This window comes from Pseudomonas sp. AM4(2022) (genome assembly GCF_036346515.1).
In the GTDB taxonomy this organism is placed as follows: domain Bacteria; phylum Pseudomonadota; class Gammaproteobacteria; order Pseudomonadales; family Pseudomonadaceae; genus Aquipseudomonas; species Aquipseudomonas paracarnis.
The window spans coordinates 1-55505 of sequence record NZ_JAOTNW010000017.1 but is presented as its reverse complement, the minus strand read 5'-3'; the positions used below and the strand labels follow the sequence as shown (position 1 = coordinate 55505).

At 56.9% G+C, this 55505-nt stretch carries 59 protein-coding genes, 4 tRNA genes and 4 pseudogenes (1 of these 67 running past the window's edge); 31 read left to right on the top strand and 36 right to left on the bottom strand.

Annotated elements, in window-relative coordinates; genetic code table 11:
* From ODQ19_RS21190 to ODQ19_RS21120, 15 genes are all read left to right on the top strand, one after another.
* Nucleotides 1-43, top strand: the end of a protein-coding gene (locus ODQ19_RS21190) for a UvrD-helicase domain-containing protein (RefSeq protein ID WP_169850820.1). Its footprint begins 1436 nt before the window's first position; only the last 43 of its 1479 coding nucleotides appear in the window; its start codon lies beyond the left edge, outside the window; the stop codon is at nt 41-43.
* A 75-nt stretch (nt 44-118) separates the two neighbouring features.
* Entirely contained in the window at nt 119-430 is a 312-nt protein-coding gene (locus ODQ19_RS21185; protein WP_169850821.1) for a hypothetical protein, read from the top strand.
* A 157-nt stretch (nt 431-587) separates the two neighbouring features.
* Nucleotides 588-896 carry an integrative conjugative element protein, RAQPRD family gene (locus ODQ19_RS21180; RefSeq protein WP_178110642.1) on the top strand — a complete coding sequence of 103 codons (309 nt, stop codon included), beginning with the start codon at nt 588-590 and terminating at the stop codon, nt 894-896.
* A complete protein-coding gene (locus ODQ19_RS21175; protein WP_057725809.1) occupies nt 893-1132 on the top strand; it encodes a TIGR03758 family integrating conjugative element protein in 240 nt (79 codons plus the stop codon). Before ODQ19_RS21180 ends, ODQ19_RS21175 begins: the two co-directional genes overlap by 4 nt.
* A gap of 18 nt (nt 1133-1150) precedes the next feature.
* On the top strand, nt 1151-1489 hold the full coding sequence (locus tag ODQ19_RS21170; RefSeq protein ID WP_057725810.1) for a TIGR03745 family integrating conjugative element membrane protein: 339 nt from the start codon (nt 1151-1153) through the stop codon (nt 1487-1489).
* Between the two features lie 13 nt (nt 1490-1502).
* Complete coding sequence (locus ODQ19_RS21165) at nt 1503-1883, top strand: TIGR03750 family conjugal transfer protein (protein WP_008437403.1); 381 nt, start codon at nt 1503-1505, stop codon at nt 1881-1883.
* Nucleotides 1880-2533, top strand: coding sequence for a PFL_4703 family integrating conjugative element protein (locus tag ODQ19_RS21160; protein WP_020302977.1), 654 nt, complete (start codon nt 1880-1882; stop codon nt 2531-2533). Before ODQ19_RS21165 ends, ODQ19_RS21160 begins: the two co-directional genes overlap by 4 nt.
* Nucleotides 2533-3435: a TIGR03749 family integrating conjugative element protein gene (locus ODQ19_RS21155; protein WP_169850831.1), complete on the top strand. Its 903-nt coding sequence runs from the start codon at nt 2533-2535 to the stop codon at nt 3433-3435. The genes ODQ19_RS21160 and ODQ19_RS21155 overlap by 1 nt, the downstream gene beginning before the upstream one ends.
* The gene (locus ODQ19_RS21150) at nt 3425-4915 is read left to right on the top strand and encodes a TIGR03752 family integrating conjugative element protein (protein ID WP_169850822.1); all 1491 of its coding nucleotides are present in this window, start codon (nt 3425-3427) and stop codon (nt 4913-4915) included. Before ODQ19_RS21155 ends, ODQ19_RS21150 begins: the two co-directional genes overlap by 11 nt.
* Nucleotides 4893-5321: a TIGR03751 family conjugal transfer lipoprotein gene (locus tag ODQ19_RS21145; protein WP_008437412.1), complete on the top strand. Its 429-nt coding sequence runs from the start codon at nt 4893-4895 to the stop codon at nt 5319-5321. The genes ODQ19_RS21150 and ODQ19_RS21145 overlap by 23 nt, the downstream gene beginning before the upstream one ends.
* Complete coding sequence (locus ODQ19_RS21140; RefSeq protein WP_169850823.1) at nt 5321-8284, top strand: conjugative transfer ATPase; 2964 nt, start codon at nt 5321-5323, stop codon at nt 8282-8284. The genes ODQ19_RS21145 and ODQ19_RS21140 overlap by 1 nt, the downstream gene beginning before the upstream one ends.
* On the top strand, nt 8281-8577 hold the full coding sequence (locus tag ODQ19_RS21135) for a hypothetical protein (protein WP_032877928.1): 297 nt from the start codon (nt 8281-8283) through the stop codon (nt 8575-8577). Before ODQ19_RS21140 ends, ODQ19_RS21135 begins: the two co-directional genes overlap by 4 nt.
* The gene (locus tag ODQ19_RS21130) at nt 8574-9236 is read left to right on the top strand and encodes a DsbA family protein (protein WP_232925486.1); all 663 of its coding nucleotides are present in this window, start codon (nt 8574-8576) and stop codon (nt 9234-9236) included. The genes ODQ19_RS21135 and ODQ19_RS21130 overlap by 4 nt, the downstream gene beginning before the upstream one ends.
* 399 nt (nt 9237-9635) lie before the next feature.
* Nucleotides 9636-9872: a hypothetical protein gene (locus tag ODQ19_RS21125; protein ID WP_198718526.1), complete on the top strand. Its 237-nt coding sequence runs from the start codon at nt 9636-9638 to the stop codon at nt 9870-9872.
* Nucleotides 9873-9885: 13 nt separating this feature from the next.
* Nucleotides 9886-10359 carry a hypothetical protein gene (locus ODQ19_RS21120; protein ID WP_198718527.1) on the top strand — a complete coding sequence of 158 codons (474 nt, stop codon included), beginning with the start codon at nt 9886-9888 and terminating at the stop codon, nt 10357-10359.
* A gap of 275 nt (nt 10360-10634) precedes the next feature.
* Here ODQ19_RS21120 and ODQ19_RS21115 read toward each other — a convergent pair whose 3' ends face one another.
* Nucleotides 10635-11273, bottom strand: a complete 639-nt coding sequence (locus ODQ19_RS21115) for a hypothetical protein (RefSeq protein WP_198718528.1) — start codon at nt 11271-11273, stop codon at nt 10635-10637.
* 292 nt (nt 11274-11565) lie between these two features.
* Between ODQ19_RS21115 and ODQ19_RS21110 the strand changes: the two genes are divergently transcribed.
* Together ODQ19_RS21110 and ODQ19_RS21105 are read left to right on the top strand one after the other, a co-directional pair.
* Nucleotides 11566-12117, top strand: a complete 552-nt coding sequence (locus ODQ19_RS21110; RefSeq protein WP_198718529.1) for an N-acetyltransferase — start codon at nt 11566-11568, stop codon at nt 12115-12117.
* Nucleotides 12114-13073: a tyrosine-type recombinase/integrase gene (locus ODQ19_RS21105; protein WP_198718530.1), complete on the top strand. Its 960-nt coding sequence runs from the start codon at nt 12114-12116 to the stop codon at nt 13071-13073. The genes ODQ19_RS21110 and ODQ19_RS21105 overlap by 4 nt, the downstream gene beginning before the upstream one ends.
* A gap of 78 nt (nt 13074-13151) precedes the next feature.
* Here the strand turns inward: ODQ19_RS21105 and ODQ19_RS21100 are convergent, their stop codons facing one another.
* The 12 genes and pseudogenes from ODQ19_RS21100 to ODQ19_RS21045 all read right to left on the bottom strand — a co-directional run.
* Nucleotides 13152-13937 (bottom strand): hypothetical protein, encoded by a 786-nt coding sequence (locus tag ODQ19_RS21100; protein ID WP_198718531.1) that lies wholly within the window; start codon nt 13935-13937, stop codon nt 13152-13154.
* 116 nt (nt 13938-14053) lie between these two features.
* Nucleotides 14054-14584 (bottom strand): hypothetical protein, encoded by a 531-nt coding sequence (locus ODQ19_RS21095; protein WP_198718532.1) that lies wholly within the window; start codon nt 14582-14584, stop codon nt 14054-14056.
* 180 nt (nt 14585-14764) lie between these two features.
* Nucleotides 14765-14953, bottom strand: coding sequence for a hypothetical protein (locus ODQ19_RS21090; protein WP_198718533.1), 189 nt, complete (start codon nt 14951-14953; stop codon nt 14765-14767).
* Between the two features lie 114 nt (nt 14954-15067).
* Nucleotides 15068-15481 (bottom strand): hypothetical protein, encoded by a 414-nt coding sequence (locus ODQ19_RS21085; protein ID WP_198718534.1) that lies wholly within the window; start codon nt 15479-15481, stop codon nt 15068-15070.
* 15 nt (nt 15482-15496) lie between these two features.
* A complete protein-coding gene (locus tag ODQ19_RS21080; protein WP_198718535.1) occupies nt 15497-15718 on the bottom strand; it encodes a hypothetical protein in 222 nt (73 codons plus the stop codon).
* A gap of 103 nt (nt 15719-15821) precedes the next feature.
* Nucleotides 15822-16169: a type II toxin-antitoxin system ChpB family toxin gene (locus tag ODQ19_RS21075; RefSeq protein ID WP_057710714.1), complete on the bottom strand. Its 348-nt coding sequence runs from the start codon at nt 16167-16169 to the stop codon at nt 15822-15824.
* Nucleotides 16166-16420, bottom strand: coding sequence for an AbrB/MazE/SpoVT family DNA-binding domain-containing protein (locus tag ODQ19_RS21070; protein WP_057710713.1), 255 nt, complete (start codon nt 16418-16420; stop codon nt 16166-16168). The genes ODQ19_RS21075 and ODQ19_RS21070 overlap by 4 nt, the downstream gene beginning before the upstream one ends.
* A 369-nt stretch (nt 16421-16789) precedes the next feature.
* On the bottom strand, nt 16790-17431 hold the full coding sequence (locus ODQ19_RS21065) for an SOS response-associated peptidase (protein ID WP_198718536.1): 642 nt from the start codon (nt 17429-17431) through the stop codon (nt 16790-16792).
* 21 nt (nt 17432-17452) lie between these two features.
* Nucleotides 17453-18422: pseudogene (locus tag ODQ19_RS21060) on the bottom strand (DUF4113 domain-containing protein); the annotation flags it as partial.
* A 155-nt stretch (nt 18423-18577) separates the two neighbouring features.
* Nucleotides 18578-18712 (bottom strand): annotated as a pseudogene (locus ODQ19_RS21055) (DUF4113 domain-containing protein); the annotation flags it as partial.
* Nucleotides 18713-18873: 161 nt separating this feature from the next.
* A pseudogene (locus ODQ19_RS21050) lies at nt 18874-19350 on the bottom strand (site-specific integrase); the annotation flags it as partial.
* Between the two features lie 58 nt (nt 19351-19408).
* A pseudogene (locus ODQ19_RS21045) lies at nt 19409-19747 on the bottom strand (Y-family DNA polymerase); the annotation flags it as partial.
* A 208-nt stretch (nt 19748-19955) separates the two neighbouring features.
* Here ODQ19_RS21045 and ODQ19_RS21040 point away from each other — a divergent pair.
* From ODQ19_RS21040 to ODQ19_RS21020, 5 genes are read left to right on the top strand one after another with little or no spacing between them, the layout of a single operon-like run.
* Nucleotides 19956-20384, top strand: coding sequence for a TIGR03757 family integrating conjugative element protein (locus ODQ19_RS21040; protein ID WP_169850827.1), 429 nt, complete (start codon nt 19956-19958; stop codon nt 20382-20384).
* The gene (locus ODQ19_RS21035; protein ID WP_169850828.1) at nt 20381-21322 is read left to right on the top strand and encodes a TIGR03756 family integrating conjugative element protein; all 942 of its coding nucleotides are present in this window, start codon (nt 20381-20383) and stop codon (nt 21320-21322) included. The genes ODQ19_RS21040 and ODQ19_RS21035 overlap by 4 nt, the downstream gene beginning before the upstream one ends.
* Nucleotides 21319-22704: an integrating conjugative element protein gene (locus tag ODQ19_RS21030; RefSeq protein ID WP_371321885.1), complete on the top strand. Its 1386-nt coding sequence runs from the start codon at nt 21319-21321 to the stop codon at nt 22702-22704. The genes ODQ19_RS21035 and ODQ19_RS21030 overlap by 4 nt, the downstream gene beginning before the upstream one ends.
* Before the next feature lie 8 nt (nt 22705-22712).
* Nucleotides 22713-23093, top strand: a complete 381-nt coding sequence (locus tag ODQ19_RS21025) for a hypothetical protein (protein WP_169850829.1) — start codon at nt 22713-22715, stop codon at nt 23091-23093.
* Entirely contained in the window at nt 23090-24625 is a 1536-nt protein-coding gene (locus ODQ19_RS21020; protein ID WP_162524920.1) for a conjugal transfer protein TraG N-terminal domain-containing protein, read from the top strand. The genes ODQ19_RS21025 and ODQ19_RS21020 overlap by 4 nt, the downstream gene beginning before the upstream one ends.
* 43 nt (nt 24626-24668) lie before the next feature.
* Here ODQ19_RS21020 and ODQ19_RS21015 read toward each other — a convergent pair whose 3' ends face one another.
* Together ODQ19_RS21015 and ODQ19_RS21010 are read right to left on the bottom strand one after the other, a co-directional pair.
* The gene (locus ODQ19_RS21015) at nt 24669-25013 is read right to left on the bottom strand and encodes a hypothetical protein (protein ID WP_169850830.1); all 345 of its coding nucleotides are present in this window, start codon (nt 25011-25013) and stop codon (nt 24669-24671) included.
* Between the two features lie 363 nt (nt 25014-25376).
* Nucleotides 25377-25868, bottom strand: coding sequence for a hypothetical protein (locus ODQ19_RS21010; RefSeq protein ID WP_198718514.1), 492 nt, complete (start codon nt 25866-25868; stop codon nt 25377-25379).
* Between the two features lie 76 nt (nt 25869-25944).
* Between ODQ19_RS21010 and mobH the strand changes: the two genes are divergently transcribed.
* Both mobH and ODQ19_RS21000 read left to right on the top strand, forming a co-directional pair.
* Complete coding sequence (mobH, locus tag ODQ19_RS21005) at nt 25945-27831, top strand: MobH family relaxase (RefSeq protein WP_169850800.1); 1887 nt, start codon at nt 25945-25947, stop codon at nt 27829-27831.
* Entirely contained in the window at nt 27828-29147 is a 1320-nt protein-coding gene (locus tag ODQ19_RS21000; protein ID WP_169850801.1) for a site-specific integrase, read from the top strand. The genes mobH and ODQ19_RS21000 overlap by 4 nt, the downstream gene beginning before the upstream one ends.
* Nucleotides 29148-29317: 170 nt before the next feature.
* On the opposite strand, the gene ODQ19_RS20995 is transcribed toward ODQ19_RS21000, so the two are convergent.
* The 7 genes from ODQ19_RS20995 to rluD form a co-directional block, all read right to left on the bottom strand.
* Nucleotides 29318-29394: transfer RNA gene (locus tag ODQ19_RS20995), tRNA-Pro, on the bottom strand.
* A 188-nt stretch (nt 29395-29582) separates the two neighbouring features.
* Nucleotides 29583-29658 (bottom strand) — tRNA-Lys (locus ODQ19_RS20990).
* A 5-nt stretch (nt 29659-29663) separates the two neighbouring features.
* Nucleotides 29664-29740 (bottom strand) — tRNA-Pro (locus ODQ19_RS20985).
* 9 nt (nt 29741-29749) lie between these two features.
* Nucleotides 29750-29825: transfer RNA gene (locus ODQ19_RS20980), tRNA-Asn, on the bottom strand.
* A 295-nt stretch (nt 29826-30120) separates the two neighbouring features.
* A complete protein-coding gene (clpB, locus tag ODQ19_RS20975; protein WP_014716867.1) occupies nt 30121-32685 on the bottom strand; it encodes an ATP-dependent chaperone ClpB in 2565 nt (854 codons plus the stop codon).
* A gap of 135 nt (nt 32686-32820) precedes the next feature.
* Nucleotides 32821-33546: a peptidoglycan editing factor PgeF gene (gene pgeF / locus ODQ19_RS20970; protein ID WP_330211135.1), complete on the bottom strand. Its 726-nt coding sequence runs from the start codon at nt 33544-33546 to the stop codon at nt 32821-32823.
* Nucleotides 33543-34505 carry a 23S rRNA pseudouridine(1911/1915/1917) synthase RluD gene (rluD, locus tag ODQ19_RS20965; RefSeq protein WP_003188422.1) on the bottom strand — a complete coding sequence of 321 codons (963 nt, stop codon included), beginning with the start codon at nt 34503-34505 and terminating at the stop codon, nt 33543-33545. The genes pgeF and rluD overlap by 4 nt, the downstream gene beginning before the upstream one ends.
* 149 nt (nt 34506-34654) lie before the next feature.
* Here rluD and ODQ19_RS20960 point away from each other — a divergent pair, with 149 nt between their 5' ends.
* On the top strand, nt 34655-35680 hold the full coding sequence (locus ODQ19_RS20960) for an outer membrane protein assembly factor BamD (protein WP_094774497.1): 1026 nt from the start codon (nt 34655-34657) through the stop codon (nt 35678-35680).
* A 127-nt stretch (nt 35681-35807) separates the two neighbouring features.
* A complete protein-coding gene (locus ODQ19_RS20955) occupies nt 35808-36041 on the top strand; it encodes a PP0621 family protein (protein ID WP_330211134.1) in 234 nt (77 codons plus the stop codon).
* On the opposite strand, the gene thiO is transcribed toward ODQ19_RS20955, so the two are convergent.
* Genes thiO through pilV form a run of 5 tightly spaced genes read right to left on the bottom strand, consistent with a single transcriptional unit; the run spans nt 36028 to nt 39335 of the window.
* Nucleotides 36028-37137: a glycine oxidase ThiO gene (gene thiO / locus ODQ19_RS20950; protein WP_330211133.1), complete on the bottom strand. Its 1110-nt coding sequence runs from the start codon at nt 37135-37137 to the stop codon at nt 36028-36030. The two genes, ODQ19_RS20955 and thiO, sit on opposite strands and share 14 nt — an antisense overlap.
* Before the next feature lie 59 nt (nt 37138-37196).
* On the bottom strand, nt 37197-37601 hold the full coding sequence (locus ODQ19_RS20945; RefSeq protein ID WP_330211132.1) for a type IV pilin protein: 405 nt from the start codon (nt 37599-37601) through the stop codon (nt 37197-37199).
* 11 nt (nt 37602-37612) lie between these two features.
* Nucleotides 37613-38143 (bottom strand): pilus assembly PilX family protein, encoded by a 531-nt coding sequence (locus tag ODQ19_RS20940; RefSeq protein ID WP_330211131.1) that lies wholly within the window; start codon nt 38141-38143, stop codon nt 37613-37615.
* Nucleotides 38144-38148: 5 nt separating this feature from the next.
* Nucleotides 38149-38856 (bottom strand): PilW family protein, encoded by a 708-nt coding sequence (locus tag ODQ19_RS20935; RefSeq protein WP_330211130.1) that lies wholly within the window; start codon nt 38854-38856, stop codon nt 38149-38151.
* Nucleotides 38853-39335 (bottom strand): type IV pilus modification protein PilV, encoded by a 483-nt coding sequence (pilV, locus tag ODQ19_RS20930; RefSeq protein WP_330211129.1) that lies wholly within the window; start codon nt 39333-39335, stop codon nt 38853-38855. Before pilV ends, ODQ19_RS20935 begins: the two co-directional genes overlap by 4 nt.
* 196 nt (nt 39336-39531) lie before the next feature.
* Here pilV and ODQ19_RS20925 point away from each other — a divergent pair, with 196 nt between their 5' ends.
* Nucleotides 39532-40113: a GspH/FimT family pseudopilin gene (locus ODQ19_RS20925; RefSeq protein WP_330211128.1), complete on the top strand. Its 582-nt coding sequence runs from the start codon at nt 39532-39534 to the stop codon at nt 40111-40113.
* On the opposite strand, the gene ispH is transcribed toward ODQ19_RS20925, so the two are convergent.
* The 6 genes from ispH to murJ form a co-directional block, all read right to left on the bottom strand.
* Entirely contained in the window at nt 40067-41014 is a 948-nt protein-coding gene (ispH, locus tag ODQ19_RS20920) for a 4-hydroxy-3-methylbut-2-enyl diphosphate reductase (protein ID WP_003188409.1), read from the bottom strand. The two genes, ODQ19_RS20925 and ispH, sit on opposite strands and share 47 nt — an antisense overlap.
* A gap of 179 nt (nt 41015-41193) precedes the next feature.
* Nucleotides 41194-41631: an FKBP-type peptidyl-prolyl cis-trans isomerase gene (locus tag ODQ19_RS20915; protein ID WP_171905470.1), complete on the bottom strand. Its 438-nt coding sequence runs from the start codon at nt 41629-41631 to the stop codon at nt 41194-41196.
* Nucleotides 41632-41638: 7 nt separating this feature from the next.
* The gene (gene lspA, locus ODQ19_RS20910; protein WP_003188406.1) at nt 41639-42151 is read right to left on the bottom strand and encodes a signal peptidase II; all 513 of its coding nucleotides are present in this window, start codon (nt 42149-42151) and stop codon (nt 41639-41641) included.
* Entirely contained in the window at nt 42144-44975 is a 2832-nt protein-coding gene (ileS, locus tag ODQ19_RS20905) for an isoleucine--tRNA ligase (RefSeq protein ID WP_330211127.1), read from the bottom strand. Before ileS ends, lspA begins: the two co-directional genes overlap by 8 nt.
* A gap of 14 nt (nt 44976-44989) precedes the next feature.
* A complete protein-coding gene (gene ribF / locus ODQ19_RS20900) occupies nt 44990-45928 on the bottom strand; it encodes a bifunctional riboflavin kinase/FAD synthetase (RefSeq protein ID WP_165861672.1) in 939 nt (312 codons plus the stop codon).
* Between the two features lie 119 nt (nt 45929-46047).
* The gene (gene murJ / locus ODQ19_RS20895; protein ID WP_330211126.1) at nt 46048-47586 is read right to left on the bottom strand and encodes a murein biosynthesis integral membrane protein MurJ; all 1539 of its coding nucleotides are present in this window, start codon (nt 47584-47586) and stop codon (nt 46048-46050) included.
* Nucleotides 47587-47839: 253 nt separating this feature from the next.
* Between murJ and rpsT the strand changes: the two genes are divergently transcribed.
* Nucleotides 47840-48118: a 30S ribosomal protein S20 gene (gene rpsT, locus ODQ19_RS20890; protein ID WP_003188401.1), complete on the top strand. Its 279-nt coding sequence runs from the start codon at nt 47840-47842 to the stop codon at nt 48116-48118.
* 290 nt (nt 48119-48408) lie between these two features.
* On the opposite strand, the gene ODQ19_RS20880 is transcribed toward rpsT, so the two are convergent.
* Nucleotides 48409-48894 (bottom strand): FKBP-type peptidyl-prolyl cis-trans isomerase, encoded by a 486-nt coding sequence (locus tag ODQ19_RS20880; protein ID WP_003188398.1) that lies wholly within the window; start codon nt 48892-48894, stop codon nt 48409-48411.
* Here ODQ19_RS20880 and ODQ19_RS20875 point away from each other — a divergent pair.
* The 3 genes from ODQ19_RS20875 (at nt 48893) to ODQ19_RS20865 (ending at nt 52259) form a co-directional block, all read left to right on the top strand.
* Nucleotides 48893-49180: a DUF3565 domain-containing protein gene (locus ODQ19_RS20875; RefSeq protein ID WP_078802457.1), complete on the top strand. Its 288-nt coding sequence runs from the start codon at nt 48893-48895 to the stop codon at nt 49178-49180. The two genes, ODQ19_RS20880 and ODQ19_RS20875, sit on opposite strands and share 2 nt — an antisense overlap.
* Before the next feature lie 79 nt (nt 49181-49259).
* Entirely contained in the window at nt 49260-51359 is a 2100-nt protein-coding gene (pta, locus tag ODQ19_RS20870) for a phosphate acetyltransferase (protein WP_003188396.1), read from the top strand.
* Entirely contained in the window at nt 51360-52259 is a 900-nt protein-coding gene (locus ODQ19_RS20865; RefSeq protein WP_116666069.1) for an acyltransferase, read from the top strand.
* Nucleotides 52260-52452: 193 nt separating this feature from the next.
* On the opposite strand, the gene cysN is transcribed toward ODQ19_RS20865, so the two are convergent.
* Both cysN and cysD read right to left on the bottom strand, forming a co-directional pair.
* Nucleotides 52453-54351, bottom strand: coding sequence for a sulfate adenylyltransferase subunit CysN (cysN, locus tag ODQ19_RS20860; protein WP_003188392.1), 1899 nt, complete (start codon nt 54349-54351; stop codon nt 52453-52455).
* A 9-nt stretch (nt 54352-54360) separates the two neighbouring features.
* The gene (cysD, locus tag ODQ19_RS20855) at nt 54361-55278 is read right to left on the bottom strand and encodes a sulfate adenylyltransferase subunit CysD (protein WP_016971196.1); all 918 of its coding nucleotides are present in this window, start codon (nt 55276-55278) and stop codon (nt 54361-54363) included.
* Between the last annotated feature and the right edge of the window lie 227 nt (nt 55279-55505).

Here is a 55505-nt window from a genome sequence, read left to right as displayed (position 1 = left end):
TGCTCGGACCTCTGCACTCCAACCTCAGAAATCACGCGCTTAGCAACAAACTATTTCAGATTGCTGGCACGCGCTCATTATTGAAACCCTGGTAGCTCTGCACATTGAGGACGTCGCCATGGGCCGTCAGAAATTTGAATACCACACTGAGTTCTCTCCCTTTCAGTACGTTGTCAGAACCAAAAAGCTCTTCATGTTCAAGTCCGAAGAGCCCACCACTGAACCCGACACCCAGGGTTTTCTGGAAGATTCTGAACGTCAAAACCGCCTTGCTCAATTAGGCAGCGAAGGCTGGGAGCTGGTCAGCGTCCAGCCCGTGTTCAAAGGAGAAGTCAAGGTTGGCAATCAAAACGCCCAAGGCTGGGCTTACGGATTCGCCTTGCCCATCGGGTATCTGCTGTTCTTCAAACGCCCTATCGACTGTGATTGATGGGGTCAGTACCGTCAGAAGAAATCCTTACAGTCCTGAATATGGTTTTCTTGCGGCGACCATAGCTTGATCACGGCAAGCTGACGGCATCAGGAATGACTAGAGCCCAGCCGTGATCCAGTACCCGCGTCTCACTGCACTCACTTGCCGACTTGCCTTGCCAGGCCTCATCGCACTTTTTGGATGCGGCCTGCCTGTCTCTCATGCGACCGCTGCTTCAGCCTCCGAACAGGCCAACCTGGACGTGATGATCCGCCAGTTGAATGCCTTGGAGGACACCGCACGTCGTAGCGCTCAAGTGGCCGACGAACCTGGCAAGCGTTACTTCTTCGATTACCAGCGTCTAGCAGGTGATATCGCTCGAATTCGTCATGGGTTGGAGGGCTATCTAACCCCAACCCGAGCCCAGCCTCGTGATCCTGTTGAGCTGTCAGGCCAATACACGACCGAAGGACGCAAGCCATGAGCATGAGCGGCGCTCAGGCTGCTGCGTTTCAAGCGGCAGGAGGATTTCCTGCCTCGACGAGCTACCTGTTTTTCGTCGGCGTCGCTGTAGCCATCATCTTTATGTGGGGCGCCTGGGCTATCTGGAGCTGCTACCGAGGATGGGCCACTGGCAACCTTGATCGCACGATTTCCTCGACCTCGGTCGTCCGCATCCTACTGCTTTGCATGATCCTCACCACATTTGTTCTTAGTTGACCCTATGGGAGATACACCATGACTTCTTTCTTGAAACCGGGCCGCATGCTGATCGGGTTGCTTGCTCTCCCTCAACTGGCCATGGCGGCTCTTCCGCAATCTCAGCCTCCTACCCGGGGGGAAGGCTCTAACTTGATGCAAACCATGCAGAACTACGCCTTTGACGGTTTTTCTTTGCTTGGTCTCATCATCTGCGCAGTCATTTTCAGTGGCGTTGCTTGGCATGCCTTCGGCACCTACCACGAAATTCAACTTGGCAAAAAGAAATGGGGAGATCTAGGAGCTACAGCCGCAGTTGGCGTCGCGATCCTGGGTGTCGCCATTTTTCTGATCACCAAGGCTACAAATATTCTTTAAAAGAGCCATGGCCATGACAGAACTCTCAGACGATGGGACCCTGATTTTCCTTCCTGTGCGATTGAACAATCAGCCAGTCATCATGGGCGGCCTTACCGCTGACGAAATGTGGGCCACCTTGGCGTTAAGTACCGGCGCAGGGCTGGTTATCGGTATTCCGGCCGCGATATTGACCCAGATTTGGGCACTTATCATTGGCGCCGCCATGCTCTGTGCTGTCCTAGGGCTGTTTCTTGCCAGTCGTTTCTTGCGTCGGTGGAAACGCGGCCGACCTGATACATGGCTATACCGCCAGATGCAACTGAACATCGCGCGGTTTTTTCCGACGTGGAATAAAGCCCTGCTGATTACTCGTACAGGTGCGTGGACCTGTCATCGAACGGAGGTTCAATGACTTACCGTAAAAAGGTAGACGCCCAACTGGCCCACATCAACAGCCTGCGCATGGTCATTGGTTTTCTCATTGCCCTGGGTCTGTACATGGCTTATGGCTGGCAGAGCGCACCGCGTGACCTAACTGTTCATGTACCTCCAGATCTACGTTCAGGTAGCACCCGTAAGTGGTGGGATATTCCACCGGAGTCGGTATACGCCTTCGGTCTGTACATTTTTCAGCAGATGAACCGTTGGCCCGTTGACGGTGAAACCGACTACGAGGACAACATTACCCGCTTGGAAAGCTACCTGACTCCCAGCTGCAAAGCCTACTTGCAGAAAGATTTCGAGCTACGCCGCAATAGCGGGGAACTGCGCAAACGTGAGCGGGGTGTATTTGAAATTCCAGGCAGAGGCATCGACGATAAGTCTGAGCAACATATTGAACAGCACAGCATCAATGACTGGACCGTCAACCTGGACATCACCGCTGACGAGCACTACGGCGGGGAGCGCGTAAAGCGGGCATTTGCTCGCTATCCGTTAAGAATTATCCGATTCGACGTCGATCCCGAAAAAAACCCATTCGGCTTGGCCTGGGACTGTTATAGCAGTAATCCACAACGCATCGAAGTCTCCGCAGAAACGACCAGAGCAGGAGGCAAATGATGACACGCCGCCTACTGATCATCGGGCTCGTAGCCCTTCACTTCTGCGGGTTGGCCAACGCCGTCGAAATCCTGCGCTGGGATCGTATCCCTATAGCACTGCCCTTGATCGTGGGTCAGGAGCGTATTGTCTTTGTGGACCAAAACGTACGGGTGGGTCTGCCTCGTAACCTCGTCGACAAACTGCGCGTGCAGAGCACCGGTGGTGCCCTCTACCTGTTGGCGAAAGAGCCGATTGAACCGACTCGCTTACAGCTGCAGAACATGAACTCCGGTGAGATCATGCTCGTGGATATCATCGCAACGGTAGGGAAACCGAATCAGGTCGCATCCGAGCCGGCTAAAATTGTAGCCGGGGACAGTCCCGCCCCGCGTTACGGCCAAGTCAACGCCAAACCTACAAGCAACCATTCAACTTCTTCCACGGCCCAAGCCAGCGCTCAAGCCGAGGAGGATGAGGACGCGCCGAAACCGCGTCGTGAGACCCCTCTTCCGGTGGTCATGACGCGCTATGCCGCACAGATGCTTTACGCGCCCCTACGCACCGTCGAGCCCGTGGAGGGGATTGCTCAGATCAATCTGAAGCGCGGTTTGGACCTCACCACCCTAATGCCGACATTGCCGGTCGAAGCCTCTGCGTTGGGGTCGTGGCGGTTAGACGAGTATTGGGTCACGGCGGTGAAGCTACGTAACACAAGCACCCAAAACCTCACATTGGATCCGCGTGACCTGATGGGTGACTTTGTCACCGCGACTTTTCAGCATCCCTACCTTGGCGCCAAAGGTGATTCCAGCGACACCTCGACGGTCTACTTGGTGACCCGTGGTCATGGTCTAGCCGAATCGTTATTGCCGGCCGCCATCAGCCAGATCGATCCGAAGGGAGGCCGTCGTGAAGAGTAATCCACTTGTTAAATACCTGGTCATACCGTTCGCGATCCTGGCGATATACGTAGTGGTCAAATTATTCAATCGCGAAAGTGCCGATCAACAGGTTCATGCGCCGGAAACGGTTGTACTTAGTACGAAGGAGGCTAAAAAGCTTGGGGTTGATGGAGATACACCCAGCGACACATTACGCACCATTGTCGTGGAAAGCAGACAACTCAAGGACCAAGTCTCCAATGCTTTGAAGAACAATGACGAACTAAAGCAACAGAACATCGAGCTGCAAAAACGCCTGCAGAACATCGACCTCAACGTCGATAACAAACTGCAGAACGTTCAGCAAACGATGAAGCAGGAGGCGCAACAACAGAGCCAAACCCTCTTGGACACACTGCAGCAGCAGTACAATACCCTGAGCAGCAAATCGGGCAGTGGCAATGAGTCTGGATCTGATTTGCCGATCGGCTTCGGCGTTCAGCCAGGTGACGGTCAAGGCTTCAAAGGCGGACTTGGCGCGGACGTTGTTTGGATAGAGCCGCAGGACGCAACGCCGGTCGATGTCAACGGCAAGCCCATCGCTGCAGGGACAAATCAAACGGCAAGCGGCTTCAACTTCCCGACCTCTTTTGGCGAGTCCGTGGACCGAGGACAAAATGCACTGCGCACGGGCGCTCAAAGTGTTGCGAATGAAATCTCGCCACAGGAGGCCCGCAAACAGGTGCGCAAGGTCTACACCTTGCCGCAGAACTCGACATTGATGGGTTCGGTGGCCATGTCCGCGCTGATCGGCCGGGTGCCCATTGACGGCACTGTCAACGACCCCTACCCGTTCAAGGTATTGATCGGGCCGGACAATCTCACGGCCAACGGCATCGACTTGCCCGACGTCGCCGGCGCGGTGGCCAGCGGAACGGCTTCCGGCGATTGGACCCTGTCTTGCGTACGCGGTCAGATCAAAAGCCTGACGTTCGTCTTCAATGACGGCACTGTGCGCACGCTGCCACAACCTCAGGAAGAAACGAATAGCAGTCAAAATAGTAACAATCAGAACAATGGCAACCAAACCAACATTCAGGGTGGCCTGGGCTGGATAAGCGATGCCTATGGCATTCCTTGTATCAGTGGCGACCGCAAAAGCAACGCCTCGCAATACATTGGCTCGCAGGTACTGATTACCGCCGCCGGCGCAGGTGCTGCCTCCCTCATCAAGTCAGATGGAAACAGCGGCTCTTTTATAAACCCTCAGTCCGGGACCATCGGTTCTGTCGGCGGCTCGGGCAGTGAAGCCATGGGCAAAATTATTGGCCAGGGCGTCAATGACGTCTCCAGCTGGGTCAACAAACTCTACGGGCAAGCCTTCGCAGCGGTGTATGTACAACCCGGGGCAAAGATAGCTGTGCACCTGGACCAGCAACTGACCATCGATTACGAACTCAATGGCCGCAAGGTCAACTATCGCTCAGGAGCCCGTCATGTTTCGACTGCGCTTGACTAATCATGGCTTAAAACTAGGTGCATACCTGGCCATCGCCCTACTCGCCTCGGCCTGTTCCACCAACAAAGACGAATTGCTCCCCCATGGGGACCGCACAATGATGGACGTTTGGGATCAAGGTTCCAGCGGCTCAAGCAGCTCGAGCAGCCGCCAATTGCTCGATGCACGCCAAGATCTTCGTCGGCCTCTGGAGACGAGGGAAACAGACAACACCATGTTCACACGTACCGCACAAAACGAGATCTACAGCCAATTTAAACGCCTACCCAATCCCGACCTGGTGATGTACGTCTTTCCTCATTTAGCGGGTTCAGACCCGGCACCGATCCCAGGCTACACCACGGTGTTTCCGCTGTATCAGCGGGTGCAATACGCCATGCCTGGCGAACGCACGGAGGCATATTGATGGGGTTTTTTGAACGATTCAAAACGCGACGGGCGACAGAGCGTGTGGAACCTGGCGTAACACCAGGTTCGCCGTTATCTGACGATGTGCAGGGACCAGCAACCGAGACGTTTGAGGCTGCTACAGAGCGTTACTACGAACGCCTTGCTGCCATGGGTATTCCCTCGCCGAGCGATTGGCGTAACCCAAAGAAAAAGCCAGCCACAACCGCTGATGCTGACCGTCTATACGACGTCAACCCCTCCTTCGTAGACCTACTGCCGTGGGTAGATTACCTGCCTGCAGAAAAAGCCATGCTATTGGAAGACGGCGTGTCTCGCGCTGCCTTTTTTGAGCTGACACCGATTGGTACTGAAGGTCGGGATCCCGAATGGTTACGCAAGGCCCGCGACGCCCTGGAAAACGCCCTCCAGGACTCCTTCGACGAGCTTGAAACCTCACCCTGGGTGGTTCAGCTCTATGCCCAGGACGAAACCAGCTGGGACGATTACCTTCAGCAACTGCATGACTACGTTCAACCACGCGCACAAGGCAGTGCATTCACCGAGCTTTATTTGAAGCTGATGAAGCAACACCTGGAATCCATCTCCAAACCAGGCGGGCTGTTTGAAGACACCAAGGTCAGCCAACTGCCCTGGAGGGGCCAGCAGCGCCGCGTCCGTGTTGTTGTCTACCGCCGTACCCAAGGCGCGCAAGCGGATGTGCGAGGCCAGGCGCCAGGTCCTTACCTGAAAATCATCTGCGATCGCTTGGTGGGCGGCTTGGCGAACGCCGGCATTAAAACCCATCGCATGGATGGCCACGCCATTCGCCATTGGCTGATCCATTGGTTCAATCCACGTCCCGATCATCTTGGCCCTGCCGATGCAGATATTCGCCGCTTCTACGAATTGGTGTGCAAGCAAGCACCTGGTGCTGCAGAGGGCGAGCTGCCGCTCGCCAGCGGCACTGACTTCTCGCAAAACCTGTTTTATCGCGAACCACTGTCAGATATAGAGAAAGGTCTGTGGCATTTCGACGGCCTTCCCCATCAGGTGGTGATGCTTGACCGCTTGCGGGATGCTCCCAAGACCGGGCACTTAACCGGTGAAACCCGAAAGGGCGGTGATGCGCTCAACGCGCTGTTCGACAAAATGCCAGAGGACACCATTCTCTGTATCACTCTCGTGATCACCCCGCAGGACATTCTCGAAGGGCATCTGGAACAGCTTTCACGCAAGGCAGTTGGAGACACTCAGGCTTCGATCCTGACACGCGAAGACGTCGCCACCGCCCGTCAGTTGCTCGGGCGCAAGCACAAGCTGTACCGAGGTAGCGTAGCGTTTTACCTGCGGGGTAAAGACGATGCCCAGCTGCACGAACGCAGTTTGCAACTCAGCAGCGCATTGCTGGGTGCTGGCATGGAGCCGGTGGAACCTCGGGATGAAGTGGCACCGCTGAACTCCTACCTTAGATGGCTACCCGGCAACTTCGACCCCAATGCGCGCAAAGCACTGGAGTGGTACGCACAACTGATGTTCGCCCAACACATTGCGAACCTGGCCCCCGTCTGGGGTAGGTCGACCGGTACCGGGCACCCGGGTATTACCCTGTTTAACCGTGGGGGAGCGCCGATAACCTTCGACCCGCTGAACAAGCTGGACCGGCAGATGAACGCGCATTTGTTCATTTTCGGGCCTACGGGTTCAGGTAAATCGGCCAGCGCGACAAACATCCTTAGCCAAATCATCGCCATCTATCGGCCACGTCTATTCATTGTGGAGGCTGGCAACAGCTTCGGCTTACTCGGTGATTTCGCCAAAAAGTTGGGTTTGACGGTAAACCGGGTTCGACTTGCACCTGGATCGGGTGTCAGCCTCGCGCCATTCGCTGATGCCGTGAAGCTCATCGAACCCAGCCAAAACGTGAAGATTATCCAAGCTGATGATCTTGAGGCGTCGGACGAACATCTGACTAGCCAGACCGAGGATGAACAACGCGACATCCTGGGCGAGATGGAAATTGCGGCCAGGCTGATGATCACCGGTGGTGAAGAAAAAGAGGATGCCCGTCTTACTCGTGCCGACCGTAGCGCCATCCGCCAATGCATACTGAATGCAGCGAAAAAATGCGTGACGGAGCAACGTATCGTTCTGCCGGAAGATATCCGTGAAGCGCTGCGAGAAATGGGACTCGAGCCCGGTATTCCAGACGCCCGAAGCTCACGATTCTTGGAGATGGCGGAAGCCTTGTCCATGTTCTGTATGGGCACCGAAGGCGACATGTTCAACCGTCCTGGCACCCCATGGCCAGAAGCGGACATTACCATTGTCGACCTTGCCACCTATGCGCGAGAAGGCTATAGCGCACAGATGGCCATCGCTTATATTTCCCTGCTCAACACGGTCAACAACATTGCCGAGCGTGACCAGTTTAAAGGCCGTCCGCTGATCTGCTTCACCGACGAAGGCCACATCCAGTTGAAGGTCCCACTCCTATCCCCCTACTCCGTCAAGATTACCAAAATGTGGCGAAAGCTCGGCGCCTGGTTCTGGATGGCCACCCAGAACGTTGACGACGTGCCGCCAGAGGCCTCAGCCCTGCTCAACATGATCGAGTGGTGGATGTGCTTAAACATGCCGCCTGATGAGGTGGAGAAGATCGCGCGGTTTCGTGAACTGACTCCTGCACAGAAGTCGATGATGCTGTCAGCGCGTAAAGAAAGCGGCAAATTCACCGAGGGCGTCGTGTTGTCCAAAAGCATGGAAATGTTATTCCGGGCGGTACCACCGAGTTTGTATCTAGCCCTGGCCATGACCGAGCCGGAAGAGAAAAAGCAACGCTTCGACATCATGCAAGCCAAAGGCTGCAGCGAGCTCGATGCGGCCATTGAAGTTGCTGCAACGCTTGACCGCTATCGCGGTATCGAACCTCACATCATTACTTTCCCCGAGCAAGTCACGGCCTTGGAGCGCCAAGCATGAGAGCATTGAATTCCCTGACCCAGAACCTTATAGAAAGTCTGACCCAGCTGCTTGAACAACCGGGTGAAGACGCCCTTCAAACCCTTGAGGTGTGTGCCCCCGTTTTGATAGAGCAACTGCAACAGGTTTTGGTTCGTGCGGTGGATCGTCGTGACATCGAGTCCCAACTTCACGCGGTGTTAGCCAACTGGCTGCGACAGCACCCACAACCCGAGAATGCTGAGAACGCTCTTCTTGAGGCCCTTCGTAAACAAGCGCTGCTTTCATCGAAGCCAGCAGAGGCTCGGGCATGACAGGCCTTCGCAAATATTGGGTGATGCTGGGGTGCGTTTTGGCAGGCACATCGATGGCCTGCTTAGCACTCACTCGAAGTGAGATACCAGCCCAGCACAACACAGGCCTGTGGTTGTTTGGCCCTTCCGAAGCACGCTGGACTGTGACTGAGTTCGCGGACCTGGAGTGTCCCTACTGCAAGACGTACACACCTGCGTTGAAAACCTGGATACAGCAGCAGAAGAATGTAAACCTGCAGTGGCATCACCTGCCACTGGATGTGCACGGTTCGGCAGCAGTACACGAAGCCAAGCTCGCTGAATGTGCGGGTGTGCTTGGTGGCGCGCCTGCCTTCTGGCAAGCCATTGACCAAATCTTTGACCGGACCCGTAGTAACGGTCAGGGTTTCAAAGGGGATCTGAACGTTGTTGGTGTTACTAATCAGGCCCTGTTGTCCTGTGCAGCCACCGACAAAGTGATCGCACAGCATGTCGGCCAACAGGCCGATGAGGCCATCAAAGCCGGCGTTACGGCCACTCCAACCGTCATAATTAGAGACAACACGACTGGCAGCTCCGTAAAGCTTGAGGGACCAGCTGATGGGGTGTTGTTGTTATCAGCCATAGATTGGCTAGCTCAGAAAAAGGAGCAGCGACACTCTAAAAAATTCGACCGTTAAAACGGTTCGCAGTCGTCACAGAAAAATTTTCGCTCCTCAGAGTTGGGGTCCAGTTTGATACAGACTCAGTGCCAAGCTGGAAGATTGAAATGCGACTGCCCGTGGCCCCCGTAGTTTGGTTGTTTTTGTGGTCGTGGTACGAGCAGCACCAGGTAAGCGAATCTCCAACTATCGAAACCGACTGGAAAGACGGGAACGAGCCTATGAGTTCTTGGGCGCCACTCTTTGGCCTTTGGCCAGAGCTTGAATCGGCACAAGAGCTTTCGCGGATGATGGACGAGATCAGGAACCAAAGTTGAGGGAAAACGCTGCTGATCACCTGCCCGCCGAGTGCGGGCTTCGGCAGTACCAGGGACGCCGTTATCGCGTCCGTGAATCGACCGATAGGGACTCCAAGCCATGAGCAAATTTCTCACATACGTCATCCGCCTGCCGGAAGACCAAGGAGCCAAGACCGCAATCAACACTGGTGTGCGTGCCCTTGTTGAGAAGCACGGCGGTGAAATCACCGCCGCATCCAACGAGGACGAAATGACCATTCTCGACATGATCGAGAATCACGAGGACTTCCCCGAATACATCGCAGTTGAAGCCCGAGCCCAGGCAAAAGAGCTGTGTGCGAAAGCGGTTCACTGATCAAGGAAAATGTATGTCATCCATGCGCTTTTTTCTCCGTACTGACAATCCCGCTCCGTTGAAGGCCTTTATCGATGAATCACTAGATTTCGACATCGATTTGGTGCGGATTGATCCGCCTTCGGCACTGGAGCTATCAGGCTCAGGATCGGAGGGGGCCGGTGAATGGTACGAATGGTATACGTATGCCAATTGGGCCAGCTTCGAACACTGTCTTTACATTTCGGTGATCGAAGATGGCGCGAGCCTCCATACAGGATTCCTTGAGCTGCATAGCGTGTGCCTAGACCTTGAGTTAGCTGGAAACCCCGGTCGAGGCCTTCGCTTCAACCGGGCGGCGTTTTTTGAGCATCTTGAACGGTACAGAACGGCGCCTGGCTGGTTCGATGACGAAGGGCACCGCCGATTTCCTTTCCCGGAAGAGGTTGTGGCCAACAACAGGGAGCGGCCAGATTACCTGGCTCGCTTCAATATCGAAAAATTCTAGGAAACCTCAATCTCGACCTGGGTGAATGACATGCCCTTATCCAACAACAGGCCGCGGGCTTGATCTATCAGGTCTTGGGCATGATCTACACGCACCTGGTCAATTCCGCCTAGACCGTCGATCTGGTACGTGGCCAACGGTAGTTTTTTGCGAATTAGGGCCTGTAGCTGTTCGACCGAGTAGTCCAGCAGATCCTCGTCCGGGAACTCTTAAGCGTCACCCTTGTAAGCGGTAATCCGTGGGTTCGTGGATGCAGTCATGGCCGTTTTCCGTGATTACTCGTGCGATGGGGCAACGCCCAGATCCTGCATGTCGGATTCATACTGGTCGAATCGAGACCAACCAAGGATTTGGAGAATTTCAAACGCCTTAGATTGAAAAGGCGGTGCCAAAGAAAATGCGCCTTGGTGATGCGTATTTAATATTTTGAAGAGGTCGACCCAGCCGCTCTTCCGTATGCCTGGCTGCTTTGTCTCGTTGGTCTCTTCGAAGTGCATGGCCTGGTTGCGGCCTATCCAAATCAAATCTCTCACGCATGTCCCTGAGATTAATCGCCCTTGAAGCGCGCAGTCAGAAATGTCTGCACCGTGACGAATTGAAATTGCTTGCTTCGCGATTTGAAGCACGGTGCCGGCCAAGATGTTGATTGCCAGAACAGAAGCCTTAATACCTCCCTCGGTTGCGAGCAGCTTCGCTCTTTGGCGAATCAACGTCTCGTGAGCTGCCCCACGCAGCTCGTCCCCATGATCTTCTAAGAACGCGATATCAGCTTTCTGGCGGGAATGAGTTGCTTCAAACTCTTCCTTCTGCACTACCTGAGCCCATAGTGAGCCGAAAAGCATGTACAGCGTTTGCTTGGTCTGAACGTAGTATGTGCGTGCTTCTTCAATTCTGACATCCATTAGATTTTTCATGCTCGTTTCCTGCCGATCCAGAGGGCTGAAAGTGCCCTGTTCCTACTGACAAGGGCCGCACGGGGCGGGCTTGAGGGTGCTGCTACTTCTCCTTCAATTCAATCAGATGTCGCACCTATTTCAGAAACCGACACCTGAGAGATACCTCCAATACCTATCATCCCGCTTTAGTTCTTATCGCGAACATAGCACCGCTGCCGGTCACTTATCGACAGTATTAGCCGATACGCTCATACCTTCGAATAAGTCGTGATAAAATAGGTTATCAAGACTTTTTAAAAGGGTTCGCCGTATGTCGATTTTTGAGCCGGTGCACGCCTTTTTCCGTAGACGCGCGGTAAAAACCCTGAATGACGCGGCAGCCTGCGTGTACCTGGTCAACCGCCGGCAAGAATCCCCTCGGGGCAATTTCATGTTTCCCGGTACCGACTACCTGGACGACATCGAGGTCGGTGGCCAGCGCGTTGGCCACGTCGATTACGGCATCAATCCGCTGGGCGACCGGCTCTACATCAACATGCTTGAAATTGAGCCGGAGCAGCGCAGGCAGGGCTTCGGCCTGGGTGTGTTGTGGAACCTGTGGCGCACACACCAGCTGCCGATTGTGCCGCTGGATCAATACACCTCATCCGATGGGTTCTGGTACCGGGCGCGCCGACGGTTTGCAGCGGCCGGCGCCGTGATAGAGGACGAGCTGCGCGGCGCAGATCAAATGGAGTTGGAACAACAACGCTGGCAGCACCTGGTGCCGGAACCCGAGCATGAACGCTTGATACGGGAGCTGAAAGCGTCACCGGAATGGCCCCAGATTCAGGCACGCCTCCAAACCTGGAAAGACCTATGAACTCGCTGATCCACCACGCTAACCCCAGCGAACGCCGATTGAGCGTCGTTGAGTTCCAGGAGCTGGCCGAAGTGCCGGCAGCGGTGGAATGGTTCGCCAATATCGACAATCCGCGCACCCGCCGCGCCTATCAAAACGACCTGGAAGACTTCTGCGGCTTTGTCGGGCTCACCGGCGCCGATGAATTCCGCGCGGTCACCCGCGCGCACGTGCTGGCCTGGCGCGCCCAGTTGGAAACCCGGGGCCTGGCCGGGGCCACTATCCGGCGCAAACTGGCCGCGCTGGCCAGCCTGTTCGATCATCTCCTGGAGAACAATGCTGTCGCCGGCGGTAACCCCGTGCACGGCGTCAAACGGCCACGGATTGAAACCAACGAAGGCAAGACGCCGGCACTCGGCGATGACCAGGCTAAATTGCTATTGTCGGCGCCGGATGGCTGGACGCTCAAGGGCATGCGTGACCGCGCTATTTTGGCCGTGCTGCTATACCACGGCCTACGCCGTGAGGAAGCGGCGAAGCTGATGACCGGCGACCTGCAGGACCGGCGCGGTATCAAGCACCTGCAGGTGAAAGGGAAAGGCGGTAAGACTCGCTATTTACCATTGCACCCGGTCGCGGCCGAGCGCATTCATGCGTATTTAGAACGGGACATCACCCGCGAACCGGGCAATGTCCCGCTGTTTCGCTCGATCCGCGGTCGCACCACTGGTACCGGGATCTGCGCCGATGGCATCTATAAGGTGGTTGCACAATGGGCTAAGGCGGCAGGCATCCACGTCGACGGGCTGGGTGTGCATGGTCTGCGTGCTACGGCCGCGACCAATGCACTCGAGCATGACGCCGATATCGCCAAGGTCCAGTTGTGGTTAGGTCATGCCAATATCAGCACAACGCGCCTTTATGATCGGCGTGGCCAGCGGCCGGAGGATTCCCCTACGTACAAGGTGAAGTACTAGAGCTGCGCTGACAGGAAGCACGCATCATAAGCGCGGCCTGCAGTTGTAAATCCTGGTCGTGCCTCCGAGCGTTTTTTATCATGTCGGCGGTATGACTGATCTATACATTGGACCGGAGTATTCGAGTGGCTCGCCGCTGAGTTCTTCAAGGACCTGATTTTTAGCATCCATCCAGCTCTGCATTACTCCTATTCTGTCGTTAATCAGAGGATGATTCTTTGCGGCTGCAGCCATAAGGAATGCAATCGCCTGACCTACCTCCACACATGCCAACAACGCGTGATTGACCTGCCAGCTATTACCGCCGTACACACCGGTGAGCTCAAAACTATGGAGACCTTCGCCGGCGGGACCGGAATCCTCGAGATGATCGAGTACTGACTTCCTGTTCGGATGTGCTCCGAAGTCAATCGAAGCCTCGTAGTGCGCCATCACATATTCAGCCATTGGCGGTGAAATCGCCTTTAATTCGTCGACGGCTTTCTGTGCAGTGAACGTGCGGCGGCATGCTTTAAGCGCACCCTCAGATAGATGTCGATCAGACCAGATTTCGGCTTTGATCTCGTCCCGCGCCAAGAGCGCATAGCAGGCCGACTCAAGGGCTGCCCGAGCTATAGGAAAGGTAGATACAACGTGCCCCGATAGCGCTTGGCGAACAGCACTTAGCAGCGTCACATAGGCGTTCATTACGAGCAATCCCACAGTGGCGTTCGCTTCGAACTCTTGGCCAAATATTTCTTTTTGAAATACCTCGTCCATTTGTCTGACCATAAACATCAACTGGGGCTGGTTATCTGAATGCTCAGTGGCGACTTTTAGTGTTGCACTCAGGTAGTCGCTGAGCGAGCCTGCGTTAAATTTCATGGCAGTTTTACCTTCCTAAAGCCTGGAAATCTCATTTTCGATCCAGAGCATCAGCGCTGCTCAGTCCTCCGGGCATCGCTGTACTATTAGCAGCAGTAATACCCTAATGCTAATAGCTATTCATAATTGTTTCCTTCAACAACTCGCACTGGTTTCCCTACCTCGCGCCCAATCGCAGCTAGGTGTCCCTTTTGACGGTCAACAATATGAAGCTCTACTATCCGGATCAACTTACGAAGTTCATACAGGCGATCAAAAGGAAAAGAAATTTTGTATTGCAGGTTAAGCATAAGCTCACCTGGTGTGTCCTCCTCACGAACTGTCACCGATTCAAACTCGTTTTCGTCATTGTGCGCTACGTAGGTGTGGCGCAATTCCATAATTTTTTTGTGTTGTTCCAAGTGCGATGGCTCCGATTTGAAAATCGAGGACGCTTCGAGCTTGCTTCGACCTTTCCCCACCTCCACAAAGCATTTCGCATACGAATTGAGTGCACTTTTGAAGTATCCCAAGAAGTCTAGGATCGCGATGTATGAATTCCAGAGATGAGGGTGACCAAGCTCTTCTGCTTTGCTTATGTAGTAGCTGGCTTCGTGAATCTGACGCATCAAATGGATTTGCCGATTGTAGTTGCTCAGCGCACTCATAGAGACTTTTCCTCGAACTATTCACCTTAAGGCTAGAGTGCCTGGTGCTTGACTGCGGGCTGAGCAGCTTTCAATTTTTCGATGCCACTGAACATACCTGAGATCATCCAAGTTATCAGTACCGCAAAAATGAGGACTAGCAATGCTCCTTTGAATTGAATAGTCATTTGATGTTCCTACCTATTCCAGCGCGCTACGGCCGGTTCGGTCGGCAAACTCGTTACGGACGGCCTGCAACGCGGCCACATGTTTTTCCAGTGCCTCCAGGGAAGCGTGCGGCGAGCTAGTTGCCAGCTTGCGAATCAGCGAGCTTGCTTTAGCTGAACTGTCCAATGCCCGCTGCAGCAGGTCATCAATTTCGCGATTCATAAGCTTTTCCTTCAATCGGGCAGGTAATGCCTACTTCATGGACGGCTCCGGGCCCAAAGCCCGGCACTGAAGTCCTCACTGGTCATCTAGTCTGCTCTTCGCACGGGTGCCTATTTATTCGTAAGCGCCTTTCCCGATTTCGTTCTTTAGCCAAAATAGACGCTTGATTTGTGGATGCTTCACTTCGAAGTCTGTCAGGTTTTGGTCGACTGCTTTTTTTGCCTCGAGCGCTTCCATATGGGGGCGCATATGTTCAGTTGCAGCAGCTTCACCGTATTTCTTAACGCGTGCGTCCCAGCCTATGCCGGGCTCCACCGTCGCGCCTGCGGCCATAAGGGCCTCATAACCAGCATAGCTTGCTTTGCGTAGCGCTTCATACTCAGAATACAGCACTTTTCGTTCTTCTTTCGAATACAGTTCATCGAGAAGACCTATTAGTGCCATTACTGACAAAGGAGCCTTGACCGAGTCAATGGCCTTTAGCAGTTCTGTGTGGCGACGTTCTTCGGGGGTCGATTTATCGTACATATCGGAGCCCATCCTTTAATAGTTACCCGGCTTTCGCCAGATGATGCAATCTGCGGACTTCTGAAAGGTGACAGAAGGATTGGCCTGCTCTTGCTGGCATCGAACATCGCGCTCCGCAAGTTGTTGAGCCTCGTCACGCTGGACGATATAAACAATGACCGCGAGCGCGATTACAGCAGCAGTTACGAACAAAGGTTTCGCATTATTTGGCATGTACTTCATTGCAGCGCTGGACATATCGTCGTCCTTAATTGATATGAAAGCCGAGGTGCATCCTGGCCTTGCGGTGTGCCGGCCAACCCGGCATACCTTTACTGAGTGTACTGCGGGATATTTTTAGTTATTCAAAGAGCGCCTGGACTCGGGCCAGCACATCATCAATCACCACCTCTGAAGCCGACTCAATGCGCTTGGCTCCACGGGCCTCAAGATCAACAGTGCGGATCTGGTTACACAGAACAACCCCCTGCGTTTCGCTGCCTGACCCGCTCAAGGGCACCGCGAAACCGGCGTACCGGGCAAAATCGCCGCCCTGCGTGATCGGCGCAATGACCGCGAGGCCAGATGCGTTATAAACCGCAGGTGTGAGGATCAGCGCCGGACGAAAATCACCCTGCTGCTCGCGGCCAGCGGTTGGATTCAGGTTCAGGCGCACAATATCCGCCCGGTTGAATTTGGCCCGCTTCAAGCTTCACGCCCTACTGGCTGCATGGCGTTCCACTCGGCCAGTTCTGCGGGCTCCGGCGCATTCAAATCACACTTGGCCATCAGATCGGTTAGTCGATAATGCAGCTTGGCTTTAGCAGGCTTGAGCGTCATTACGTCTTCCGAGGCATCAAGCATCAGCACGTCGCCGTTGGCCAGACTCATTTGCTTAAGTACCGCTGCTGGCAGGCGAATCGCTGCACTATTTCCCCACAGCTGAATTTTCACTTCCATAAATCACCTCATAATGTAGAAACATTGTATAGACATCGCATAGGAAACACCAGAGCTTTGTCTATACATTGTATCTACATTTCCAGCTTCTAAGCTCTTCGTATAGCGGCTTGTTTGGCCGTCAAATAGGATTGAGCGGTCGGCTACTCTTGGTGATATTTGGACGACTGATCAAGCTGGCTCGATTCCTTATTGCGAGGTTTCGTTTCGGGCTCTGGCTCTGGCTCTGCTGGGTAAGCTTTCACAGAATAGGGGGTCAATTGCAGGTGCAGTTCAAACCGCTCCTGTATCTGTTTTAGCATTTCGTCTCGGGTCATACAGTCACTCTCGCTTTCACCTGGCGGACTATGCATCTTCTGCAGCGCCATATCACATCGCTACGACCATGCGATCAGCCGGATACTGACGCATGAACTCCATACTATCGCTAGTCGAGGCTTTCAACCAATCGCCATAAAGTCCCTTGGGAAGGATAACCACCATGCGCTTTTCATCTTCGGGTTTATGGTAGTTGCGCATGAAAGGATGGTCATCGGCATTGATCGTGAGCATCGTAAAACTGTGCAGGATCCTGTCGGTACCAGGTTCGTGCCACTCCTCCCACAGGCCAGCGATTCCCATCAACTCTCCATCTGACCTAACTATACGCGTGGGTATGGATTTTCCCGTTCGCCAGTCAGGCTCATAAATGGCTGCTGCTGGAATAATGCAGTGGCGGGCCTGACGCCAAGCGGTGCGAAAAGACGGCTTCGCACTCGCGGTCTCTGATCGGCAATTGTAGGTTTTCCGTGCAATTTTGGTGTCTTTGCTCCATGAAGGGACCAGGCCGAACGAACCAGCTAGTACTTCATTCGGCGCCGGCGACTCTGCCTCGAGGTCGACGTGTTCCGCGCTACGGATGAAGGGCCCAATGTAACCTGGCCACAGATTCAGCCTACCCTGTTCATAAGGTTCAACGCCGAAGGTGTCTGCTACCCGCTGCGGCGCCGGTGCTTCGTAATGACTGCACATTTTGAAACTCCCTCTGACGCCTCAATTGGCATTTACCATCCAGAGCTGATCAAGCCTGGTGGTGTAGTTCGGGCTCATCAACTCACGACGCATTGCCCAGGCCGGTGCAGCAGGCACCGCTGCAGCGCGCAGCGTTCCACGGCCCCAATCGGCTGTTGATTTCATCGAGTACGCTCATCACCTTGTCCGCTGCAGCTGGTTGCGTGTGCGCGAACAGGTCGTCAGTGAATTCACCTGGTTGGCGAAGATCCATCAACAAAATCTCAGCCTTGCTGTATCGGAACCCTGGGCGGAACAGGCGTTCCACCGCCTGTGTTGCCGCCTTAGTGATTAAACGCACGTCATTGGTGGGATAGGGAAGCTCCACCAATACACCGTTAGCGTAACGAGCCTCTTCGGGGTTAAACATGCCGGTGCGAATGCTGACGCGGATCTTTTTGCACAGTGAATGCTGGGCTCTAAGTTTTTCCGAAGCCCGTTGCGCATAGGTAGCAACCGCTTCCTTGATTGGCTCAATTGTTTCCAGCCGTATGCCAAACATTCTGCTGCAGCAGATCTCCTGCTTTGCCGGTGCAGCTTCTTCCAGGGCTAAGCACGAGGTGCCGGCGAGTTCGCGCACGGTTTTTTCTAGAACGACGCTGAATTTGCGCCCGAGCAGGACCGGGTCGGCCTTAGCCAGGTCCATTGCAGAGTGGATGCCCAAGGCATGCATGTGCGCCGTCATGCGGCGGCCAATACCCCATACTTCCTCCACTGCGGTGTTACGCAGAGCCCAATCGCGTTTGAAGGGATCGCACAGATCCACCACGCCACCAGTTTGCGCCTGCAGGCGTTTGGCCGTTTGGTTGGCGAGTTTTGCCAGGGTTTTCGTGTGGGCAATGCCCACGCCAACTGGAATACCCGTGTACTTCAGGACCTTGGCTCGTATTTGCCGCCCAAAAGTTGTGAGGTTGCCGGGCATGCCGGTCAGGTCACAAAAAATCTCGTCGATGTAAAGGAAAGATGTCAACCCATGGACATCGGTTTGGATGAATATTTGTCAGGGGTTTAGATCAGGTGTCCGATGTCCATAGACCACACGCATTTTTCACAGAAATGGATCACGTGGTGTCCATGGCAAATACGCGAATTTTGTGGCGCCGGAAGCTAGCGTGACCAAGATGAGCCCGCTCCAATGGTCCAAAGCTCATCCAACCTGGTTGTATAACTGGGGCTCTTAAGCTCTCTCCTCATACCCCAATCAGGTTTTACAGGGACGCTGGCATTCCGCAATGTACCTCGCCTGTTGGCGCTGACGCCGAATTGAACCAGTTGCCGATATGTCACTGACCCAGTCTGATTCCTCGAGAACCATTGCCAACGCTGGATTTCTGCTGCTTGGGGTGGGGCAGTCTTGCGCCAGCACGTGGGTCAGTTCTGTGTTGGCGTCTACACAGTGGGCTACGCTTGTCTTTCCACAGCGGCAATAGCGGGTTTAGAAGGCCACGCCTCCTAATCCACCTGTAGAAACTGATGCAGTTACGCATGTACTCAGAAGCCGTGGCAGGACTGATATGACCAGCATCACGAGCCTTGATAAGCGCCCCACGGTACTGAACAAGACATCGATCAGCCTTTCGAGACGGAAACTCAAACCACTGAAGCCCGCGACTCTCCAAAAACTTCGCGTAGTTCAACAGCCCGTTCAGGTTGCTAGAAACGGTCTTAAGGAGTGCTTCACCATTGGTGACTCTCTCCATAGCCCAGAGATTGGCTTCTCTCCAGGGCAAGCCGTCTTCCCAGAATATTTGTGGTAGTCCTTCGATCACTACACGGGAGCTATTCAGCGAGTAGGTAATCAGGCGGTCTTTGACAGAGAGGTCATGCGGACTGAAGTGAATGTGTTCGACGGTAGGCAAGGGAAATCTCTGTAAGAACAAGCGTCAATGTCCATGGGGACGCCATCTAACTTTGGACGTCCACGGTATGCAACTTATTCTTATCGATGGAGTAGACCTCACTGTCACACACCATCGATTCAATCAGCGTCATGACCCTTTCCGACATTTGGCCGTACAGCGCGTAATTGCTGCTGAACGCCATGATGCCGTGGCGTCGCAACGTGTCCTTGATCTGGAAATAGGGCGCGCCCATTTTGACGAAAGGTTTCGCGTCATAGCTGCGTGCGATGACGCAACCATCGTTGTTACTCAATACCACGATGGGCGTGCTGGCCAGGTCCGGTCGGAAGACACGCTCGCAACTGGCGTAGAAGCTGTTGCAATTCGGCAGGGAATGGCCACCGCCGGCGATGGGACCAAGAAGGGTCGCGCTCATAAACTTGGCCTGAATAGCTACTGTATGGATAGCCAGTTAACTGCGTACTCACTGCGTCGTCAATTTGAGCCGACCAAGTGCCATCTCTAATCCAACCCACACGAATTTGTCGCTCTCAAATACCCAAAGCTTCCAAATTCCTATTTCTTACTGCGCTCAAGACAGCCATCCGGTCTTCTGTACCTGAATCCATATCAGGTACGGTGCCATGCTCCAGATCCTTACCCACCTTAGCGAAACGCGGCGCTGGCTGTTTTCACTGCTACTGTTCTTGTCCACTGCGTCCCACGCGGAGACGTGGGTTATTACAAACCGAGCACATCCAGTATCCGCACCTTCTAGCGCTCGCGTCATCTTCCTGGATGATCAGCAGCGCCTTGAAGAAAAACTTTCCAACCAACTACCCGCCGATCCACGCCAGGCAGAAGCGGCCATTCAACGCTACCTGGTCAGCCCTGCAGGGAAGCATCTGCAAAACGAGCTGGCCCAAGCCCAGCAGGGCGTCACAGACGCCTGGAGCCTGCGAGTCGAAAAACTCCCAGCCGTGGTCGTAGATCGGAGCTACGTCGTGTACGGCGAGCCTGACGTAGCTAAAGCCGTCGCGTTGATTGAACGAGCACGGAGCCTGTCACGATGAGACGCTCACGTTTTGCGATCCGGCCTTTGTCGCTGGCTATCACTTTCAGCCTGTCATTCAGTGCATCGGCTGCGATCAACTCGGCAGCGATTGTTGCCTCGACCCTGTCACCAACCTGCCTGGAATACAAAGTGGTCGGCATCTGCTATTGGCTGCTCTGCACGCCATTCGGATGCAAAGTCAAAACCTCGACCAAGGTTCGTCACTACGTACCGGACGCTGTGGTGTCTGCATATGCAAATACCGGGATGAACCCTTGGATAGAGATGTCACCTCTTGGCACCCCGAATCCGATGGCCCAAGCGGGCAACGACGGCACTACCAATCACGTTGCCGAGAACAACATCATCAAATTCAAGGAAGCCGATGTCATCGGCCATCCAGGTGGTGCGGCGTTGAGTCAGTTTGCCAGCGCCTCGGGCTATGTATGCAAAGGCGCAACCTTACCGCTTGTGCCTTACTTTCTGAGCACCCTTGACCCCATTGCTTGGCGATACGGCGTCCCGGAATCCGTATACCCCGAAGCACTCATTCCGGGCATGCGTGAAGTCGGTAGCCTGCTCTCAGCAAGCAGCTGGGGGAACGTCTACCCGCGTAGCGGCTTCCTTAACCAGACTGACGACTACAAAACGGGCGCAGTTATTGCGCAGCGCGCCGGCGACGTGGTTACCCGCCCAGGCCAGGTCCATGTCTACTTGCCGATGCTCGCCCTTCCCTACCCCGGCTACTGGCCTGCAGGGCCGCTACGCGAAGGTGACGCCTCCACTGGTAAGTGGCAAGAGCTCACCCCAGTCCTCAACCCGACTTGCGCAACCTTTCCCTCCATCGGTCCGAACATCGATGCGCAGGATGGCGGCTACGCCTGGGCACTCTGGCGCCCGTATTCGTGTTGCCAGCGTCGTGGCCAGACTTTCCTCGGCAGTACGGACTTCCAATGAAACAGCGATCGGAGCAAAGCATGAAACTCACTACCTTGGCGATAGGGCTCGCCTGCAGCCTCAGCAGTGCAATAGCGCTCTCTGCTGATCCAATCAACGTCTCATCCTCCGGAAGCGTCATTGGGGACAACGTGCTGTATAGCATTGGCGGCGGCAACGCAGTCACCATGGGGAGCGCAGGCAACATGGATAGTATTTCTGTGGGAGGCGGTTGGAATACCAATCTAATCTGCGGAAACATGAGCCTGAGCACAACCCTTGAAAACCAATTGAATGGTGCAACTTCCGGCTTCAAAAACATCATGAGCTCGGTGGTACAGAGCGCCACCAGCGCCGTGGCTTCGCTGCCGGCACTGATTCTTCAACGTGCGAACCCGGCGCTATACAACCTCATCACCAACGGCATTTTGCAGGCCCGCCTGGACTTCGACCGCTCCAAAGGCACCTGCCGCGCCATTGGCGAAAAGATGGCGGATATCGCCGGCAACCAAATGGGCTGGGGCAAGCTTGCTGAAGGTCAGGCTATGAGTCAGGCGCTAACATCCAACACGGACGCAGTATCGGCGGTGGAACAAGTCGAAAAGAAAGGTGGTAACGATGGCGTCACTTGGGTTGGTGGTGATAGAGCAGGTGGTTCCGGTCAGAAGCCAATTCGTATCGTAGGCGACGTCACCAAGGCGGGCTACAACCTCCTGAACAAGCGCGCGGCCGGCGACACCGCATCCATCAGCAAAGCGAACTGCAACAACGGCATGGTATGCAATGTCTGGTCATCGCCCCAGGAAGCCACCACCTTTGCCAATCGTGTCCTAGGGGAACAACAACAGCAGACCTGTGACAGTTGCCCTAAAACGGTGACAGCCGCAGGCGTCGGCCTCACGCCGCTGATCCAGGAAACGTACGACACCAAGCTGAAGGCCCTGCAGGAACTACTGAGCGGAAGCAAAACGCTGTCGCTAGAAAACCTTGAAGCAGCGAGCAGCAACTCGTTACCCATCACCCGAGGCGTTGTAGCAGCACTCAAGGATGAGCGCGACCAAGACGTACTCGCTCGCCGGCTTGCCTCCGAAGTCGCGTTGTCCGATGTGTTGGAGAAAGCTCTGACCCTGCAGCGCACCTTGATGGCAGGCAGTCGGGAACCGAACGTTGCGGCTAATGACCTCGCCGTCCAGGCAGTCGGCCAGCAGAGTTCCTCGCTGCAACAGGAGATCGGCAACCTCAAAATGGAACTGGACATGCGTCAGCAGCTCGCGAAGAACTCGCCTCTGACCATCATTGAACGCAGCAAAGCACGGGCAGAAGACTCTCGTGGTGTGTCCTCGGGAGCACCAGAAACGGATCGATTAGACCAGTTGCAGTCACCCGCCCAGAATAAACAGTGAGAAAGGCCATGACCGATATGCCGGAGCCTGTCACCGCCCCCAACCGCTCGCTGGTTAGACGAACCGGGAGGAGCATTCTGCTTGTTCTGGGTGTTTTGCTCGCGACTACCGCCCTCGTAGTACTACTCAGCGCTGCCTTGATGAACATGTTCGACAGCGCTGAGCAATGGCAAGCCTGGCGTACCGACCACTACTGGCCGCTCTTTACGTGGCGCCTGATACTTTATATCGCACTGGCCGTTGCCTGGTTCAAATTCAAGGCTCGATTATCGAACTCAGAACGCTCGAAACGGCGCAAAGGCCTGTTGAAGATCGAGGTGATGGTGGTCCTATTATTTCTGATGGTTGAACTGAGCAAGGTGCTGTATCAGGCAGGGGGTGTTCTGTGACGCTCTACACCAATGACTATTTGGAGTACTACCTGACGTTGGTCGGTTGGATCATCAACAATGGTATCTGGGCGATGATTTCAGATACCGGTCTATTCGCCCTCCCCTTCTGCATCATCGTTATTCGAGAGTGGCTGAAAGTCCGTGGTGAGGGGGCCGATGAGGGCAACAAAGGCGTTCTCTCACTGGCACGTATCGAGACCAATATCTACGTTGGGTACATCGTAGTCGCATTCTTCGCTGTACCAGCCGTCAATGTGAGTTTTGATACCTTGGCATTTGACCAGAGTAGAGCTCAGCAATGTCAATACAACTTACCTAAACCCACAGACACAGGCTGGAACACTACATTCAGCTCACTGGCAGGAAAGAGTGCCCAGATGCCCATGTGGTGGGCATTAATGCACGCTTTATCAAAGGGATTAACCAGTGGCGCTGTAGCAGCAATTCCCTGCGGAACTGATCTACGGCAAGTACGCATGGAAGTTAGCAACACCAAGATCAACAACCCGCTATTGGCTCAGGAAATTGGCGACTTCACGCATGATTGCTACGGTCCCTCCCGTGCCAGATTATTCATGCGCCAACCCGAATTGGGAGCGCAAGGGAATGACCCTCGTTTTGCAAAAGAACTCAGCTGGATTGGTTCGCACTATTTATTGAACACCTCGGGGTATTACGACACGGACTACTCCAAAACTCCAAGGGCCTCATGGCCCTATAGCGCATCTCGCGATGTGGGTTTACCACAAGTGAGTGGAGGTGGAGGCTATCCAACTTGCAAACAATGGTGGTCGGATAGCGGAGTGGGACTGCGGGATCGTATCAAGGCTCAAGTGTCGCCGGACCTCATGACCAAAATGCTCGGCTGGGCAAAGTGGCTATCCCCGGAAGATGTGACTGACTCGCTTGTTCGGCAACTGGTCTCGCCGTCGAACCAGGTGAAAGGGGATGTTTATACGGATTACGGGGGGCAAATCAACGGAACCGTTTGGAATGGAGCAGCCCGGGCAGCGGGGACTCTTGGAGTTGCATTAGGATCTATGGCCTATTTCCCAGCGATGGACATGGTTCGCCAAGCGCTACCGATGGTCATGGCTTTTTTGAAAATGGCGATGGTGATCTGCATTCCGTTGGTATTAATCGTCGGAGCTTACCAACTTCAAGTTGCTATGACCTTGACCGTAACTTTTTTTGCCCTGATCTTCGTAGACTTCTGGTTTCAACTAGCAAGATGGGTAGACAGCACAATACTCGATGCATTGTATGGAGCAGGATCCCCATATCTTTCATTTGATCCTGTAATGGGATTGAACACTGCCACTCAGGATGCAATTTTAAACTTCGTGATGGGAGCAATGTTCATTATTCTGCCAGTGTTTTGGATGGGCGCCCTAGGTTGGGCGGGAGTTAAGGCAGGCTCAGTACTGGGCGGGCTACAAACAGGTACAGATGGGGTTCAAAAAGCTGGCTCCCAAGGGGGTGGACTAGCGAAACAGGCCCTGGGTGACATTTCAAGCAAAAAAACTTAGAAGATTGGTCAAGTTAGTGAGGATGTGTTAGCGGCATCCTCAACTATTCATCATCAGAGTCAATCCGTGCACCGTTCGAATATTGACCATAACCAGATAGGCCGTATCGAAAGCCATCTTCCGACTCAACGGCCCCAGGCTGACCTTCTAGGACAGAAAAATCCCCTTTCACGATTGCTAGCAATATCAGTACTGTGGCCAGGACACCCATGAATACACTGGCAATCCAATGAAACATCCCCGCTGAAAAATACAACAGCACCAACGCCACCGCCAAACGCTTGACACAACGCAACATGCGGCTCTGACTGCACCAAACGAGGCGCGCAACCTGACCCAGGCCATAGCCTAAGCGACTTGCTACTCCCTGAGAGGTCTGCGTGGTCATGGTGCGTCTCCTTCTAACCCCATCTAGGGGCGATATGACATTACTTATAATACCGTTTTTTCTCTGCCGCAAGGTCATGAGACAAACGGCCGTTACCGTTGGCACCTAGCGCCGTCCCATTATCGCTGCAGAAATGGCCCAAAAGGTAAAGGGTTCTGTAGAAGCGAATGGAATGGTTCACAAGGGTAAAAGCCTTACCCGAAAGGGCCGCTTTCAGCGGGAAAAGGTCCCATCAAATCAACGCATCTCCCGCGTCGAATACATTTCAACTAACTCGTCTTCTGTAAAATTACTAAGCAAAGAAAAGTATTCAGCTCTGGACTCAACCGTCAACGGTTGGATAGAACCTAAATTAATAAGAGTTTAAACTGCCTGGTCAGGAGTCATTTCGCTAGTGAGTGGAGCTCTCTGCCCAGAGTAATAAACCTTGTCTGACGCAATAGCTACGTCCAGCAAGTTTCGTACTTCACCATAACGAGGGGGACGCGCAGCGGTTAAAAAAACCCCATCAAAAACGACCAAGACGCTGTCAACGTGAGGAATAATATATTTAGCTAAGGCGACAACCAAAGGAAGGTTGTTGTCCCACCTTGCTTCTTCATCGTCAAGATCATTCCCTACGCTAGCAAAAAGAATGATCTCGTCACACTTATTGTCACGTATCAAATCACAAAGTGCCCAAACATTATCAGAGGTTGATTTCGTAGCGTAGCGAAGTGAAACCATCAATTTTTTCCTCACATGGTCGATCTGCGGCACCGTGCCCTTAGACCGAAACGACGATAATTCTGCATTCCTTTCTCCGTCACCACCATAGAAAGATGGCTCTTCGCCAAAAGAAATACCCGAGACCACCAGTGATCCTTTCCCCTTGCTCGCCCCCCTTTGATAGGAGAAAAGCCTGCCCCATGAATCTTTTACGGAGCAGGCGATGTTCTCTATTTTCCGCCGCAAAAAAGCGCTACCCGCCCAAAGCCCCTCCCCTAACGGCTTTATACAGCCGGTCTCTAGCCAAGCACTGCTGGCATCGCCACGCCGTCAAAAACTACTGGAGAACATTTGGCAGCGCGCATCGTTATCTCGCTCACAGTTTGTCGAGCTGTATCGGCGTCCACTTGAGCGCTACGCGGAGTTGGTCCAGCAGCTCCCTGCTTCGCAAAACCACCATCATGCACACCCTGGAGGCATGCTGGATCACGGGCTTGAAATCGTCGCCTATGCCTTGAAAATTCGACAGAGCTATCTGCTACCTATAGGCGCACCGCCGGAGTCTCAATCAGCACAGGCTGAGGCCTGGACTGCCGCCGCGGCTTATGGCGCTCTGATACACGACCTGGGCAAGATCGCCGTCGACGTGCACGTCGAGCTGGTAGGAGGTAAAACCTGGCACCCCTGGCACGGTCCAATCGATCGTCCCTATCGATTCCGCTACGTGAAAGGACGCAACTACCAACTTCACGGAGCCGCTGCCGCACTGATCTACGCGCAGATACTCTCCTCAGAAATCTTGGATTGGCTCAGTAATTTCCCTGAAGTGTGGTCGCAGTTAATCTTCATTTTGGCTGGTCAGTACGAACATGCCGGCATTTTGGGCGAGATCGTGGTCAAGGCCGATCAGGCGTCCGTCGCACAGGAACTCGGTGGAAATCCAGCCCGCGCGCTATCCGCGCCCAAACAGTCTTTGCAGCGTCAATTGGCAGATGGGTTGCGTCACCTGGTCCGAGATACATTCAAACTGAATCAACCCGATGGACCGTCAGATGGTTGGCTGACACAGGATGCTCTTTGGCTGGTTAGCAAGCCAATTGCTGATCAATTGCGAGCCTATTTGCTGACCCAAGGCGTTGAAGGCGTACCCAGTTCGAATGCGCCTTTCTTCAACATGCTGCAAGATCAGGGGGTAATCCAAACCAATGCCCAAGACAAGGCAATCTGGAAAGCTACGATAGACAATGGTCGTGGCTGGCGAAACACTTTCACCCTGCTGAAGCTCTCACCGGCACTGATCTGGAATGATCCAAATGATCGGCCCACAGCTTACGCTGGGACCCTTGAGGTGGAAGCTGGCAACCCGGCAGAAGACTCTCCAGCTGAAAATAACGTCGCCACACCGGCAAAAAAGTTGCCTACGGACATTCAATCCAGCCCTGTGCCGGCGCCTTTAGCACCGGCACAGCCATCACCGTTCGAACTCCCGCAGCATTCCTCGAGCAGTAGCGAGGAATTTGACGAGCTACTGGCGCTCCTTGATAACATCAATGAGCTATCAGAAGACACCAAAAACAAAGAGGTCTCAGCGGCACATACCGCGCCTCCGAAACTGGATGACATCCAGCCTTCCCAAACCTCCAATCAAGGAGGTGCGCCTCTAGCAATAATCGAAGAAGTCACCCCGATGCCTAGCAATAACACCGAGATCGGTCAGGGATTTGTTGAATGGCTTAAGAAAGGCATCGCATCCCGGACCATTATTATCAACGATACCAAAGCGCTGGTTCACACCGTAGCAGGGACCGCTATGCTGGTAACGCCTGGAATATTCAAGCGCTACGTCCTTGAGTTCCCCCACATCGAACAGCAGGCCAAAGTACAGCAAGTCAGCGCCTGGCAGCTGGTTCAGCGCAGTTTCGAGAAACAAAAACTTCATCGAAAAACGCATAAGAGTCTGAATATTTGGACCTGCGACGTTGTTGGACCTCGAAAATCCAAGCAGCTCAAGGGGTACCTACTTCTAGACCCGCGAACAATCTTCTCTGAGGTCCCCTTCGACAATATCAGCCTGTCCTTGAAGTCAGAAGTAACGGAGCCGCCACAATGACGACGCCCTCGAATCTGACGGAGGAATACATCTTTGCCCATGATCTACGACCTGCCAGTGCAAAGATCTATCGTGCCTCGACCAAAGCACTACTTAAGCATTTCCGAACGGCCTCAGTTGAGGAGATAGATCATCGTGCGGTTCTGGCATGGCGAAAAAAAGTCCTTGAGAATGGATTATCCAAACGCAGCTGGAACACCTATTCAAATCACCTTCGAACTGTTTGGGGATACGCCATAGAACACGGCCTGATGACCCATACCTCGATCAACCCATTCAAGAAAACCAGCGTTATCCCACCAAAGCGAGCCAGCAAGACAATCAATGGAGACGCTATCCAACGAGCACGCAACTGGCTCACATCCCTTGTAGGCCAAGAACGTTGTACGCATGAACGCAGCCAGATAACACCAGCATGGTTCTGGCTCAGCGTTTTCGAGATGTTTTATTACACAGGCATACGCCTGAATGCCCTGCTGTGCCTGCGCTACAAAGATATCGACTGGGACAGCCAGATGATCTTGGTCCGCGGTGAAACAGAGAAGACCCATCGGGAGTTTTTCCTCCCCATTATGGAAGGACTCGCTCCACACTTATCCAGGATCCTGGGGGAGGCCGAGAAAATTGGTTTTTCACCAGACGATCAGCTGTTCAACGTCAACAGATTCTCTCGTCACTTCCATGGCAAGGAAATGAACATCGACCAGGTGGAGTCAATGTACGGCAAGCTCACCGATAAGATCGGCGTGCGCATGACCCCTCACCGCTTCAGGCACACATTAGCAACAGACCTGATGAAGCAGCCTGAGCGAAACATTCATCTCACGAAAAGCCTGCTGAATCACTCGAATCTAGCGACAACGATGAATTACATTGAGGCGGACTACGACCATATGCGTGCTGTTCTGCATGAGCGAAGCCTGGCTCAGGGCGCTCTAAGCCGAGTGAGACGGGTTGATCCAAGTGGCACACCCTCTACCCCCTTACCCGCCAAGATAGGTGTGCATTCACAGGAAACCGCTCAACCAGAGCCCAAGAAGTTGCCAGCTCCACAACAACCTACCAGCACAGAGGTCAGTATTGATCGGCCGACCAAGTCGACTGGCCGAGGCGCGCTACAGAGGGCTCTCGAGCTCGCATCTGCGCAACTGCATCGCGAGTCAATGACATGCTCTATGGACCCACCAGTAGATCAAGTAGCGCAGAGTCTACTATTGACGCTAATGGCGAGCGGGCTTGGTGCCGGCACATTCAGGAAACGCACCTCAACTGAGCATTCAATGCGAAGCTCATCATTTTCTCGAGCATCGCCCTAGTACGCTCATAAGCAAAGCGCACTGCCTGTAGCGAATTCTGGTTGGCCAGAGGCTTTCGCTTGCCCGGAGTAAAGCGCTATGTCGAAATTCGGCTTTTTTCAGACGAACGGTACGACTTTGCTCAATGACACAAAAAAAGGCGCCATAAAGGCGCCTTTTTTCATTGAATATGGTCGGGGTAGGGGGATTCGAACTCCCGACATCCTGCTCCCAAAGCAGGCGCGCTACCGGACTGCGCTATACCCCGGAATGCACATCGCAAAACCGATGCACATTGACATCATGACGAACCGAAACTACTGTTCGCCTCAGACGGCTGCATGTCTACGGCGATATCTAAGTGCTGTAACACTTTCCAAAACCGTAAAACCGCCTCTATCAGAGCTAATACCTCTGATTCTAAGATTTGATTCCAGCGCTAACTGGTCTCAAAAATGGTGGGTCGTGTGGGATTCGAACCTACGACCAATTGGTTAAAAGCCAACTGCTCTACCAACTGAGCTAACGACCCAAATATGGTCGGGGTAGGGGGATTCGAACTCCCGACATCCTGCTCCCAAAGCAGGCGCGCTACCGGACTGCGCTATACCCCGGTTTGAAATTGGCTCCGTGACCAGGACTCGAACCTGGGACCCAATGATTAACAGTCATTTGCTCTACCGACTGAGCTATCACGGAACTACATATTTCAAAGTTACTGCTGTGTTGCTTCCTCTTCGACCCTGTCCGTATCGCTACGTTAGCGTCTCTGAGGCGCGCTATTCTACAATCTTAAAAACCCCTGTCAACCCTTTAAATTGCTTTTAAGACAATGATTTGCGCTTCTTTCTGATTTCTTCTTGGGGAGAAGAAACCCGTGGGCTGACGTTGCTGCGGGGCGCACTTTACAAGCCTTTGCCTTACAGTTCAACGCCCTATCGAAAAAAAAGGCCCCGCAATGCGGGGCCTTCTCTGGCTGCGCCAAGCACAGGCCTTAATGGAAGACGATTTCGTCGTCTTTCACCGTCGCCGTGACGCGGGTGCCAGGCATAAAGCTGCCCGACAGAATCAGCTGCGCCAGTGGGTTCTCGATCCAGCGCTGGATCGCACGTTTGAGTGGCCGTGCGCCATATACTGGGTCGTAACCGACCGCGATCAGCTTGTCCAACGCTTCGCTGCTCAGCTCCAGGTCCAACTCGCGCTCAGCCAGACGGCTACGCAGGCGGCCCAACTGGATTTCGGTAATGCCCGCGATCTGATCCCGCGCCAGAGGCTCGAAGATCACCACTTCGTCGACCCGGTTGATGAATTCCGGACGGAAGTGCGTGGTCAACGCGTCCATCACCGCCGCACGCTGGGCTTCACGATCACCCACCAATTCCTGGATCTGTGCCGACCCCAGATTGGAAGTCATCACGATCACCGTATTGCGGAAGTCCACCGTGCGCCCGTGGCTGTCCGTCAAGCGACCATCTTCCAGCACCTGCAGCAAGATGTTGAACACATCCGGATGCGCCTTCTCGACCTCATCCAGCAGGATCACCGAGTAAGGCTTGCGCCGCACGGCTTCGGTCAGATAACCGCCCTCTTCGTAACCCACATAGCCTGGTGGCGCACCGATCAGACGAGCCACCGAGTGTTTCTCCATGAATTCGGACATATCGATCCGCACCATGGCCTCTTCAGTATCAAAGAGGAACTCGGCCAGGGCCTTGCACAACTCGGTCTTACCCACGCCGGTTGGGCCGAGGAACATGAACGAGCCACTTGGACGGTTCGGGTCAGATAAGCCTGCACGCGAACGCCGTACCGCGTTGGACACCGCCACCACTGCCTCTTCCTGGCCGATGACGCGCTGATGCAATAGGCTTTCCATCTTAAGCAACTTGTCGCGCTCGCCTTCGAGCATCTTCGACACGGGAATACCGGTCCACTTGGAGACCACTTCGGCAATTTCTTCCTCGGTCACCTTGCTGCGCAGCAACTGGTTCTCAGGCTTGCCATGCTGGTCGACCATCTGCAGGCTGCGCTCCAGGTCCGGGATCACCCCGTACTGCAACTCGGCCATGCGGTTCAGGTCACCTTTACGGCGCGCCGCTTCCAGTTCCTGGCGGGACTGCTCGATCTTTTGCTGGATCTGCGCCGAGCCCTGTACTTCGGCTTTTTCCGAGGTCCAGATTTCTTCGAGGTCCGAATACTCGCGTTCCAGGCGGACAATTTCTTCCTGAAGTTTTTCCAGGCGTTTCTTGGCCGCTTCGTCTTCTTCTTTCTTCAGCGCCTGGGATTCGACTTTCAGTTGAATCAGGCGGCGATCCAGGCGATCCAGCACTTCCGGCTTGGAGTCGATCTCCATACGGATGCGGCTGGCCGCTTCGTCGATCAGGTCGATAGCCTTGTCCGGCAACTGGCGATCGGTGATATAGCGGTGGCTCAACTTGGCCGCCGCAATGATCGCACCGTCGGTGATCGCCACCTTATGGTGGACCTCATAGCGCTCTTTCAGGCCACGCAGGATCGCGATGGTGTCTTCTTCGCTCGGCTCTTCCACCAGTACTTTCTGGAAGCGACGCTCAAGGGCTGCGTCCTTCTCGATGTACTGACGGTATTCGTTAAGCGTGGTCGCACCGACGCAGTGCAACTCACCCCGCGCCAAGGCGGGCTTGAGCATATTGCCGGCGTCCATGGAGCCTTCGCCCTTACCGGCGCCAACCATGGTGTGCAATTCGTCGATGAACAGAATGATCTGTCCTTCCTGCTTCGACAATTCGTTAAGCAGAGATTTGAGGCGCTCTTCGAACTCACCCCGGAACTTGGCACCGGCAATCAGCGAGCCCATATCCAAAGACAGCAGGCGCTTGCCTTTGAGACCGTCCGGCACCTCACCATTAATGATGCGCTGGGCCAGGCCCTCGGCAATCGCGGTTTTACCCACGCCAGGTTCACCGATCAACACCGGGTTGTTCTTGGTGCGACGTTGCAACACCTGGATGGTGCGACGGATTTCGTCGTCACGGCCGATCACCGGGTCGAGCTTGCCTTCTTCGGCACGCTTGGTCAGGTCGACGGTGTATTTGTCCAGGGCCTGGCGCGACTCCTCGTGGTTGGGGTCGTTGACCGCTTCGCCGCCACGCAGGTTGTTGATGGCGTTTTCCAGGGCTTTCTTGCTCACGCCCTGGCCCAGCAACAATTTGCCGAGTTTGCTGTTGTCGTCCATGGCGGCGAGCAGCACCAGTTCGCTGGAGATGAACTGGTCACCTTTCTGCTGGGCCAGGCGGTCAGCCTGGTTGAGCAGGCGCGCCAGATCCTGGGACATATTCACGTCGCCGGTGGGATTCTGGATTTTCGGCAGTTGGTCGAGCTCTTTGCTCAACTCCTTGCGCAGGCTATTAACGTCAAAGCCCACCTGCATCAGCAAGGGTTTGATAGAACCACCTTGCTGTTCCAGGAGCGCCTGCATCAAGTGCGCAGGCTCAATGGCCGGATGGTCGAGGCCCACCGCCAAGGATTGAGAGTCGGACAAGGCCAACTGTAATTTGCTGGTTAAACGATCAATACGCATTAGTCACCTTCCTTTTGAGCAGGCCGGAGCTATGAACAAACACATCCTGAATGAAGAAACCTGCCAGATACCCTTATAGATGGGGTGAATTCTGGGCGTTTCAAGCGGCGCACGGTTGATACAGGTCAGGACAGTCTAGCGTTCAAGCCAGATAAGGGAGGCGAATCGGCCCGTACGCGGGCTGCGGCGATAAGAAAAGAAACGCGGGTCGGTCACAGTGCACAAACCGCCACCATACACAGCGCTAACACCGCGCGCTGCCAGACGCAGGCGCGCCAGCTGGTAGATGTCGGCCATGAATTTGCCGGGGTTGCGGCCGGGAACAAAGGCTTCAGCAGTGGCCGGCAGTTGCTGCATGAACGCTTCACGCACTTGCGGGCCGACCTCAAAGGCTTGTGGGCCAATGGCAGGGCCGAGCCAGACCAGAACGTCTTCGGGTGCGGTATCCAGGCTTTCGAACGCGGCCTCCAGCACGCCGGCCGCCAAACCACGCCAACCGGCATGGGCTGCGGCAACCCGGGTGCCCGCCCGATTACAGAACAGCGCCGGCAGGCAATCGGCTGTCATAGACGTGCAGGCGATACCAGCGGTGCCGGTCCAACTGCCGTCAGCCTCGACAGTAAGGCCCGGATCGGCCTCAACCACGTGAGTACCATGGACTTGGCGCAACCAGGCAGGCTGGATATCGAAGGCGTCACTCAGCCGACGGCGATTTTCAAGGACCGCCTCAAGGCTGTCCTCGACATGATCGCCCAGGTTGAGGCTGTCGAACGGCGCCAGGCTGACGCCGCCCGCACGGGTGGTAACACAGGCTTTTACCCGAGCCGGCGCGGGCCAGTCAGGTATCAGCCAGTCACTCATCCGACAAACGCCTCGCGATCCTGCTTGAGCAGCGACAGCAGCCAGACCAGATCGTCCGGCAGGGGCGATTCCCAGCTCATACGCTTACCGCTCGTCGGATGATCCAGTTCCAGGAAGCGTGCATGCAGTGCCTGGCGCGGGAACGTCTTGAGCGACTCAACCATGGTCTGGCTGGCCGCTGGCGGAATACGGAAGCGGCCACCGTAGGCAGGATCGCCGACCAACGGGAAGTTGATATGCGCCATGTGCACGCGAATCTGGTGGGTACGCCCGGTTTCCAGCTTGACCCGCACATGGGTGTGGGAGCGGAAACGTTCCAGCACACGGTAGTGGCTGACGGCCTGCTTGCCACCTTCCATCACCGCCATACGCTGGCGCTGCTGGCCGTGACGGCCAATGGGTGCGTTGATCTTGCCACCGGCTACAACGACGCCGATCACAATGCACTCATAGATGCGGCTGACGCTGCGGCTCTGCAATTGCGTAACCAGTTGCGTCTGCGCCTGAATGGTCTTGGCTACCACCATAAGGCCGGTGGTGTCCTTGTCCAGACGGTGCACGATGCCGCAGCGCGGCACATTGATGATGTCCGGCACGTGGTGCAACAGGGCATTGAGCAAGGTGCCATCAGCGTGCCCGGCGGCCGGGTGAACCACCAGGCCCGCGGGTTTGTTGATGACCAGGATGTCGTCGTCTTCATAGACGATATCCAGCTCGATGTCCTGGGCAACCCATTCTCCCTGGGCTTCCTGCTCGGCAGTCAGCTCAAGAATCGCACCGCCATGGACTATGTCTCGCGGGCGGATAACCGCTCCATCCACAGTCAGGCGGCCGTCTTTGATCCAGGCGGAAAGGCGCGAGCGCGAGTGCTCAGCGAATAATTGTGCGGCGACTTGATCGAGGCGTTGGCCGCCCAATTCGGACGGCACCTCTGCGCGAAGTTCAATTTTATCGGACATGCTCAGACTAGGCGTGGCGTAGCCTTTGGTTTCGGCTGCGCGCTTGTGGTTAAATACGGCGTCTTTTGCCCCGAGGCTTTCAACGGGGCGCTCATCATAACAGGACGGCCCCGCCCAAGACAGCGGCCGTCATAGGGACGCAAGCCGCCATGCAAGTGAAACACCTGCTGCTGATCGCCATCCTCGCCATGACTGCTGCTTGCTCGTCAACAAAGGACGTCGTCGACGAAAACCTGAGCGAAGTCGAGCTGTACCAGCAAGCTCAGACAGACTTGGACAATAATAGCTTCACCAGCGCCACAGCGAAGCTGAAGGCATTGGAGTCGCGTTACCCGTTCGGCCGCTATGCCGACCAGGCCCAGCTTGAGCTGATCTACGCCAACTACAAGAACGCCGAGCCGGAAGCTGCCAAGTCCGCTGCCGAGCGTTTCATCCGCCTGCACCCGCAGCACCCGAACGTGGACTACGCCTACTACATGAAGGGCCTGACCTCGTTCGACCAGGATGTTGGCCTGCTGGCGCGCTTCCTGCCGCTGGACATGACCAAGCGCGACCCGGGCGCTGCCCGCGACTCCTATAACGAGTTCGCCCAGCTGACCAGCCGCTACCCAAACAGCCGCTACGCGCCGGACGCCAAGCAGCGCATGATCTACCTGCGCAACCTGCTGGCTTCGTACGAGATCCACGTGGCCCACTACTACCTGACCCGTCAGGCTTATGTGGCCGCCGCCAACCGTGGCCGCTATGTGGTGGAAAACTTCCAGGAAACCCCGTCCGTGGGTGACGGCCTGGCCGTGATGACCGAGGCTTACCAGCGTCTGCACCTGGACACCCTGGCGACTACCAGCCTGGAAACCCTGAAGCTCAACTACCCTGACCACCCTAGCCTGAAAGACGGCCAGTTCGTGCCTCAGGTTGACGAAGCGGACAACCGTTCGTGGCTGAGCAAGTACACCCTGGGCCTGATCGAGTCCCGTCCACCGCTGCCGCCGGGTGAAACTCGCGCCAACCAGGACGTGATCAAGCAGTACCAGGACGCCAAGGACGCCATTCCTTCGGAGCTCAAGCCGCACGACGAGAACGGCGATGTGATCGAAGAAGAAGAGCCGCAGGCCCTGGGCAACAACCAGGACCGCTCGTGGTTCAGCTACATGACCTTTGGTGTGTTCGACTGATTGTTCGACGCAACGCGAAAGGGAGCTCTGAAGGAGCTCCCTTTTTTATGAGCGAGTATTTATTGCCCTGTGCGCCCGTGTTCACCTTGGCTAAACTGGCGCATTCCTTGTCGAGAAACTGCCCATCATGCTTCGTCTACTGTTCTGGATTGCCGTCATTGCTGTCGCGGTATGGTTCTGGCGCAAATTCAAAAACCCTGCCGCTCGCCAGCAACGGCCTGCCGAGCCGGATGCGGCCCTGATGGTGCGTTGCGCCCACTGTGGCGTGCACCTGCCGCAGGACCGCGCACTGAGTTCACGCCAGGAATGGTACTGCACCCAGGCGCACCTGGAACAAGGGCCAAAGTCTATCCAGCGTTGAGGCGACCTGCGGGGGCGTAAGGCACTGGATCGATGATCGGAACCCGCGCCAGCAGCAAGTCGGTGAACAACTGGCAAGAGGCTGGTGCGAGTACCAGACCATTGCGGTAATGCCCGCAATTGAGCCACAACCCCTTGAACCCAGGGACCTCACCGATAAACGGTATACCTTCGGGTGAGCCAGGCCGCAAACCGGCCCAATGCCCGACCACCTCGGCGTCCGCCAAGGCGGGAATCAGCTCCACCGCAGACGCCTTGAGGCTTTCCTGCGCGGTGTCGGTTGGTGTCTTGTCGAATCCTTCATGCTCCAACGTGCTGCCGATCAGGATGTGCCCATCCCGCCGCGGGATCGCATAACGCCCCTTGGCCAGGACCATGCTGGATAAAAAGTCGGACGCGCATTTGTACAGGATCATTTGGCCTTTGACCGGCTCCACGGGTAGCCCCAGGCCCAGCGTACCCAACAATTGTCCGCTCCAGGCGCCGGCCGCGAGCACCACCTGATCCCCCAAAACCTGGCCCGTAGCGGTATTCACACCCACCACCCTGCCATCGCCGAGCACAAAGCCCGACACATCGCATTGCTCGCGAATCGTCACGTTCGGCAACACCAGCAGGGCCGCCTTCAGTGATTTGACCAGGCGCGGGTTGCGTACGTTGGCCACATCGGCCATGTAGATCGCCTGGGAATAGCCGCCCCCCAGCACCGGTACCGCGTCATGGGCCGCCGATACGTCCACCTTGCTCAACGGTCGCCCTTCACGGGCAGCCCAAGCCAGTGCTTGCGCTTCGTCATCCAGGTCGAGCCAATACAACCCCGTGGTATGTACCTCTGGATCGACGCCGGTCGCAGCAAACAGCCGTTGCGCCAGTTGCGGATAAAAATCCTGGGACCAATGGGCCAAGGCAGTGACCGCCTGGCTATAGCGCCACGGGTACAACGGCGAGACAATCCCACCGCCCGCCCAGGAAGACTCTTGCCCAAGCCCACCGCGCTCCAGCAGTGTGACCGCCTGGCCCTCACTGGCGAGGTTGTACGCCGTCAACAGCCCGATTACTCCGCCGCCGACAATCACCACTTGCTGTTGCTTAGCCATCATTTGATCCAGCCGATAAAGAGGGAAAGGCGCGCCCGGCGCCCATTCTTCAAGCACGCTCATCCTTGCCCCCAGCAGACCTTGGGCGACATTTCAGGCCCCGCTCCCGGGTTGCCGCGCATACCGGTGCTGGTCAAGCTGAATGCTGCGCAAGCGTCGTTCGCCATGACCGAGTCCGTAGCGGGTGTGGCGAGCAGGTCAAAATCCTGAGGGTTGAGGACGGCACTGATTCTATAATGATCATTACCCGCGCTGACGTCGCCTGCATCAATAAAAGTGCCGTTCCTCGTATAAGAACGCTCCAGGTGCTGGGCCTGTTCGCTCAACAACGCGACGATCTGCGCCCGATACACCTTCTTCACCTGGCCGAGGTACCCGGGATACGCAATCCCAACCAGCAACGCGATGATCGCCACGACCATCAGTAGCTCAATCAGGGTAAAACCCTGGCTCTCCTTGCCCATTCGATTGCTCCTTATTGAAGTTGCCGCCATAAGACCCGTCGAAACTTGACGCGGCCGCCCTCCTCTACCCGTGCATAGACCGTCTCCAGCACCGTGCGCGATTGCCCCGCGAGACCGACCGAAGTGACCCGAAAAAGCGTGGCTGGAGAACGGGGCGGCAAGTGAGCCAGCCCTTCACCCTCCCCAAGGGACTGAATGCCATAAAACCCATTCTTCGAGGCAAGCCAGGTGACCGCCGAGACAGGGTTCGTCCCGGCCGCCGTCAAGGAAGACGCTTCAGCAGGCGGCGCACAGCGGATGATCGAGTGACAGACAGGCATCGCCTGGCCAACCCTCTGCACGGCCGACTCTCCCAACCTCAGGCCGCTTTCGGCAGATTGAAACGATTGATTGCGATGCCACAGGCTGCTCGCGACTTTTTGCTGGGAGACCGCAGCCTGTATCGATGACAGTCCCAGCTGCGACAGCACCAACAGGAACACCAGACTGATCAGCAGCACCATCCCGGTCTGCTCTACTCGAATGCCACCATGCTTGGTCATTGCGCCTACCCCAGCCGATTTCGCAGTGCTGCCACGACACTGTAGGTCTGGTCCTTCACCCGCCCAGCGGGGTCTTGAAGGGTCATGAGGATGCGCACGCTGCGTATCAGCGACTCATCGGCCGGATGGCTGTCATAGCGCACCACAACCGTTGATGCCGAGGTGGCCGCCATGCCGAAGCTGACGTCGAATGCCCGCACGTTATCCATCAATACTGCCCTGGCCGGTGCTGCCGGGGTACTGATCTTCAACTGGCCCGATTCGTAGGTGTAGGTAAGTTGGCGTATGCCAAAGCGAAGCTGGCCAGGTTCGACAACGGGTGGTGTGCCGGCATAAGCCCTGGCCGCCCCCTTGCAGTCGGACAACACTGTCCAGTCCGGCTTGCCGACGCCATCGCCGACATTCGCGGTCACCAGCGTCAGTGACTTCGCACTCCCCGCCGCTTCCCAGCTTATCGGCCGATCAAAGGCAGCCGGAGCATTGTCGATAGCGGCCACGGCCAAACAGCCCAGCATGCCTGCCTGGCGAATATCCTGGGTGATCTTGCTCAGCACAAACCGCGCATCATCCTGCAGCACCATGGCAGCCTGCTGGCTGGCATGGGTCAACCGTGAGCTGATCAGTATCTGGCTCGCCCCAAGTATCAGGACCAACCCGATGGCGAGCGCCAGCAACACTTCCACCAGGCTGAAACCTCGCGCAAGGCGCTTCATTGCGACACTCCCTGTTCATTGCTGATGCGGCTGGTCAGGGTGAAGGTTTCCCGCGCCCCTGGACGATTTGCTGCCCGGGCATCCGCCCAACTGATGCTGATGGTGACCTCTTGCCCGTTCACCACCACTGAACCTTTGGCATCCTCGCCGGCAAAACCCATGATATTGGCCTCGAAATCGTGCAGGTCCAGGTCACGCACGCTGGCGGCGGCAGTGTTGGGTGGCGCCAACTCCGCCCTGCCCCACGTGTAATCGGCGCCAGCATTGGTGCGAATGCGGTCGAGCATGTCGTAGGCAATAAAGCTGGCTTGGCTAGTCATCCTGGCGCTGTTGGTGTACTTGAGCGCGTTGAGTTGCAGCACCGCAGCGCCCATCAGGCCGATCGCCAAAATCAACAGCGCTACCAGCACCTCGACCAGCGTCATGCCGGATTGGCGCGAGTGCGCAACGCGCAGGAATCGGTTCGGGCAGGCAGGCATTTCCGTCGTCATCCATGTCGAAGGCCGGAGAAAAAAGCAGGCAAGACCTGCTGTGCGATCCAAGACTAGCGCCGGTTTTCGAGCGGCGCTGCTCCCGGAACAAAGGGAAATACTTTGGACATAAAGGCCATCATCCGGCGTCAAGGACCAAGCGCTATACCTAGAAAACCCACTCGTGCCCAAGGAGGGAACGCACATGAAACAACGAGGATTTACCCTGATTGAAATGCTGCTGGGCCTGATCGTCACCAGTTTTCTCGCACAACTGGCCGTACCTGGTTTCAAGGGTTTACTTGAATCACAGCAACGACAAAGCGCGGCCCAATCACTCGCCTCCGGGCTGCGTTACGCACGCACCGAAGCCATCGCACGCAACCGGGCGGTGGTCATTCATGCAAAGGGCGAGGACTGGAGCCTGGGATGGCGCGTGATACTGGATGTGAGTGGACGCGGCCACCTGGATGACGACAATCCAGTATTGCTGGAGCGCGAGGACAATGGGCGCGTGCCGGTGGCTGGTAATGGCCCGGTTACGAGCCACGTGCGCTTCAGCGGCTTGGGGGAGCCGGTGTTCGCCGGTGGGGGATTTCGTGCCGGCACCGTGCATGTGTGTGACAACGAGCAGGCACAGAGCCTGTATCAGATCGTGCTGGCCCCCAGCGGGCGCGTCAGCCTGCGCAGTGACAAGACCGAACAGGCGTTATGCCGAGGCTATTCCAGCACCCTGGCCGTCAGAGCAGCGAGCGGACCCGCAGCTCCTTGGGCATGGAGAACGTGATGTTTTCTTCACGGCCCGCCAACTCATCGGCGCCGGTGGCGCCCCAGGCTTGCAACTGTTGGATCACACCGCGCACCAGTACTTCCGGAGCGGAGGCGCCCGCCGTGATGCCGATACGCTCGACACCGTCGAACCAGCTGCGCTGCATGTCTTCGGCGCCGTCGATCAGGTACGCCGGTGTAGCCATGCGCTCGGCCAGCTCGCGCAAGCGGTTGGAGTTGGAACTGTTAGGGCTGCCGACCACCAGCACTACATCGCATTCGTCCGCCAGTTGCTTGACCGCATCCTGGCGGTTTTGCGTGGCATAGCAGATGTCATCCTTGCGGGGGCCGCCAATAGCAGGAAATCGCGTGCGCAGGGCATCGATAACGCGACTGGTATCGTCCATGGACAAGGTAGTCTGGGTGACGAAAGCCAGGCGATCGGGATTGTGCACTTGCAAGTTGGCAACGTCCTTTTCGTCTTCCACCAGGTAGATGGCGCCGCCGTTGCTGGCATCGTACTGGCCCATGGTGCCTTCGACTTCCGGGTGACCGGCATGGCCGATCAGGATGCATTCGCGACCGTCGCGGCTATAACGCGCCACTTCAATGTGCACCTTGGTCACCAGCGGGCAGGTGGCATCGAACACTTTAAGGCCACGGCCGGCCGCTTCGGTACGCACGGCCTGTGACACGCCATGGGCACTGAAGATGACGATAACGTCGTCGGGTACCTGGTCGAGTTCTTCGACAAAGATCGCACCGCGTGCGCGCAGGTCTTCGACCACGAACTTGTTATGCACGACTTCGTGGCGCACATAAATCGGCGGCCCGAAGACTTCCAGGGCGCGGTTGACGATTTCGATCGCCCGGTCCACACCAGCGCAGAAGCCACGGGGGTTGGCGAGTTTGATTTGCATGCTGTGCCTCGTGCCTTGCAGCCACTTGGGTCAGGTTTGACGCTGACCGTATGAGCAATGGGATCAAAGGTGGGAGCGGGCTTGCTCGCGAATGCGGTGGGTCAGCCTAATAACTCGGTGGCTGACACTGCGCATTCGCGAGCAAGCCCGCTCCCACATTTTAGACCGTGTACGGTCAGTTACAGCGCTTTGACGCCGATAATCTCGACGTCAAAGGTCAGCGTCTTGCCAGCCAACGGATGGTTGAAATCGATGGTCACTTGCGCATCATCGAAGGCTTTAACCACACCAGGCAATTCGGTATTCGCCGCATCATTGAAGATCACCAGCAAGCCTTCCGACAGGTCCATGCCTTCGAATTGCGAACGTGGAATGATCTGCACGTTTTGCGGGTTGGGTTGGCCGAAGGCGTTTTCCGGCAGGATCTGCAGGTTGCGCTTGTCGCCCGCCTTGAACCCGAACAACGCCGCTTCAAAACCGGGCAGCAGGTTACCGTCGCCAACCTTGAAGGTCGCCGGGGCTTTGTCGAAGGTGCTGTCGACCGTGTCGCCATTTTCCAGGCGCAATGCGAAATGCAAAGTGACTTCCGTGTTCTGGCCGATGCGTTGTTCAGCCAATACCTGATCAGTCATTGACGGTTTCTCCGGTTTTTTTGCTCTTGAACATATCCAGCGCCAGCATGATTGCACCAACGGTGATGGCGCTGTCGGCAAAGTTAAACGCCGGGAAGTAGTGGCGGTTCTGCCAATGCACCAGGATGAAGTCGATCACATGGCCCAGGGCGATGCGGTCATACAGGTTGCCCAGCGCGCCGCCCAATACCAGGGCCAGCGCGATAGCCAGCCAGGTGTCGTCGCGGCCCAGGCGCTTGAGCCACACCACCAGCACGGCACTGACCACCACGGCGATAACAGCGAACAGCCAGCGCTGCCAGCCACCGCCGTCAGCGAGGAAGCTGAAGGCGGCGCCAGTGTTGTAGGCCAGGGTCCAGCTGAAGTAATCCGGGATCACCACGATTTGCTGGAACATTTCCAGGGAGCCCTCGAAGTGAGCCTTGCTGACCTGGTCAATGACCAGCACCAGCAGGCTCAGTACGAGCCAGCCCAGACGTCCGAAACGACTGGCTGCATTAGGCATAGTGGCGAACCTCGCCTTCACCGCTGATGTTATCGACACAACGACCGCAGATTTCCGGGTGCTCAGGGTTCACACCGACATCTTCACGGCAGTGCCAGCAACGGGCGCATTTAGGGAAGGCCGACTTCACCACCTTGAGCTTCAGGCCCGGCACCTCGGTGACCACGGCATCTGCCGGGGCCTGGGCGAAAGGTGCCAGGCTCGCGGTGGAGGTGATCAGCACGAAGCGCAGTTCGTTGCTCAGCTTGGCCAGGTCGGCGGTCAGGCCATCCTCGGCAAACAGGGTGACTTCAGCTTGCAGGTTGCCACCCACGGCCTTGGCCGCACGCTGCACTTCCAGCTCCTTGTTCACCGCAACCTTGACGGCCATGACGCCTGCCCAGTACTCGCGGCCCAGTTCGAAGTCGGCCGGCAGTTCGGTCAGGCCTTCGTACCAGGTGTTGAGCATGACGGACTCGTTACGCTCGCCCGGCAGGTATTCCCACAGCTCGTCGGCGGTGAACGCCAGGATCGGCGCGATCCAGCGCACCAGCGCTTCGCTGATATGGTACAGCGCGGTCTGCGCCGAACGGCGCGCCTTGCTGTTGGCACCGGTGGTGTACTGGCGGTCCTTGATGATGTCGAGGTAGAAACCGCCCAGCTCCTGCACGCAGAAGTTGTGGATCTTGGAGTAAACATTCCAGAAGCGGTATTCGCCGTAGTGCTCTTGCAGCTCACGCTGCAGCAACAGGGTACGGTCCACGGCCCAACGGTCCAGCGCGAGCATGTCTTCAGCCGGCAGCAGGTCGGTGGCCGGGTTGAAACCGGTCAGGTTCGACAACATGAAGCGCGCGGTATTGCGGATACGACGGTAGGCGTCGGCGCTGCGCTGCAGGATCTGCTCCGAAACAGCCATCTCACCCGAATAGTCAGTCGAGGCCACCCACAGACGCATGATGTCGGCGCCCAGGGTGTCATTGACCTTTTGCGGCGCAATCACGTTGCCCAGGGATTTGGACATCTTGCGGCCGTTCTCGTCGACGGTGAAACCGTGGGTCAGCAGTTCGCGGTACGGTGCGTGGTCGTCGATGGCGCAACCGGTCAGCAGCGACGAGTGGAACCAGCCACGGTGTTGGTCCGAGCCTTCCAGGTACAGGTCGGCGCGCGGGCCGGTCTCGTGGCCCATTGGGTGCGAGCCACGCAGCACATGCCAGTGGGTGGTGCCCGAATCGAACCACACGTCGAGGGTGTCGCTGATCTTGTCGTACAGCGGCGCTTCGTCGCCCAGCAGCTCGGCGGCGTCCAGCTTGAACCAGGCTTCGATACCTTCCTGTTCGACGCGCTGCGCCACAAGCTCCATCAGTTCGACGGTGCGCGGGTGCAGCTCGCCGCTTTCCTTGTTCAGGAAGAACGGAATCGGCACGCCCCAGTTACGTTGGCGGGAGATGCACCAGTCCGGACGATTGGCGATCATCGAATGCAGGCGCGCCTGGCCCCAGGCCGGGACGAACGTGGTGTCTTCGATGGCCTTGATCGCGCGGTTACGCAGGGTATCGCCGCTGGTCGGCTCTTTGTCCATGCCGATAAACCACTGCGCAGTGGCGCGGTAGATCAGCGGGGTCTTGTGGCGCCAGCAGTGCATGTAGCTGTGCTTGATGGTTTCGGTGTGCAACAGCGCGCCGACTTCCGAGAGCTTATCGATGATCGGCTGGTTGGCCTTGAAGATGAACTGGCCGCCGAAGAACTCCAGGGACGGCGCGTACACGCCGTTGCTTTGCACCGGGTTCAGGATGTCGTCGTTGACCATGCCATAGGCTTTGCAGGTCACGAAGTCGTCTACGCCATAGGCAGGCGCAGAGTGAACGATGCCAGTGCCGGCGCCCAGCTCCACGTAGTCAGCCAGGTACACCGGCGACAGACGGTCATAGAAGGGGTGAAGGAAGTTGATCAGCTCCAGCGCGGAACCGGTGGTGGTGGCGATCACCGAACCTTGCAGTTCGTAACGCGCCAGGCACGACTCGACCATTTCCTCGGCCAGCACCAGCAGGCGATCACCAACGTCTACCAGGGCGTAGGTGAACTCCGGGTGCACGTTCAGCGCCTGGTTGGCCGGGATGGTCCACGGGGTCGTGGTCCAGATCACGATGGCGGCCGGCTTGGCCAGGCTTGCCAGGCCGAAAGCCTCGGCCAGCTTGGTGTCGTCGGCGATCGGGAAGGCCACGTCGATGGTCGAGGACTTCTTGTCTTCGTATTCCACTTCCGCCTCGGCCAGGGCCGAGCCGCAGTCGAAGCACCAGTTCACGGGCTTGAGGCCCTTGAACACGAAACCGCCCTTGACGATTTCGGCCAAGGCGCGGATTTCACCGGCTTCGTTCTTGAAGTTCATGGTTTTGTAGGGGTTGTCCCACTCGCCCAGTACACCCAGGCGAATGAATTCGGACTTCTGCCCTTCGATCTGTTCGGCGGCGTAGGCACGGCACAGTTCGCGGGTCTTGTCCGCGCCCAGGTTCTTGCCGTAGGTCACTTCGACTTTGTGTTCGATCGGCAGGCCGTGGCAGTCCCAACCCGGGACATACGGCGCGTCAAAGCCCGACAGGGTCTTCGAACGCAGAATCATGTCCTTGAGAATCTTGTTCAGCGCATGACCGATGTGAATCGTGCCGTTGGCATAAGGAGGGCCGTCGTGCAGGACGAATTTCGGACGATCCTTGCCAATTTCGCGCAACTTTCCGTACAGGCCAATACTGTCCCAGCGCTGCAGGATCTGCGGTTCGCGCTGTGGCAGGCCGGCCTTCATTGGGAAGGCGGTGTCCGGAAGGTTTAGCGTGGCTTTATAGTCGGTCATTTAAGGCTCTTCGGTTAGCGATGGGCGCTAGGTGCGGCTAGTGCACGGGCGGCGGCGACATCCGCATTGATCGCCGTTTTCAACGCCTCCAGGGAGGCGAAACGCTGCTCTTCACGCAGCTTCTGGTGGAAAACCACCGTCAAACGCCGGTCGTATAAATCACCGGCAAAATCCAAAAGGTGAACTTCCAGGTGGGCCTTGCCATCACCTGCAACCGTGGGCCTGACGCCTATATTGGCGACTCCTGGCCACGATCGGCCGTCTATGTCGACGCTGACCAGGTATACCCCGGTCAGCGGCACACGACGGCGCTTGAGCTGCACGTTGGCGGTTGGCGTGCCCAATTGGCGCGCCAGCTTCTGGCCGTGCAGTACCCGCCCGGCAATGCGGAACGGGCGACCGAGCAAACGCTCGGCCAGGTCGAAGTCGGCGGCGGCCAGGGCGTTACGCACCTGGGTGCTGCTCACGCGCAGGCCGTCCAGTTCGACGGTTTGCGCGGCTTCGACAGTGAAACCCTGATTGACGCCGGCATGTTGCAGGAAATCGAAATCCCCGACCCGGTCACAACCGAAATGAAAGTCGTCGCCGACCTCCAGGTGTTGCACACCCAGGCCGTCCACCAGGATGCGGTCGACGAACTCGGCGGCGCTGAGGCTGCGCAAACGCTGGTTGAATGCCAGGCAGAGGACACGGTCCACGCCCTCCTCCGCCAACAGCTGCAGCTTGTCCCGCAAGCGCGCCAAGCGGGCCGGCGCCGTTTCCGGGGTAAAGAACTCCCGCGGTTGTGGCTCAAAAATCACCACGCAGCTGGGCACGCCCAACTCGACCGCACGCTCGCGCAGCCGAGCCAGGATAGCCTGGTGGCCACGGTGAACACCGTCAAAGTTGCCAATAGTGGCGACGCAGCCCCGATGCTCGGGGCGCAGGTTGTGGAGACCTCGAACCAGCTGCATAACGCGCTTCTTGCTCATAAAGTGGTCGATTATAACCACACCCAGCCCCGGACGACAGGCAACAGCGCAGGCCAAATGGGTCGAATCGATAAAACAACCGTTTTATCGCGGCAAAGTCTCTATCCCAGCGACTTGCGATTGAAGTCACGCAGGCGGAAACCCTGCAACAGCAACATCCCGAAGTACACCACCACGCCCGCTATCACCAGCAAACCCAGGCGCATGAAGCGCTCCAGCATATTGCCTTGGTCCCAGGCCGGCATGAGGTGCATCAGGGCAAAGAGCACAACCGACATCGCGGCGACCGCCACCAGCAGCTTGAGCGCAAACACGCCCCAGCCTGGCTGTGGTTGGTACATCTGCTGTTTACGCAATTGGTAAAACAGCAGGCCTGCGTTTATGCACGCACCCGCGCTGATCGCCAAGGCCAGGCCGGCGTGGGCCAGCGGGCCGATAAAGACCAGGTTGAGCAATTGCGTAACAACCAGGGTGAAAATCGCGATTTTCACCGGGGTACGGATGTTTTGCTGGGCGTAGAAGCCGGGTGCCAGCACTTTGATCACGATAATGCCGAGCAGACCGACGGAGTAGGCGACCAGCGCATGCTGGGTCATCAAGGCGTCATGGGCGTCGAACTGCCCGTATTGAAACAGCGAGACCGTCAACGGTTCGGCGAGGATGCCCAGGGCCAAGGCGCACGGCAACACCAGCAGGAAGCACAGGCGCAGGCCCCAATCGAGGATACGTGAGTATTCCTGGCGATCCTTGCTGGCGTAGGTACGCGCCAGGGTCGGCAGCAGGATCGTGCCCAACGCCACGCCCAGCACACCGGATGGCAATTCCATCAGGCGGTCGGCGTAGTACATCCACGACACAGAGCCGGACACCAGCAACGAGGCGAACGCGGTGTTGATGATCAGAGAGATCTGACTGACCGACACCCCGAGGATCGCCGGCAGCATGTTGCGCATGACGCGCCAGACGCCGGTGTCCTTGAGGTTCAGCCGGGGCAGCACGAGCATGCCGATTTTTTTCAGGTGTGGCAGCTGGTACAGCAACTGTGCCAGGCCACCGGCCAGCACCGCCCAGCCCAGGGCCATGACGGGCGGGTCGAAGTACGGTGTGAGGAACAGCGCAAAAATAATCATGCTGACGTTCAGCAAGGTCGGCACGAAGGCCGGCACCGAGAAACGGTTCCATGTATTGAGGATCGCGCCGGCCAGGGACGACAGGGAGATCAGCAATATATAAGGAAAGGTCACGCGCAGCAGATCAGTGGTCAGCGCGAACTTTTCCGGCGTATTGGCAAAACCGGGCGCCGTGGCCCAGATCACCCAGGGCGCGGCGAGCATCCCGACGATGGTTACCAGCATCAGCACCAGCGTCAGCAAACCCGAGACGTAGGCGATGAACGTACGAGTTGCCTCCTCGCCATGCTGGGTCTTGTATTCGGCCAGAATCGGCACGAACGCCTGGGAAAACGCGCCTTCGGCGAAGATTCGCCGCAACAGGTTGGGCAGTTTAAAGGCAATAAAGAACGCATCCGTGGCCATGCTGGCGCCAAAGATGCGGGCCAGCAGGGTGTCACGCACAAACCCCAATACCCGGGAGATCATCGTGATAGAGCTGACCGCAGCCAACGATTTGAGCAGATTCATTGAAAGAGTTTGCGCCTATAGATAAAGAGCAGGCGAACTACGCGCCCACTTATGCGATACTGCGCGCCTGCAACAGCACAGAGCCAAAGCTCGCGAGTTTACAGGTCAAGCGCCGGAAATAAATCACCCGCCTCTTCAGATCGACCACTCAGCAGTTCGCATCAGCCGCCCTTGACAACCCGTCAAGTCATCGGCATGATTCGCGGCCTATTTTGTTTGCTATTTCCTAAAAAGTCTTTCGAGGAGCTCGACGGTGGCCAACACACCTTCCGCCAAAAAACGTGCAAAACAGGCTGAGAAGCGTCGCAGCCACAACGCCAGCCTGCGTTCCATGGTTCGCACCTACATCAAGAATGTAGTCAAAGCCATCGACACCAAAGACGCTGAAAAAGCTCAAGCAGCTTACGTTCTGGCTGTGCCTGTTATCGACCGTATGGCCGATAAAGGCATCATCCACAAGAACAAGGCCGCTCGCCATAAGAGCCGCCTGAATGGCCACATCAAGGCTCTGAGCGTTCCTGCTGCAGCCTAAGTGGTAACAACTGCCACGTAGCCCAGGTTGCGTAACAGTTAAGAAATGCCCCGTACCGAAAGGTCCGGGGCATTTTTGTTTGTGCCTGAAACCACGCCCAACAACTGTAGGAGCGAACTTGCTCGCGAAGATCGTTAACGATGACGTGGGAAGCCTGGCGCCCAGCGGGGCTCTCAGGTTTTTCGCGAGCAAGCTCGCTCCTACAGAGAGTTGACCGGGGATATTCTCAGGGCAAAAAAACGCCCCGAACCAGTCGGGGCGTTTTTGCTACCACTTGATCAAAACATCAATCAATGGTGATGACCGCCTTCACCGTGGACGTGGCCGTGAGCCACTTCTTCCTGGGAAGCGTCGCGGATGGCCACGATCTTCACTTGGAAGTTCAGGCGCTGGCCAGCCAGAGGGTGGTTGCCGTCAACGGTGACGTCGTCGCCGTCCAGGTCGCGGATGGTGACGATCTGCATTTGGCCGTCCGGCGCGGAAGCGTGGAACTGCATGCCCACTTCCAGCTCATCAACACCTTCGAACATGCTGCGGCTCAAGGTGCTGACCAGTTCGGCGGAGTATTCGCCGTAGGCATCTTCAGGTTCTACGGCGACGGTCAGTTCGTCACCGACGTTCTTGCCTTCCAGAGCCTTTTCCAGGCCCGGGATGATGTTACCTGCGCCTTGCAGGTAAACCAGCGGCGCGCCGCCGGCGGAGCTGTCGATGACCTCACCAGCGTCGTTGGTCAGGGTATAGTCGATGGAGACAGCCTTGTTAGCGGCGATCGTCATGGGGCGAGACCTTTTGCAAAAGAATGAAGAACGGACAAGTCTAAACAAGGATTTGCCCGAAAGCGAACGGAACCCGGACGGACGGGGCCGATCAACGGTCACGATCACAGGTTTTCATCAGGACGACGATGGGCACTGGGTGGCCGAGTTGTCCTGCGGCCACACCCAGCATTTGCGCCACCAACCGCCCTGGCAGTCGCGCGCCTGGGTGCTCGACCCCGCGCAACGCCTTGAAAAAATAGGCCAGGCCTTTGCGTGCGGCTGGTGTGCGCAAGGGCACGAATAACGATAACCTTGGCGCCTGATTCGCGGTAGGCACTCACCCATAGAGCGCCACCCAAGCCATGCACCTCCAGAGAATTCGCATGCAGACTTTTTTTATCGCGCCCACCGATTTTGGTGTGGGTCTGACCTCCATCAGCCTTGGGCTGGTGCGCACCCTGGAACGGGCCGGCCTGAAAGTCGGTTTTTTCAAACCCATCGCCCAGCCACACCCTGGCGATACCGGGCCGGAACGCTCCACCGAGCTGGTGGCGCGCACCCACGGCCTGAAACCGCCGCAGCCACTTGGCCTGGCTCACGTAGAGCGCATGCTCGGTGACGGCCAGCTCGATGAGTTGCTCGAAGAGATCATCACCCTTTACCAACAGGCAGCCGTAGGCAAAGACGTGCTGATCGTCGAAGGGATGGTGCCGACCCGCAGCGCCAGCTACGCGGCACGGGTCAACCTGCACCTGGCCAAGAGCCTGGACGCGGAAGTGATCCTGGTCTCAGCGCCGGAAAACGAAGTGCTCACCGAGCTTTCCGGCCGTGTGGAATTGCAGGCCCAACTGTTTGGCGGTCCCAAAGACCCGAAAGTGCTGGGCGTAATCCTCAACAAGGTACGCACCGACGAAAGCATGGAAGCCTTCTCGGCGCGCCTCAAGGAGCATTCGCCGCTGTTGCGCAGCGGTGATTTCCGGCTGCTCGGCTGCATCCCCTACCAACCCGAGCTGAATGCCCCGCGCACCCGCGACGTGGCCGACCTGATGGGCGCGCAGATCCTCAACGCCGGTGACTACGAAAGCCGACGCATGACCAAGATCATCATTTGCGCACGCACCATGCGTAACACTGTCGAGCTGCTCAAACCCGGCGTGTTGGTGGTGACCCCGGGAGACCGCGATGACATCATCCTCGCCGTCAGCCTGGCCGCCATTAATGGCGTGCCGCTGGCCGGGCTGCTGCTGACCAGCGACACCCTGCCCGACCCACGCATCATGGACCTGTGTCGAGGCGCCTTCCAGGCCGGGTTGCCGGTGTTGTCGGTGAGCACCGGCTCCTATGACACCGCCAACCAACTCAATAGCCTCAACAAGGAAATCCCCATCGACGACCGCGAGCGCGCGGAAATCATCACCGATTTCGTCGCCAGCCACCTCGATGCGCGCTGGCTGCACCAGCGTTGCGGCACGCCACGGGAGATGCGTCTGTCGCCGGCGGTGTTCCGTTACCAGTTGATCCAACGCGCCCAGGCCGCCAACAAACGTATCGTGCTGCCCGAGGGCAGCGAGCCGCTGACCGTACAGGCCGCCGCAATCTGCCAGGCCCGCGGCATTGCCCGTTGCGTGCTGCTGGCCAAGCCTGCGGATGTGGAGGCCGTTGCCCGCGCCCAAGGTATCGACCTGCCCGAAGGCCTGGAGATTCTCGACCCCGACCTGATTCGCCAACGCTACGTGGAGCCAATGGTCGCCTTGCGCAAGAGCAAAAGCCTCAACGCGCCCATGGCCGAGCAACAACTGGAAGACACCGTGGTGATCGCCACCATGATGCTCGCCCTCGACGAAGTGGATGGCCTGGTCTCCGGCGTAATTCACTCCACCGCCAACACCATTCGCCCGGCGCTGCAGCTGATCAAGACCGCGCCGGGCTGCACCCTGGTGTCGTCCGTGTTCTTCATGCTGTTCCCCGAGCAGGTGCTGGTGTACGGCGACTGTGTGATGAACCCGCACCCAAGCGCTGCGGAACTGGCGGAAATCGCCCTGCAAAGCGCCGACTCGGCGGCCGCGTTCGGCATCACGCCCCGGGTGGCGATGATCAGCTATTCCAGCGGTGACTCGGCCAGCGGCGAGGAGGTAGAAAAAGTCCGCGAAGCCACCCTGCTCGCCCACGAGCAACAAAGCTCGCTGCTGATCGACGGCCCGTTGCAATACGACGCCGCCGCCAACGAAAACGTCGCCCGACAACTGGCGCCCAACAGCCAGGTGGCAGGCAAGGCCACCGTCTTTGTGTTCCCGGACCTGAACACCGGCAACACGACCCACAAAGCCGTACAACGCAGCGCCGATTGCGTGAGCCTGGGGCCGATGCTTCAGGGGCTGCGCAAGCCGGTCAACGACCTGCCGCGCGGCGCCCAGGTAGACGACATCGTGTACACCATCGCGCTGACCGCGATCCAAGCCGCCAACCGACCCATGGATATCTAAATGCTGGATTTTCTACCTGCCGCCGTGCGCGGGGTGATCGCTTCGCTGTTGCTGGCGCTGAACACGATCCTGCTGTGTTCGTTCCTGTTCATCGTGGCGCTGTTCAAGGCGTTGCCATTCGCCAAGCGCCTGAGCGAATGGCTGATGAACCACACCCACGAAGCCTGGGTTACCAATAACAAGGGCTGGATGAACCTGGTACGACGTACGCGCTGGCACCTGACCGGCCTTGAGGGCCTGGACTACCAGCACTCGTACCTGGTGACCAGCAACCATCAGAGCTGGGTCGACATCATGGTATTGCAGTACGTGCTCAATCGGCGTATTCGCCCCCTGAAGTTCTTCCTAAAGCAAGAGTTGATCTGGGTACCGGTGATTGGTCTGGCGTGGTGGGCACTGGGCTTTCCCTTCATGAAGCGCTACAGCAAGGCTTATTTGGAGAAGCACCCGGAGAAGAAAGGCAAAGACCTGGAAACCACGCGCAAGACCTGTGCGAAGTTTCGCGACAACCCCGTGGGGATTTTCAACTTTGCTGAAGGCACACGCTTTACACCGGGCAAGCATGCGCAGCAGCAGTCACCGTTTCGCTACCTGCTTAAACCCAAGGCGGGCGGTATTGCGTTTGTGCTGGATGCCATGGGCGAGCAGCTCAAATCACTGGTCAATGTGACCATCCACTACCCTGCCGGGCGCCCAGGCTATTGGGATTTGCTGTGCGGTAACGTGAAGGAGGTGGTGGTGCACTTTGAAGAGGTGCAGATCCCGGCTGAGTTCATCGGCAAGAATTATGAGCAGGATGGGGACTATCGGCTGGCGTTCCAGGGCTGGATCAACCAGTTGTGGCAAGACAAGGATGCATTGTTGGAACAGCTGCACAAAGACTTTCCTGCCAGCCGCTGATCAACATGTGGATGCAATTTAATATGGGAGCTGGCTTGCCTGCGATAGCGGTGGATCAGCTAAGGATAAATAAACTGACAGTCCGCCATCGCAGGCAAGCCAGCTCCCACATTGCCCGCGTCCACATTTGAGAATATGTAAAAAGCCCGCCACCGGGTGACCGGTGGCGGGCTTTTTTGTGCGGCAATAAAGCTTAGATCGCGCCGCGCTGACGCAACAGTTCCAGCACTTGCTTGACGCTGTCTTCCAGCGACAACGCCTGGGTGTCGATCACAAGGTCGGCATTCAACGGCACGTCATACGGGAAGGATTCGCCAGGGATGTTATCCCCACCGGCCGCGTACAAACCTTGCGGGTCACGCTCGGCGCACACCAACGGCGATGCCTGTACGTAGACGGTCAGCAGGCGATCGGCGCCAATCAGCGCCTTGGCCTGTTCACGGCCTTCGGCATCCGGCGCAACGAAGGCTGCCAGGGTCAGCAGGCCGGCTTCGTTGAACTGACGCGCCACGTGAGCGGCACGACGCCAGTTCTCGGTACGCCCGGCCCGGTCCTGCGGCAACCCTTTGTTCAGGTCGTGACGCAGGTTCTGGCCGTCCAGTACGAACACCGCACGGCCCATGTCGAAGAGCTTGCGCTCGACCGCATAGGCCAGAGTGCTCTTGCCAGCGCCCGACAAGCCGCTGAACAACACCGTGGCCGGCTGCTGGCCGAAACGCAGGGCGCGCTCTTCGGTGGCGACATGCGCCAGGCTGCCGTGCTGCGCAGCGCCGCCATGACCCACCGGTGGCGCGATGATCATGCCCGCGGCCACCGTGCCGTTGGTCAAGCGGTCGATCACGATGAACGCGCCGGTGGTGCGGTTGCTGTCGTAACCGTCCAGGGCGATGGCGGCGTCCAGGCTGACCTTGACCCGGCCAATCTCGTTGAGCTGCAGCGAGCTCGCCGGGCCTTCGGCCAGGGTGTTTACGTCCACGCGGTGCACGATGCTGGTGATGGAACCCGGCACGTAGCTGGTGGCGCGCTTGATGTCGTATTTCTTGCCCGGCAGCATGGGTTCTTCGGCCATCCACACCAGCATGGCGTCGAAGGCGTCGGTCACTTGCGGCACGTTGTCGGCATGCACCAACAGGTCGCCACGGGAGATGTCGATCTCGTCTTCCATGGTCAAGGTCACGGCCTGGCCTGGGCCTGCGTGTTCCAGTTCACCTTCAAAGGTGACGATGGATTTGACGCGGCTGCTCTTGCCCGACGGCAATACCACCACTTCGTCGCCCTTGTGCACGATGCCGCTCGCCAGGGTGCCGGCAAACCCACGGAAGTTCAGGTTCGGGCGATTGACGTACTGCACCGGGAAACGCAGGTCGGTGTAGTTGCGATCATTGGCGATCTCGACAGTCTCCAAGATCTCCATCAGCGACTGGCCGGTGTACCAGGGCGAACGCTCGCTCTTGTTCACCACGTTGTCGCCCTTGAGCGCCGACATCGGCACGAAGGCCAGGGTGCTTGGCTTGAACGCGATACCTTCGGCGAACTTCAGGTAATCGGCCTTGATCGACTCGAATACGCTTTGGTCAAAACCGTTGATGTCCATCTTGTTGATGGCCACCACGATGTGTTTGATCCCCAGCAACGAGGCGATATAGCTGTGGCGACGGGTCTGGGTCTGCACGCCGTAGCGGGCGTCAATCAAGATGATCGCCAGGTCACAGGTGGACGCACCGGTGGCCATGTTGCGGGTGTACTGCTCATGGCCGGGAGTGTCGGCGATGATGAATTTGCGCTTGGCGGTGGAGAAATAGCGGTAGGCGACATCAATGGTGATGCCCTGCTCACGCTCGGCCTGCAGGCCATCGACCAGCAACGCCAGATCGATATCGTCACCGGTGGTGCCGGACTTCTTCGAGTCGCGGGTAATGGCTTCCAGGTGATCTTCGTAGATCATTTTGGAGTCGTGCAGCAGGCGCCCGATCAGGGTGCTTTTGCCGTCGTCGACGTTGCCGCAGGTCAGGAAGCGCAACATCTCTTTGCGCTCGTGCTGGCCCAGGTAGGCGAGGATGTCCTCGCTGATCAAATCAGATTGATGCGACATGACAGCCCCTTAGAAATAGCCTTGACGTTTTTTATCTTCCATCGAGCCTGCACCATCGTGGTCGATGACACGGCCCTGGCGCTCGGAAGTTCGCGTCAGGAGCATTTCCTGAATGATGTCCGTCAGCGTCTCGGCTTCGGACTCCACCGCGCCCGTCAACGGGTAGCAGCCAAGGGTGCGGAAACGTACTTTCTTTTTGACGATGCGGGCTTTGTCTTCGTCGGACAGGTGCTCGAGGATGCGGTCGTCGTCGATCATGATCAACGTGCCGTTCTTCTCGATCACCTCGCGCTCGGCGGCGAAATACAGCGGCACGATCGGGATGCCTTCCAGGTAGATGTACTGCCAGATGTCCAGCTCGGTCCAGTTGGACAGCGGGAACACGCGGATCGATTCGCCCTTGTTGACGTTGCCGTTGTAGACGTTCCACAGCTCCGGGCGTTGGTTCTTCGGGTCCCAACGGTGTTTGCTGTCGCGGAACGAGTACACGCGCTCTTTGGCACGGGATTTCTCTTCATCGCGACGGGCACCGCCGAATGCTGCGTCGAAACCATGCTTGTCCAGCGCCTGCTTGAGGCCCTCGGTCTTCATGATATCGGTGTGCTTGGCACTGCCGTGGGTGAACGGGTTGATGTTCTGCGCCACGCCATCGGGGTTGATGTGGGTGATGAGGTCCAGGCCCAGCTCCTCGACCATCTTGTCGCGGAACTTGTACATCTCCTGGAATTTCCAGCGAGTGTCGACGTGCATCACCGGAAATGGCAATTTGCCTGGGAAGAAGGCCTTGCGTGCCAGGTGCAGCATCACGGCGGAGTCTTTACCGATCGAGTAGAGCATCACCGGGTTATCGAACTCGGCGGCGACCTCGCGGATGATGTGGATGCTTTCCGCCTCCAGCTGTTTCAGATGCGTCAGTTTGTCGACCATGGTTACTCACGGAAAAACGATCTTATGGACGGCCAGCGGGCCGTGTTCGAGCGAGGCATGCTAGCACAGCAACTTCTTCTATTTAGGGCACTGGCTAGACCGAAACGATATATGAATATGCCGCCGAGTTTGGCGCTCAACTCGGTCAATGTGGGAGCTGGCTTGCCTGCGATACAGGCGCCGCGCTCATTCAGGCTGACCGAGGTGATGCCATCGCAGGCAAGCCA

Excerpts from the sequence above, each read along its gene's own strand:
- cysN (WP_003188392.1), bottom strand. The coding sequence starts at position 54,351 with ATGTCGCATCAATCTGATTTGATCAGCGAGGACATCCTCGCCTACCTG.
- ribF (WP_165861672.1), bottom strand. The coding sequence starts at position 45,928 with ATGCAGCTGGTTCGAGGTCTCCACAACCTGCGCCCCGAGCATCGGGGC.
- ODQ19_RS21165 (WP_008437403.1), top strand. The coding sequence starts at position 1,503 with ATGACAGAACTCTCAGACGATGGGACCCTGATTTTCCTTCCTGTGCGA.
- ODQ19_RS20875 (WP_078802457.1), top strand. The coding sequence starts at position 48,893 with ATGGGGCGAGACCTTTTGCAAAAGAATGAAGAACGGACAAGTCTAAAC.
- ODQ19_RS21130 (WP_232925486.1), top strand. The coding sequence starts at position 8,574 with ATGACAGGCCTTCGCAAATATTGGGTGATGCTGGGGTGCGTTTTGGCA.
- ODQ19_RS21155 (WP_169850831.1), top strand. The coding sequence starts at position 2,533 with ATGACACGCCGCCTACTGATCATCGGGCTCGTAGCCCTTCACTTCTGC.
- ODQ19_RS21100 (WP_198718531.1), bottom strand. The coding sequence starts at position 13,937 with ATGAAATTTAACGCAGGCTCGCTCAGCGACTACCTGAGTGCAACACTA.
- ODQ19_RS21015 (WP_169850830.1), bottom strand. The coding sequence starts at position 25,013 with ATGACCACGCAGACCTCTCAGGGAGTAGCAAGTCGCTTAGGCTATGGC.
- ODQ19_RS21040 (WP_169850827.1), top strand. The coding sequence starts at position 19,956 with ATGCTCCAGATCCTTACCCACCTTAGCGAAACGCGGCGCTGGCTGTTT.
- clpB (WP_014716867.1), bottom strand. The coding sequence starts at position 32,685 with ATGCGTATTGATCGTTTAACCAGCAAATTACAGTTGGCCTTGTCCGAC.
- ODQ19_RS20865 (WP_116666069.1), top strand. The coding sequence starts at position 51,360 with ATGCTGGATTTTCTACCTGCCGCCGTGCGCGGGGTGATCGCTTCGCTG.
- ODQ19_RS21175 (WP_057725809.1), top strand. The coding sequence starts at position 893 with ATGAGCATGAGCGGCGCTCAGGCTGCTGCGTTTCAAGCGGCAGGAGGA.
- ODQ19_RS21025 (WP_169850829.1), top strand. The coding sequence starts at position 22,713 with ATGACCGATATGCCGGAGCCTGTCACCGCCCCCAACCGCTCGCTGGTT.
- ODQ19_RS21125 (WP_198718526.1), top strand. The coding sequence starts at position 9,636 with ATGAGCAAATTTCTCACATACGTCATCCGCCTGCCGGAAGACCAAGGA.
- ODQ19_RS21065 (WP_198718536.1), bottom strand. The coding sequence starts at position 17,431 with ATGTGCAGTCATTACGAAGCACCGGCGCCGCAGCGGGTAGCAGACACC.
- ODQ19_RS20945 (WP_330211132.1), bottom strand. The coding sequence starts at position 37,601 with ATGGGCAAGGAGAGCCAGGGTTTTACCCTGATTGAGCTACTGATGGTC.
- ODQ19_RS21170 (WP_057725810.1), top strand. The coding sequence starts at position 1,151 with ATGACTTCTTTCTTGAAACCGGGCCGCATGCTGATCGGGTTGCTTGCT.
- ODQ19_RS20955 (WP_330211134.1), top strand. The coding sequence starts at position 35,808 with ATGCTTCGTCTACTGTTCTGGATTGCCGTCATTGCTGTCGCGGTATGG.
- murJ (WP_330211126.1), bottom strand. The coding sequence starts at position 47,586 with ATGAATCTGCTCAAATCGTTGGCTGCGGTCAGCTCTATCACGATGATC.
- ODQ19_RS20935 (WP_330211130.1), bottom strand. The coding sequence starts at position 38,856 with ATGAAGCGCCTTGCGCGAGGTTTCAGCCTGGTGGAAGTGTTGCTGGCG.
- ODQ19_RS21030 (WP_371321885.1), top strand. The coding sequence starts at position 21,319 with ATGAAACAGCGATCGGAGCAAAGCATGAAACTCACTACCTTGGCGATA.
- ODQ19_RS21070 (WP_057710713.1), bottom strand. The coding sequence starts at position 16,420 with ATGGAAGTGAAAATTCAGCTGTGGGGAAATAGTGCAGCGATTCGCCTG.
- ODQ19_RS21085 (WP_198718534.1), bottom strand. The coding sequence starts at position 15,481 with ATGTACGATAAATCGACCCCCGAAGAACGTCGCCACACAGAACTGCTA.
- ODQ19_RS21000 (WP_169850801.1), top strand. The coding sequence starts at position 27,828 with ATGACGACGCCCTCGAATCTGACGGAGGAATACATCTTTGCCCATGAT.
- cysD (WP_016971196.1), bottom strand. The coding sequence starts at position 55,278 with ATGGTCGACAAACTGACGCATCTGAAACAGCTGGAGGCGGAAAGCATC.
- lspA (WP_003188406.1), bottom strand. The coding sequence starts at position 42,151 with ATGCCTAATGCAGCCAGTCGTTTCGGACGTCTGGGCTGGCTCGTACTG.
- ODQ19_RS21080 (WP_198718535.1), bottom strand. The coding sequence starts at position 15,718 with ATGTCCAGCGCTGCAATGAAGTACATGCCAAATAATGCGAAACCTTTG.
- ODQ19_RS21110 (WP_198718529.1), top strand. The coding sequence starts at position 11,566 with ATGTCGATTTTTGAGCCGGTGCACGCCTTTTTCCGTAGACGCGCGGTA.
- ispH (WP_003188409.1), bottom strand. The coding sequence starts at position 41,014 with ATGCAAATCAAACTCGCCAACCCCCGTGGCTTCTGCGCTGGTGTGGAC.
- rluD (WP_003188422.1), bottom strand. The coding sequence starts at position 34,505 with ATGTCCGATAAAATTGAACTTCGCGCAGAGGTGCCGTCCGAATTGGGC.
- ODQ19_RS21145 (WP_008437412.1), top strand. The coding sequence starts at position 4,893 with ATGTTTCGACTGCGCTTGACTAATCATGGCTTAAAACTAGGTGCATAC.
- ODQ19_RS21035 (WP_169850828.1), top strand. The coding sequence starts at position 20,381 with ATGAGACGCTCACGTTTTGCGATCCGGCCTTTGTCGCTGGCTATCACT.
- ODQ19_RS21135 (WP_032877928.1), top strand. The coding sequence starts at position 8,281 with ATGAGAGCATTGAATTCCCTGACCCAGAACCTTATAGAAAGTCTGACC.
- ODQ19_RS21095 (WP_198718532.1), bottom strand. The coding sequence starts at position 14,584 with ATGAGTGCGCTGAGCAACTACAATCGGCAAATCCATTTGATGCGTCAG.
- ODQ19_RS21140 (WP_169850823.1), top strand. The coding sequence starts at position 5,321 with ATGGGGTTTTTTGAACGATTCAAAACGCGACGGGCGACAGAGCGTGTG.
- pgeF (WP_330211135.1), bottom strand. The coding sequence starts at position 33,546 with ATGAGTGACTGGCTGATACCTGACTGGCCCGCGCCGGCTCGGGTAAAA.
- pilV (WP_330211129.1), bottom strand. The coding sequence starts at position 39,335 with ATGCCTGCCTGCCCGAACCGATTCCTGCGCGTTGCGCACTCGCGCCAA.
- ODQ19_RS20925 (WP_330211128.1), top strand. The coding sequence starts at position 39,532 with ATGAAACAACGAGGATTTACCCTGATTGAAATGCTGCTGGGCCTGATC.
- ODQ19_RS21185 (WP_169850821.1), top strand. The coding sequence starts at position 119 with ATGGGCCGTCAGAAATTTGAATACCACACTGAGTTCTCTCCCTTTCAG.
- mobH (WP_169850800.1), top strand. The coding sequence starts at position 25,945 with ATGTTCTCTATTTTCCGCCGCAAAAAAGCGCTACCCGCCCAAAGCCCC.
- ODQ19_RS21120 (WP_198718527.1), top strand. The coding sequence starts at position 9,886 with ATGTCATCCATGCGCTTTTTTCTCCGTACTGACAATCCCGCTCCGTTG.
- ileS (WP_330211127.1), bottom strand. The coding sequence starts at position 44,975 with ATGACCGACTATAAAGCCACGCTAAACCTTCCGGACACCGCCTTCCCA.
- ODQ19_RS21105 (WP_198718530.1), top strand. The coding sequence starts at position 12,114 with ATGAACTCGCTGATCCACCACGCTAACCCCAGCGAACGCCGATTGAGC.
- ODQ19_RS20940 (WP_330211131.1), bottom strand. The coding sequence starts at position 38,143 with ATGACCAAGCATGGTGGCATTCGAGTAGAGCAGACCGGGATGGTGCTG.
- ODQ19_RS20880 (WP_003188398.1), bottom strand. The coding sequence starts at position 48,894 with ATGACGATCGCCGCTAACAAGGCTGTCTCCATCGACTATACCCTGACC.
- ODQ19_RS21160 (WP_020302977.1), top strand. The coding sequence starts at position 1,880 with ATGACTTACCGTAAAAAGGTAGACGCCCAACTGGCCCACATCAACAGC.
- ODQ19_RS21090 (WP_198718533.1), bottom strand. The coding sequence starts at position 14,953 with ATGAATCGCGAAATTGATGACCTGCTGCAGCGGGCATTGGACAGTTCA.
- ODQ19_RS21115 (WP_198718528.1), bottom strand. The coding sequence starts at position 11,273 with ATGAAAAATCTAATGGATGTCAGAATTGAAGAAGCACGCACATACTAC.
- pta (WP_003188396.1), top strand. The coding sequence starts at position 49,260 with ATGCAGACTTTTTTTATCGCGCCCACCGATTTTGGTGTGGGTCTGACC.
- ODQ19_RS20960 (WP_094774497.1), top strand. The coding sequence starts at position 34,655 with ATGCAAGTGAAACACCTGCTGCTGATCGCCATCCTCGCCATGACTGCT.
- thiO (WP_330211133.1), bottom strand. The coding sequence starts at position 37,137 with ATGGCTAAGCAACAGCAAGTGGTGATTGTCGGCGGCGGAGTAATCGGG.